General features: G+C 52.5%; 51 protein-coding genes, 1 other RNA gene, 3 pseudogenes and 1 other annotated feature (2 of these 56 cut by a window edge). Of the genes and pseudogenes, 32 read left to right on the top strand and 23 right to left on the bottom strand.

Features of this window, described 5'->3' with window-relative positions:
- Positions 1–484: the 3' portion of an ammonium transporter AmtB gene (gene amtB, locus FE839_RS00550; protein ID WP_171034786.1), read on the top strand. Its footprint begins 803 nt before the window's first position; 484 of the gene's 1287 nt are visible here — the last part of the coding sequence; its start codon lies beyond the left edge, outside the window; its stop codon occupies positions 482–484.
- 53 nt (positions 485–537) lie between these two features.
- On the opposite strand, the gene tesB is transcribed toward amtB, so the two are convergent.
- Positions 538–1401, bottom strand: coding sequence for an acyl-CoA thioesterase II (gene tesB, locus FE839_RS00545; protein ID WP_138358067.1), 864 nt, complete (start codon positions 1399–1401; stop codon positions 538–540).
- A gap of 220 nt (positions 1402–1621) precedes the next feature.
- Here tesB and FE839_RS00540 point away from each other — a divergent pair, with 220 nt between their 5' ends.
- Positions 1622–2134 carry a YbaY family lipoprotein gene (locus FE839_RS00540; protein WP_138358065.1) on the top strand — a complete coding sequence of 171 codons (513 nt, stop codon included), beginning with the start codon at positions 1622–1624 and terminating at the stop codon, positions 2132–2134.
- Between the two features lie 37 nt (positions 2135–2171).
- Here the strand turns inward: FE839_RS00540 and FE839_RS00535 are convergent, their stop codons facing one another.
- Positions 2172–2483, bottom strand: coding sequence for an MGMT family protein (locus tag FE839_RS00535; RefSeq protein WP_138358063.1), 312 nt, complete (start codon positions 2481–2483; stop codon positions 2172–2174).
- A gap of 266 nt (positions 2484–2749) precedes the next feature.
- On the opposite strand from FE839_RS00535, the gene ffs reads away from it, so the two are divergent.
- Positions 2750–2846, top strand: an RNA gene (ffs, locus tag FE839_RS00530) — signal recognition particle sRNA small type.
- A 194-nt stretch (positions 2847–3040) separates the two neighbouring features.
- Here ffs and FE839_RS00525 read toward each other — a convergent pair.
- On the bottom strand, positions 3041–3976 hold the full coding sequence (locus tag FE839_RS00525) for a LysR family transcriptional regulator (RefSeq protein WP_138358061.1): 936 nt from the start codon (positions 3974–3976) through the stop codon (positions 3041–3043).
- Between the two features lie 195 nt (positions 3977–4171).
- Positions 4172–4486: pseudogene (locus FE839_RS00520) on the bottom strand (PQQ-dependent sugar dehydrogenase); the annotation flags it as partial.
- A gap of 423 nt (positions 4487–4909) precedes the next feature.
- Here FE839_RS00520 and FE839_RS00515 point away from each other — a divergent pair.
- Positions 4910–5812, top strand: a complete 903-nt coding sequence (locus FE839_RS00515; RefSeq protein ID WP_138358059.1) for an NAD(P)-dependent oxidoreductase — start codon at positions 4910–4912, stop codon at positions 5810–5812.
- A 177-nt stretch (positions 5813–5989) separates the two neighbouring features.
- Here the strand turns inward: FE839_RS00515 and FE839_RS00510 are convergent, their stop codons facing one another.
- Entirely contained in the window at positions 5990–6535 is a 546-nt protein-coding gene (locus tag FE839_RS00510; RefSeq protein WP_138358057.1) for a flavin reductase family protein, read from the bottom strand.
- 182 nt (positions 6536–6717) lie between these two features.
- Here FE839_RS00510 and FE839_RS00505 point away from each other — a divergent pair, with 182 nt between their 5' ends.
- Positions 6718–7434 (top strand): GntR family transcriptional regulator, encoded by a 717-nt coding sequence (locus FE839_RS00505; RefSeq protein WP_138358055.1) that lies wholly within the window; start codon positions 6718–6720, stop codon positions 7432–7434.
- Here the strand turns inward: FE839_RS00505 and FE839_RS00500 are convergent, their stop codons facing one another.
- On the bottom strand, positions 7435–8634 hold the full coding sequence (locus tag FE839_RS00500; RefSeq protein ID WP_138358053.1) for an enolase C-terminal domain-like protein: 1200 nt from the start codon (positions 8632–8634) through the stop codon (positions 7435–7437).
- Positions 8635–8910: 276 nt separating this feature from the next.
- On the opposite strand from FE839_RS00500, the gene FE839_RS00495 reads away from it, so the two are divergent.
- The 3 genes from FE839_RS00495 (at position 8911) to FE839_RS00485 (ending at position 11164) form a co-directional block, all read left to right on the top strand.
- Positions 8911–10278, top strand: a complete 1368-nt coding sequence (locus FE839_RS00495) for a PTS transporter subunit EIIC (protein ID WP_138358051.1) — start codon at positions 8911–8913, stop codon at positions 10276–10278.
- A gap of 416 nt (positions 10279–10694) precedes the next feature.
- Entirely contained in the window at positions 10695–10952 is a 258-nt protein-coding gene (locus FE839_RS00490; RefSeq protein WP_138358049.1) for a hypothetical protein, read from the top strand.
- Positions 10949–11164 carry a hypothetical protein gene (locus tag FE839_RS00485; protein ID WP_138358047.1) on the top strand — a complete coding sequence of 72 codons (216 nt, stop codon included), beginning with the start codon at positions 10949–10951 and terminating at the stop codon, positions 11162–11164. The genes FE839_RS00490 and FE839_RS00485 overlap by 4 nt, the downstream gene beginning before the upstream one ends.
- 133 nt (positions 11165–11297) lie before the next feature.
- On the opposite strand, the gene yczR is transcribed toward FE839_RS00485, so the two are convergent.
- Complete coding sequence (gene yczR, locus FE839_RS00480) at positions 11298–12725, bottom strand: MocR-like transcription factor YczR (RefSeq protein ID WP_138358045.1); 1428 nt, start codon at positions 12723–12725, stop codon at positions 11298–11300.
- An 87-nt stretch (positions 12726–12812) separates the two neighbouring features.
- On the opposite strand from yczR, the gene yczE reads away from it, so the two are divergent.
- Positions 12813–13427: a membrane protein YczE gene (gene yczE / locus FE839_RS00475; protein ID WP_138358043.1), complete on the top strand. Its 615-nt coding sequence runs from the start codon at positions 12813–12815 to the stop codon at positions 13425–13427.
- A gap of 72 nt (positions 13428–13499) precedes the next feature.
- On the opposite strand, the gene FE839_RS00470 is transcribed toward yczE, so the two are convergent.
- Positions 13500–14369, bottom strand: a complete 870-nt coding sequence (locus tag FE839_RS00470; RefSeq protein ID WP_138358041.1) for a nickel/cobalt efflux protein RcnA — start codon at positions 14367–14369, stop codon at positions 13500–13502.
- Positions 14370–14533: 164 nt separating this feature from the next.
- Between FE839_RS00470 and FE839_RS00465 the strand changes: the two genes are divergently transcribed.
- On the top strand, positions 14534–14806 hold the full coding sequence (locus tag FE839_RS00465) for a metal-sensing transcriptional repressor (RefSeq protein WP_138358039.1): 273 nt from the start codon (positions 14534–14536) through the stop codon (positions 14804–14806).
- 245 nt (positions 14807–15051) lie between these two features.
- On the opposite strand, the gene FE839_RS00460 is transcribed toward FE839_RS00465, so the two are convergent.
- The gene (locus tag FE839_RS00460) at positions 15052–16161 is read right to left on the bottom strand and encodes an ABC transporter ATP-binding protein (RefSeq protein WP_138358037.1); all 1110 of its coding nucleotides are present in this window, start codon (positions 16159–16161) and stop codon (positions 15052–15054) included.
- 354 nt (positions 16162–16515) lie between these two features.
- On the opposite strand from FE839_RS00460, the gene FE839_RS00455 reads away from it, so the two are divergent.
- The 6 genes from FE839_RS00455 to FE839_RS00430 all read left to right on the top strand — a co-directional run bounded on the left by FE839_RS00455 (position 16516) and on the right by FE839_RS00430 (position 23649).
- Positions 16516–17748, top strand: coding sequence for a maltodextrin ABC transporter substrate-binding protein (locus tag FE839_RS00455; RefSeq protein ID WP_138358035.1), 1233 nt, complete (start codon positions 16516–16518; stop codon positions 17746–17748).
- A 55-nt stretch (positions 17749–17803) separates the two neighbouring features.
- Complete coding sequence (locus FE839_RS00450; protein ID WP_138358033.1) at positions 17804–19111, top strand: carbohydrate ABC transporter permease; 1308 nt, start codon at positions 17804–17806, stop codon at positions 19109–19111.
- Positions 19112–19121: 10 nt separating this feature from the next.
- Entirely contained in the window at positions 19122–19973 is an 852-nt protein-coding gene (locus FE839_RS00445) for a sugar ABC transporter permease (RefSeq protein ID WP_138358031.1), read from the top strand.
- A gap of 4 nt (positions 19974–19977) precedes the next feature.
- Positions 19978–21180: a glycoside hydrolase family 53 protein gene (locus FE839_RS00440; protein WP_138358029.1), complete on the top strand. Its 1203-nt coding sequence runs from the start codon at positions 19978–19980 to the stop codon at positions 21178–21180.
- Between the two features lie 31 nt (positions 21181–21211).
- Positions 21212–23269, top strand: a complete 2058-nt coding sequence (locus FE839_RS00435) for a beta-galactosidase (RefSeq protein WP_138358027.1) — start codon at positions 21212–21214, stop codon at positions 23267–23269.
- 65 nt (positions 23270–23334) lie between these two features.
- A complete protein-coding gene (locus FE839_RS00430; RefSeq protein ID WP_138358025.1) occupies positions 23335–23649 on the top strand; it encodes a PTS sugar transporter subunit IIB in 315 nt (104 codons plus the stop codon).
- 120 nt (positions 23650–23769) lie between these two features.
- Here FE839_RS00430 and FE839_RS00425 read toward each other — a convergent pair whose 3' ends face one another.
- On the bottom strand, positions 23770–25041 hold the full coding sequence (locus FE839_RS00425) for a maltoporin (RefSeq protein WP_138358023.1): 1272 nt from the start codon (positions 25039–25041) through the stop codon (positions 23770–23772).
- Between the two features lie 268 nt (positions 25042–25309).
- Between FE839_RS00425 and FE839_RS00420 the strand changes: the two genes are divergently transcribed.
- The 3 genes from FE839_RS00420 (at position 25310) to ykgO (ending at position 26905) form a co-directional block, all read left to right on the top strand.
- Entirely contained in the window at positions 25310–26383 is a 1074-nt protein-coding gene (locus FE839_RS00420) for a LacI family DNA-binding transcriptional regulator (protein WP_138358021.1), read from the top strand.
- A gap of 118 nt (positions 26384–26501) precedes the next feature.
- Positions 26502–26765 (top strand): type B 50S ribosomal protein L31, encoded by a 264-nt coding sequence (locus FE839_RS00415; RefSeq protein WP_138358321.1) that lies wholly within the window; start codon positions 26502–26504, stop codon positions 26763–26765.
- Complete coding sequence (gene ykgO / locus FE839_RS00410) at positions 26765–26905, top strand: type B 50S ribosomal protein L36 (RefSeq protein WP_003859006.1); 141 nt, start codon at positions 26765–26767, stop codon at positions 26903–26905. Before FE839_RS00415 ends, ykgO begins: the two co-directional genes overlap by 1 nt.
- On the opposite strand, the pseudogene FE839_RS00405 reads toward ykgO, so the two are convergent.
- Positions 26902–27228, bottom strand: a pseudogene (locus tag FE839_RS00405) (GNAT family N-acetyltransferase); the annotation flags it as partial. The gene ykgO and the pseudogene FE839_RS00405 sit on opposite strands and share 4 nt — an antisense overlap.
- On the opposite strand from FE839_RS00405, the pseudogene FE839_RS25055 reads away from it, so the two are divergent.
- Positions 27211–27591, top strand: a pseudogene (locus tag FE839_RS25055) (PLP-dependent aminotransferase family protein); the annotation flags it as partial. The pseudogenes FE839_RS00405 and FE839_RS25055 overlap by 18 nt on opposite strands.
- 100 nt (positions 27592–27691) lie before the next feature.
- On the opposite strand, the gene FE839_RS00400 reads toward FE839_RS25055, so the two are convergent.
- The 5 genes from FE839_RS00400 to acrA form a co-directional block, all read right to left on the bottom strand.
- The gene (locus tag FE839_RS00400; RefSeq protein ID WP_138358019.1) at positions 27692–28162 is read right to left on the bottom strand and encodes a YlaC family protein; all 471 of its coding nucleotides are present in this window, start codon (positions 28160–28162) and stop codon (positions 27692–27694) included.
- A 569-nt stretch (positions 28163–28731) separates the two neighbouring features.
- Positions 28732–28950, bottom strand: a complete 219-nt coding sequence (locus FE839_RS00395) for an HHA domain-containing protein (RefSeq protein WP_138358017.1) — start codon at positions 28948–28950, stop codon at positions 28732–28734.
- Positions 28951–28976: 26 nt separating this feature from the next.
- The gene (gene tomB, locus FE839_RS00390) at positions 28977–29351 is read right to left on the bottom strand and encodes an Hha toxicity modulator TomB (protein WP_138358015.1); all 375 of its coding nucleotides are present in this window, start codon (positions 29349–29351) and stop codon (positions 28977–28979) included.
- Between the two features lie 1038 nt (positions 29352–30389).
- On the bottom strand, positions 30390–33536 hold the full coding sequence (gene acrB / locus FE839_RS00385) for a multidrug efflux RND transporter permease subunit AcrB (protein ID WP_138358013.1): 3147 nt from the start codon (positions 33534–33536) through the stop codon (positions 30390–30392).
- 34 nt (positions 33537–33570) lie between these two features.
- On the bottom strand, positions 33571–34752 hold the full coding sequence (acrA, locus tag FE839_RS00380) for a multidrug efflux RND transporter periplasmic adaptor subunit AcrA (protein ID WP_138358011.1): 1182 nt from the start codon (positions 34750–34752) through the stop codon (positions 33571–33573).
- Between the two features lie 169 nt (positions 34753–34921).
- On the opposite strand from acrA, the gene acrR reads away from it, so the two are divergent.
- Together acrR and mscK are read left to right on the top strand one after the other, a co-directional pair.
- Positions 34922–35572, top strand: a complete 651-nt coding sequence (acrR, locus tag FE839_RS00375) for a multidrug efflux transporter transcriptional repressor AcrR (protein WP_138358009.1) — start codon at positions 34922–34924, stop codon at positions 35570–35572.
- Positions 35573–35704: 132 nt separating this feature from the next.
- Positions 35705–39049 (top strand): mechanosensitive channel MscK, encoded by a 3345-nt coding sequence (gene mscK / locus FE839_RS00370; protein ID WP_138358007.1) that lies wholly within the window; start codon positions 35705–35707, stop codon positions 39047–39049.
- A 166-nt stretch (positions 39050–39215) separates the two neighbouring features.
- Here the strand turns inward: mscK and rsmS are convergent, their stop codons facing one another.
- Complete coding sequence (rsmS, locus tag FE839_RS00365; protein WP_138358005.1) at positions 39216–39374, bottom strand: pleiotropic regulatory protein RsmS; 159 nt, start codon at positions 39372–39374, stop codon at positions 39216–39218.
- Positions 39375–39388: 14 nt separating this feature from the next.
- On the bottom strand, positions 39389–39916 hold the full coding sequence (priC, locus tag FE839_RS00360; RefSeq protein WP_138358003.1) for a primosomal replication protein N'': 528 nt from the start codon (positions 39914–39916) through the stop codon (positions 39389–39391).
- A 69-nt stretch (positions 39917–39985) separates the two neighbouring features.
- On the opposite strand from priC, the gene FE839_RS00355 reads away from it, so the two are divergent.
- The 9 genes from FE839_RS00355 to FE839_RS00310 all read left to right on the top strand — a co-directional run bounded on the left by FE839_RS00355 (position 39986) and on the right by FE839_RS00310 (position 49580).
- Positions 39986–40363 carry a DUF454 family protein gene (locus FE839_RS00355; RefSeq protein ID WP_138358001.1) on the top strand — a complete coding sequence of 126 codons (378 nt, stop codon included), beginning with the start codon at positions 39986–39988 and terminating at the stop codon, positions 40361–40363.
- 150 nt (positions 40364–40513) lie between these two features.
- A complete protein-coding gene (gene apt / locus FE839_RS00350; RefSeq protein ID WP_138357999.1) occupies positions 40514–41065 on the top strand; it encodes an adenine phosphoribosyltransferase in 552 nt (183 codons plus the stop codon).
- A 255-nt stretch (positions 41066–41320) separates the two neighbouring features.
- The gene (gene dnaX / locus FE839_RS00345) at positions 41321–43225 is read left to right on the top strand and encodes a DNA polymerase III subunit gamma/tau (protein WP_138357997.1); all 1905 of its coding nucleotides are present in this window, start codon (positions 41321–41323) and stop codon (positions 43223–43225) included.
- Positions 42558–42622 (top strand) — a sequence feature (DnaX frameshifting element). It overlaps the preceding gene by 65 nt.
- Before the next feature lie 45 nt (positions 43226–43270).
- Positions 43271–43600: a YbaB/EbfC family nucleoid-associated protein gene (locus FE839_RS00340; protein WP_042324433.1), complete on the top strand. Its 330-nt coding sequence runs from the start codon at positions 43271–43273 to the stop codon at positions 43598–43600.
- Positions 43600–44205 (top strand): recombination mediator RecR, encoded by a 606-nt coding sequence (recR, locus tag FE839_RS00335; protein WP_138357995.1) that lies wholly within the window; start codon positions 43600–43602, stop codon positions 44203–44205. The genes FE839_RS00340 and recR overlap by 1 nt, the downstream gene beginning before the upstream one ends.
- Positions 44206–44316: 111 nt before the next feature.
- The gene (gene htpG / locus FE839_RS00330) at positions 44317–46191 is read left to right on the top strand and encodes a molecular chaperone HtpG (protein ID WP_138357993.1); all 1875 of its coding nucleotides are present in this window, start codon (positions 44317–44319) and stop codon (positions 46189–46191) included.
- A gap of 226 nt (positions 46192–46417) precedes the next feature.
- The gene (gene adk / locus FE839_RS00325; RefSeq protein WP_138357991.1) at positions 46418–47062 is read left to right on the top strand and encodes an adenylate kinase; all 645 of its coding nucleotides are present in this window, start codon (positions 46418–46420) and stop codon (positions 47060–47062) included.
- Positions 47063–47249: 187 nt separating this feature from the next.
- A complete protein-coding gene (hemH, locus tag FE839_RS00315; RefSeq protein ID WP_138357989.1) occupies positions 47250–48212 on the top strand; it encodes a ferrochelatase in 963 nt (320 codons plus the stop codon).
- Positions 48213–48275: 63 nt separating this feature from the next.
- Entirely contained in the window at positions 48276–49580 is a 1305-nt protein-coding gene (locus FE839_RS00310) for an inosine/guanosine kinase (protein ID WP_138357987.1), read from the top strand.
- Positions 49581–49630: 50 nt separating this feature from the next.
- Here the strand turns inward: FE839_RS00310 and ybaL are convergent, their stop codons facing one another.
- Together ybaL and FE839_RS00300 are read right to left on the bottom strand one after the other, a co-directional pair.
- Entirely contained in the window at positions 49631–51307 is a 1677-nt protein-coding gene (gene ybaL / locus FE839_RS00305) for a YbaL family putative K(+) efflux transporter (protein WP_138357985.1), read from the bottom strand.
- A 439-nt stretch (positions 51308–51746) separates the two neighbouring features.
- A complete protein-coding gene (locus tag FE839_RS00300; protein ID WP_138357983.1) occupies positions 51747–52967 on the bottom strand; it encodes an MFS transporter in 1221 nt (406 codons plus the stop codon).
- A 163-nt stretch (positions 52968–53130) separates the two neighbouring features.
- Here FE839_RS00300 and ushA point away from each other — a divergent pair, with 163 nt between their 5' ends.
- Positions 53131–54783, top strand: coding sequence for a bifunctional UDP-sugar hydrolase/5'-nucleotidase UshA (gene ushA, locus FE839_RS00295; RefSeq protein ID WP_138357981.1), 1653 nt, complete (start codon positions 53131–53133; stop codon positions 54781–54783).
- Positions 54784–54950: 167 nt separating this feature from the next.
- On the opposite strand, the gene ybaK is transcribed toward ushA, so the two are convergent.
- From ybaK to copA, 3 genes are all read right to left on the bottom strand, one after another.
- A complete protein-coding gene (gene ybaK / locus FE839_RS00290; protein WP_138357979.1) occupies positions 54951–55430 on the bottom strand; it encodes a Cys-tRNA(Pro)/Cys-tRNA(Cys) deacylase YbaK in 480 nt (159 codons plus the stop codon).
- Positions 55431–55631: 201 nt separating this feature from the next.
- Positions 55632–56423: a TraB/GumN family protein gene (locus FE839_RS00285; protein ID WP_138357977.1), complete on the bottom strand. Its 792-nt coding sequence runs from the start codon at positions 56421–56423 to the stop codon at positions 55632–55634.
- Positions 56424–56566: 143 nt separating this feature from the next.
- Positions 56567–57671 carry the end of a copper-exporting P-type ATPase CopA gene (gene copA, locus FE839_RS00280; RefSeq protein ID WP_138357975.1) on the bottom strand. 1397 nt of this gene lie beyond the right edge of the window, so 1105 of the gene's 2502 nt are visible here — the last part of the coding sequence; its start codon lies off the right edge, out of view; its stop codon occupies positions 56567–56569.

Here is a 57671-nt window from a genome sequence, read left to right as displayed (position 1 = left end):
CTTCGGTGAGTGGGCGACTCGCGGTAAACCGTCTCTGCTGGGCGCATGCTCCGGGGCCATTGCGGGCCTGGTCGGTATCACTCCAGCGTGTGGCTACATCGGTGTTGGCGCCTCTCTGATTGTGGGTATCGCGGCGGGCCTGGCGGGTCTGTGGGGCGTAACCGTGCTGAAACGTTGGTTGCGTGTTGACGATCCGTGCGATGTGTTCGGCGTACACGGCGTTTGCGGTATTGTCGGTTGTATCCTGACCGGTATCTTTGCTGCGGCCTCTCTGGGCGGCGTGGGTTATGCGGAAGGTGTGACCATGGGCCATCAGGTGCTGGTACAGCTGGAAAGTATTGCGCTCACTATCGTCTGGTCCGGTGTTGTTGCCTTTATTGGTTACAAAGTTGCCGATATGACCGTAGGTTTGCGCGTACCGGAAGACCAGGAACGCGAAGGTCTGGATGTGAACAGCCATGGCGAAAACGCCTACAATGCCTGATCAATAACGTATTTCCATGCACAACAGAGCCTCCCCAGGGAGGCTCTGTTTTTTTATGCGTTACGGTTACGTATCACGCCTTCCTGCACTGCCGATGCGACCAGCGTGCCATCCTGAGCGTAGAACTCACCGCGGACAAAACCCCGCGCGCTAGAGGCGGAGGTGCTTTCAACGCTGTAAAGCAGCCATTCGTTGATGTCGAACGGGCGATGGAACCACATTGAGTGATCGATAGTGGCAACCTGCATTCCTGGCTCCAGAAAACCGACGCCATGCGGCTGCAGCGCCACAGGCAGGAAGTTAAAGTCAGAAGCGTAGCCCAGCAGATACTGGTGAATACGGCGATCTTCCGGCACCGCCCCGTTGGCGCGGAGCCATACCTGGCGAGCTGGCTCTGCAACGTGGCCTTTCAGCGGGTTATGAAATTCAACCGGACGAATTTCCAGTGGTTTATCGCAGAGAAATTTATCTTTAACCTGCGGTGGCAAGAGGTGGGCCAGCTTACGGGCGATATCCGTTTCAGAGGGTAAGGTGTCCGGGGCGGGCACCGTGGGCATCGTTTTTTGATGTTCGTAGCCAGGTTCCGGGGCCTGAAAAGACGCGGTCATATAGAAAATAGGCTTGCCGTTCTGAATGGCCGCAACCCGGCGGGCGCTAAAGCTATTACCGTCGCGCAGGACTTCAACGTCATAGACGATAGGTTTCTGACTGTCCCCGGGACGCAGAAAGTAGCTGTGGAACGAGTGAACCAGACGTTCCGCCGGGACGGTCTCTTTGGCTGCATAGAGTGCCTGACCTACCACCTGGCCGCCAAAGACCTGGCGCAATCCCAGATCCTCGCTCTGCCCGCGGAATAGCCCTTCTTCAATTTTTTCCAGATTTAATAATCCCAGCAGATTGGTTAGTGCCTGACTCATAGTGACCCTCAATCAATGGTGGCTGCCGTGCGCAGCGCGTTATTGAGGCAAAGTATAACCTGGAATCGTAAGTGGTCCGATGGGTGCAAGAATCTGAATATGGGCTCATTTCCAGGAAGAGAACTGAGATCTGTGCCACACTTATTCACGATGCTCATGTCCTGTTCCTGATCCTGGCAGGATGTGCTCCTGTTATATAAGGGATAAAAAGGAGAAAAGAATGAAAATTGCCTATATGCTAAGCGCGTTAGCCGTGGCGGCGACGTTATCTGCCTGTGCGAATAATCACGGCAGCAATACAGCGAACCAGACGGCGGCACCCGATCCTTATGGCATTGCCTCTCTAAGCTCCTCGCAGCAACAACCTAATGTCTCAGGGACCATCAACATTCGACATCGCGTGGCATTACCGCCGGATGCTGTATTGACCGTGACCTTATCGGATGCGTCCCTGACTGATGCGCCCGCGCGCGTCCTGTCGCAAAAAGCGGTCAGGACGGAAGGAAAGCAGGCGCCGTTTAACTTTGTATTGCCTTATAACCCGGCGGACATTAAGCCCAACGCACGCATTCTGTTAAGTGCCGCGATTACCGTTAATGGCCAGTTGATGTTTATCACTGATACGGTGCAGACAGTGATTAACCAGGGCGGTAATCGTGCCGATCTGCATTTGATACCGGTCCAGCAAACGGCGGTACCAATGGCTAATGACGCTGTGCCTGCCGCGCAATAATCACGACCATGCCCCTCTCCGGGGCATTTATTTACCTTTAATAAATCCAGCGATAGTGTTGCAGGTCGATATGGCCACTACCGGAAACCTGTACGCCCTCCGCCAACAGCGCCTGGCGTTGGCGCTGTAGATCGGGGCCGGTGAGGGAGATAACGCCATGACGGTTAACCACGCGATGCCAGGGAAGCGTGGACCCTTCCGGCAGCCGCTTTAACACACCTCCCACCTGGCGTGCCGCACGCGGCGAACCTGCCAGATGCGCAATATCGCCGTAGGTGGCAACGTAGCCTTCTGGAATCGAGGCCACTATCTGCCAGACCCGCTGGGGGAAAGTATCGTGAGAATTCATGCTACATCCTGTTGCCGGAAAGATTCAGAATAAGCGTTAGATGACCGCCTGTACAGATAGCGGATGAAGCCGCAGGCTTTTGGCCGCGCGATATCCTCAAGGCGTCTTTGCCTGTATCGGAGCGTACGGACAAAGGGTTTCTACAGTGTTCATTTCTCTCCTTTGTGCAATAAACCAGCAGCTAATCGGCGGTAGCTTGCAATTCACCGGGCCAGCAGGGATAATGCGCCAGCGCGTCAGGTCACTGGCGCTCTCAATGGGGGCCCTGTTGGTTCTCCCGCAACGCTACTCTGTTTACCAGGTCAGGTCCGGAAGGAAGCAGCCAGAGCAGACGACGTGTGTGCCGGGATGTAGCTGGCAGGGCCCCCACCCATTTGTGCTAACGACACCTCAATGGTTAAAACGCTTGTCTCTTTGCATTGATTGGCGAGTGATATGCCGTTTGCTGTCTCCCGCAAATCAGCGTGATATTCGGGGGTTTCCCTCCTTATGCAGGTTAACGAATGCCTTTGTCTGTTTTTGGGTTAACGTGGTTAACAGACTCATAAGTCATACCCTTACTTTCGCTCCCAGTAGGGCGGTATTCCCACCTTTTCGACCATAAAGTCGATAAAGGTTCGGACCTTACGTGGCAATATTCGCTTCTGCGGATAGAGTATCCAGATAGCGGTTTCAGCAGGGAACATACTGAATTCCCAGTCAGGAAAGACCCGTTGAATGTCGCCTTTTCTCTCTGCTTCATGGGACAACCAGTCCGGTAAAATGGCAATTCCCGCATGATTGCAGCAGGCATAAAGCATTGCGGCGCTGTCGCTGACGCTGAGACGATAATGTACAGGTATCCGTCGCCATGCGTCCGTTGAGCCGACTTTACGCGTAAACCACCCTGAACCATGCAGTCGCGAAAACATCACAGTAGCGATCTCTTCTTGCCTGTCGTTGTTGGTCCCGGGAGTTGCTGAAGGGGTGTTCTTTGCAATCCACTGTGGGCTGGCCCAGGCTGAACGCGTTTGTGAGGCCAGCCTTCGGGCATGAATGGATGAGTCAGGCAATACGCCAATACGGATGCTTAAGTCGATACGGGATTCAATCAGATCTTGTATTTCATCATTGAAGCTGATATCCAGCGTAACGTTAGGGTGTAAGCGAAGAAACTCATCAACAAATGGCATAACATGCAATCGGCCAAATGTGCTGGGAACGCTAATGCGTAGCAGGCCGGAAGGGTGTTTATCCAGCGCGGTCGTTAAATGACGCGCTTCTTCCCACTGTAGTAACAATTGTTGAGCATGTGAGTAGAAAAAATCCCCTGTTTCCGTCAACGTTAACCCACGAGTAGACCGGTTAAATAGCGTGACATGTAAGTACTCTTCTAAATCAGAAATATGGCGGGAAGCAGTTGATACTTCGATATTTAATGCTTTGGCCGCAGCACTAAAGCTTTTAAGGTCCGCGGCGCTGACAAAGGTTCTGATTGCAGCTAAATGGTTCATCGAATTTTACGTCTCTTTTATGATGAATGCCTGTTCAGTAACCCACTCATGGCGAAGGCGCTTAATAATAATCGACTTGACTTTATTGCTCATCATTTTTTTCGTCCGTGGCTGTCCTGATATTTATTGGCGTGACTGGCGATGTATAAAAAGGGCATTCCCTGAATGCGAGAAGCCGAATGATAAGAACGGATATTATTTTGCGGTTACCCGCCAGACAGTATTGCCAACATCATCGGCGATAATTAATGCGCCCTGATTGTCCTGTGCGAGCCCCACGGGTGCGCCAGACAGTTCTTTTTCATCTTCGGAGACAACGCCACTAATAATACTTTCAGGTTTACCAACGGGCTTGCCTTCTTTAAATGCGATGAAACTGACGTTATAACCGTTAAGCGGCGAACGGTCCCGGCTACCGTGCTTACTGATGAATACGCCACCCTGGTATTTTTGCGGCAACATCCCGCCAGTATAAAACAACATGCCTAATGGCGCGACGTGGGAACTAAGGCGCCTTGTCTTTGACACAGGCAATAAAAAAACCATAAGGTTCGGGTTGAGAAAATTATAAAAGATGGTCGCAAGGATATTGCACCGTTTGGGAGCGTTATCACTCATTATTCATTCCTCGTCAGGGAGAGTGGGTACGAAGTGTGTTGATACTGTTTTTAGCCACATACATACGGGTGCATTGCAGCAGGGTAAATAACCCGATATGTTATTGGTTATTCATATTAAAAACGCGAAGTGATTATACATTTTGTTAACAGGTTCGATATGTCAAAATATGGAAATCAGTTTTGCATAAATCGCCATACCTTATAATGTTACACTCCGTTATGGTGGTATTCACCTAATCCAGTTACATAGCGTTAATCAGGGTATAACCGGAAACACTACGGAATTACATTGATGTAAGCAGGAGAAAATGTCATGAACTTACCTGTTGTTGCCGTCCTTGGACTCGGTGCCATGGGGCATGCGTTTGCCAGTAATTTGCTAAAAAATGGGTTTACCGTCCACGGCTGGAACCGTTCGCCAGCGCGAGGTGAGGATTTGCTTGCCAGTGGGCTCATCCGTCATGCGACACCACAGCAGGCAGTCGAGTCTGCGGAAGTGATCCTTTCCGTCCTGACGAATGCAGAAGCGACGTTAAATGTGATCCAACAGATAGCACCCGCGTGTCAGGATGGGGCTATCTTTTGTCAAATGGGCACTATTGGCGTAGAGGAAACCAAAGAGGCGGCAAACCTGCTGGAATCACTACGTCCTTCCCTGACTTATCTCGACGCCCCCGTATCGGGTACTAAAAAACCGGCAGAAAATGCGCAAATTCTGGTGCTCGCCAGCGGCGCTCGTACGCGTTGTATGGCGGTTGAGTGCGTGTTTTCTGCGATTGCCCGGCGAACTCAATGGTTTGGAGGTGTAGGGAGTAGTCAAAAAATGAAGCTCGTCCTCAATACGTGGCTGATTATGATGATGCAGGGCGTTGCCGAGAGTACTTTACTGGCGGCAAAATTAGGTTTTACCCCTGCTGAGTTTTGGCAGGCGCTGGATGGTGGGCCACTGGCGGCACCGTATGTGAAAGCTAAACTGGAGATGATCGCGGAAAATCGTTTCCCACCGCAAATGCAGCTCAGTCATGCGCTGAAAGATGCGAATCTGGCACTTGATGCCGCAGGAGAAATCGAGCTCCCCATTCTGACAAAAATTGCCGATTGCTGGGACGATGCGGCAGATAATGGTTATTCAGACCTGGATCTGGCATCGATTTACCTCTGGCTTGCGAAACACTCTCACTTCGGCTCGCAAACTGCTTTATCAGAAGAGGTATGACGGGAACAGTTATGATAAGACCGTTCAGGGGCCCCACGCATTTATGGGCAATCGCGGGTAGCGAATGACCAAAATAGCGATCGTTTCCCGGACGCCTGCATAGTTCAAAAGCTGTCAGGTCCCTGAACTTAGTGATGCCGCTGTGGCCCAATATCCCCTTTGCCGGACGAATAACGCTCAGGATACTTTGGTAAATAATGCCTGGCGGTCGATAATGTCGCCATCCGTGCGAAACAGACCACCTCCGGTGTAGTGCAGGGTTTGCGGCCAAGTCGGCTGGGGGTTCACCCGCGCGGCGACCACTTCAAAAATAAAGAAATTGTAGCTATCGATCATCGCGTCATCGTACAAACGGCATTCGAAATTGCCGTGACATTCGGCAATGGACGGGGCGCTAACCCGCTCGCTTTTTTCCGCCGTCAGCCCAAATTCAGCGAACTTATCGATTCTGTCGCCGCTGCAGTTACCAATTCCCGCGACGATATCTGCCATCTGTGCGTCGGGTAAGTTGATCACGCACTCACCGCTCTGGCGGATCCGCTCATAGCTGAGGTTACCGGCTGAGATCATGCACCCTATCAATGACGGAGTGAACTCGAGAATAGTATGCCAGCCCAGCGTCATAATATTGTTTTTACCCTGCCAGTGGCTGCTGACGAGCACGACCGGGCCGGGTTCCAGCCAGTGACGCACATCATGCAGGGGCCAGGATTGCTTTTTCATCGCGCTATCTCCATGAGTAAGCCTGTTTAAAAGATAGCAAATCCAGAGGATTATCTGGTTACTTTCTGCGCGCTGCGCAACAGGGCGTTGACAGCGCTTTACGGCACGGCCTGCTCTGTTTGATACTGGGAAAACAAACCTTCAAATGCGATAACACGCATTTCGTTCAGGAATGAATAAGGATGAAGAAAAAAGAGTTTGTCACTCAGGATCTGTTAAGCAAAATTTATCAAAGCAGTGAATCCGGGCCGCGCAAACTCCCTCCCGAAAGACAGCTGGCGGAAGAGTATGGTGTCTCCCGTTTTACCATTCGTCAGGCGATTGAAAAGCTGGCCAGCATTGGCGTCGTGCGGGTTGTGCAAGGGTCTGGGATCTGGATTAACGAGCAGGCGCGCAACAATCCGCTGGTCTACAATTCTATCACTGAAAAACGCTTCGATCAGATCCGCTTTCGGCTGGTCAGTCTGCATAAAAAACGTCCCGATCGCGATGAACAACAGATCTTTGGACTGACGGATGACAGTTTTATCTGGCAATTCTGTCGGCTGCGCTTTGTGGATGAAGAGGCTGTGCAAATTGAAATATCGCGCATGCCTGCCGCGGATTTCGCCGATCTGAATCAGCAAATCATCGAGAGCTCATTGCAGCAGTATGTCCTGAGAAAGGGATATCAGATTTCGCACATGCTGACGACCTATCGTGCGGTTGCTGTCAGTCGTGAGCAGGCGGCGCTGCTGGGCTGCAAGAAAGGCAGCCCGGCTATGCACATCAGTAATCGCGGGATTCTGGAAGGGGGTAGAGTGTATGAAATCAGCGATATCATTGATATCCACTACACCTGTACCTATGTGATTCCGCATAACCGGGCAAACCTCGCCTTCCGCCGGGGCGAGGCCTGATTACGGTGTGTGGATTGCGCCATCCGGCAGACGGCTTTGCGTCCACTCGTGCGGGCGGTAAACGACCGGGTAGCGTGCGCCTTCCTCCGCATTGAACGTTACGCCGATGCCCGGCGTTTGCGGCGCATAGATAAAACCGTCTTTCGCCACCGGCGCGCCGGGAAAAACGTTGTTGGTTTCCACTGAACAGGGAATGTATTCCTGGATCGCCGCGTTATGCAGATGAATATTCAGATGCGTGTTAACCGCGACCCCAATGGGAGACATATCGCCAGGACCATGCCAGGCAAGGCGTACACCAAAGGCCTGGCACAGCACGGCCAGTTTTAGTGCCGGAGTGATGCCGCCGATTTGCGAAATATGGCAGCGAATAAAATCGATGCGCCTGTTTACCACCAGTTCATGCCATTCCGCCGGGTTATTAAAAAGCTCTCCCATCGCCAGCGGAACACAGCTTTGCTGACGCACTTGCTCAAGCCAGGCACTCTGCTGCGGCGGCAAAATATCTTCAATAAAATACGGCTGATAGGGCTCCAGCAGCTTCGCCAGTTGTATTGCCTGCTGCGGGAAGAGGCGTTCGTGTACATCATGCAAAATTTGCAGACCAGAACCATACTTTTCCCGTAGCGCCCTGAACATGGCGACGGTATTGTCCATATATTCTTGCTGATCGAACCAGGCGCCGGGCGTTGGGTTTTCCGGAGTATGCAGTTGCGTCGGTGTCCCGCCGTAAAAACCTAACTGACAGCGAACATGACGATAGCCTTGTTCGCGCAGGTGGTCTACGCGGGCAAAGAGCGCTTCCAGCGTTTCACCGCTGGCATGGCTGTAGGCGGCAATGGCATCCCGGGATTGCCCGCCAAGCAACTGATAAAGCGGCATGCCTGCCAGTTGGCCTTTAATATCCCACAGCGCCATATCCACGCCGGATATCGCATTATTTATCACCGGACCGTTTCGCCAGTAGGCGTTAACGTTCATCATCTGCCAGAGATCTTCGATATGATTCGCGTCGCGCCCGATCAACAGCGGTTTCAGATACTCATCAACCATGGTTTTGACCGCCAGCGGACGCTGCTGGAAGGTTGCGCAGCCGTGGCCAGTAAGACCTTTGTCGGTGCTAACCCGCACGGTAATCAGGTTATGTCTGTCCGGGCGAGTGATAAAGCATTCGATATTTTGAATGATGGTTGGCGTCACTGGGAGACTCCTTTACAGCGAAGTGATGTGCCGATAGGGGTATTATCATCTCCTTAATTTTGTACTGTGGTAAACCTTTTTTTAATAAAAATTTTGGTAAGTTATTTTTGTTTAATTTAATTAAAAACCATACCAATTTTATTTTTATCGGGCTTTTTATGGCTTATTGATGGTAATTTGTGATGGAGTTCATGTTTTATTGGTTTGTTTTGAATGTCGACTTTCTCTACCCTTTTGGGCAGATATTAAAACGACAATATTCCTGCAGGAGCATTTATGGGGACGCAAGAAGCCATTACTAATATTATTCGTCTGGTCGGCGGACAGGATAATATCAACAATGTCTGGCACTGTATGACGCGCTTACGCTTTGATCTGGTTGATGATAATAAAGTTGATCAACACGCGATTAAGGCACTACCGGGCGTGCTTGGCGCGCAACTGCAAAGCGATCAGTTTCAGATTGTTATCGGACCGAAGGTAAATAGCTGGTATGAGCAAATGCTGACGGTGCTGGGAAAAGCGCCGCAAAACGAGACGCCTATTCAACGGCGCAAAAGTCTGGTATCGCTGTTTATGGATACGGTTTCCGGGGTGTTTGGTCCCATCGTGCCAGCGATTGCCGGTGCCGGGATGATAAAGGGCCTGCTGGCCGGGTTGATTGCTCTGAATGTGGTCTCGGCGAAAAGCGATACCGTGGTGGTGATTGACCTGATAGCCAGTGGCGTTTTTTATTTTCTGCCATTTTTCCTCGCCGTATCGGCGGCGAAAATTTTCAAAACCAATGAATATCTGGCGGCGGCAGTGGCTGCCTGTTTGATGTATCCATCGCTGATCGATGCTGCAAAGGCGCTGGCGTCGCATCAGGAAGGGGCGGTGAGCGCCTTCTGGTTACTCAACGCGATACCGGTTTCGGTATTTAACTATGCCGCAAGCGTTATTCCGGTGATTTTCTCCATTCTGGCGTTGAGTTATATTCACCGCTGGGTGGACAGGATCATGCCGGACGTATTAAAGACGGTCTTCACGCCGACGCTGACGCTGTTTCTCGCGGCGCTGGCGGCACTGGTGGTTATCGGGCCGATTGGGATCTGGTTGGGTAAAGTGCTGGCCTTGTTTATTCAGGGGTTATTTGGTATTTCAGCCAGTTTTGCCGGGCTGGTTGTGGGGGCGATTCGGCCGATCGCTATTCTTACCGGTATGCATCACGCAATGACGCCCATTGCGTTGCAAAACTTTAGCGAGCAGGGCTATGACATGTTGATGCCGATGATGTTTATGGCGAATATGGCGATTGCCGGGTCGACGTTCGCTATCTGGCGGATAAGTAACAACCGTCAGGACAAAACGGTGACGCTATCGGCGGCAATCTCCGCACTGTTGGGCATTACGGAGCCTGCGTTGTTTGGCGTCCTGACGCGTTATAAAAAAGCGTTTATTGCCGCGACGGTAGCAAGCTCGCTGGCCTCTGCATTTATTGCTTTCTTCGGGGTCCGGCTGTATGGCTATATTTTGTCGAGTATCTTTAGCCTGCCAGCGTATATTGGCCCGTATTTTGTTTTTGCCCTCTCCGGCGTGGTGATCGCGCTGCTGCTTTCTTTCCTGTTAACCACTGTACTGGTAGGTAAAGACACTGTGGAGTAGCTTGACGCTGGTGCGCCTGTTGGCGCGCCAGACGAATGCTCGCTATCTCTTCACCTTCAGCCATCGTCAGTGAGTTATTACCCTTTGCTGCACGGGGCGGCCTGTGATTTTGTTGGCTATTCCGACGTGGCGCCTGTTTTAATATCGTTATGTATTTTTATGTAGGGAACAGCGTTGCGGTCATGCATGCTGTTTCTGTTCATGTGGACGTGTCTGGCGAAGAAAAGGCCACACGACGCCAGTGTCATAAATTTGAAATTTAAATGACATCTTATTGTCATCTTAATGTCATATATAACGTGCAGATTATTGATGGGAAAATGTTGTCGGGTATAAGCTAAAAATATATCTCTGGATTAGCATGTTAACTTCGTGTATTAATTCTATGATGATTTTATTTCACGGGAAGCGTGATTATGACCACAGTAGTTCTGAACGTAAAAATTGATAGCGAGTTAAAAGAAAAACTCCGTCAGTATGCGGAAGAAAATAACGAAAACTTAGGAACGGCCACGGAAAAACTGCTGCAGTTAGCCTTTCAGGTAGCAGAATCAGCAGATGAACCGGCGGTTTCAGAAGAAGATATCGATAACCAGCATGTCGAAGAGGAAACCTCTCCGTTAACCCCTAAAGAAATCAAGGCACTACGCAAAATCCTGAAGAAGAAAAAATGAAACAACAACTCTCTACAGCCAGTAATTATAGCGAAGCCTGTGACATGCTCCGTTCCGGGTACGTTAAACACGTGCGTTTGAACTGGAATATTGGTAGTGATGAGTTCTTTCGCCTTGCCTCCGACTGGTGTGATACAGGGGCTAAAATTAAAAAGGATGGAGACGGCTTTATTATTTCGCTAAAGGGATTTCCAATCCCACGCCAGCATTAATGGAATTATCTCGCTTTTGTCATCGCACTGACATTTTTCGATGACAAGGTTGAAATGCAATTTTATAAAAACATCTCGCAAGTATCATCGATGATGATTTTTGACGGGCTGGCACCAGCCCGTCGACATTTTATTAGATGATTTTCCTGATGCGGAAATGTGTTTTCTGTTCTGTGAGGCTATGCCATATCGGCTGCAAGGTATTAAAAGCCCTGCGCAGCTCTTCGTCCGACAGCGTAAAAGGTAAACGCAAATAACGGTCAAAGGCGCCAGCCAGACCAAATCGGGTTCCTGTCCCAATGTGAATGCCGTGACTTTCCGCGCGCGCGGAGAAGATCGTTGCCAGCATCTCCGGCAATTCAACCCAAAACGAGAGCCCGCCCTCCGGCGGCGTGAAGCGCCAGTGAGGAAAATACTCCGCCATTAGCGCACCGCACATATCCCGGCGGGCTGCCAGCATGTTTCGTCGCAATGGCAACAGGGAATGCTCGTTTTCCAGTAGCCAGCAGCAGGCTAGCTGTTCCAGCAATGGCGTGCCGAGATCGAGAGCGTCGCGCGCCTGAATTAATGAGGCAATTGTTCGCGAAGAGGCGCGGATCCAGCCGATGCGCAGGCCGCCCCAAAAACTTTTCCCCGCAGAGCCGATAGTGATTATCGGTGCGTCGACATTGAACGTTGCCAGCGGCGGCGGCGGTGGCGCGTCATACCATAAATCAATCATTGTTTCGTCCACCACCAGCGTGGTGTGGGTTTGTGCGGCGATATTGGCTACCCGCTGACGGGTGATGTTGTCCATACAGCGACCTGTGGGGTTATGGAAGTCCGGCATCAGCCAGGCCAGCCGTGGCGACGTTTGCGCAATCGTTGCCGCTAAACCGTCGCAGTCCCAGCCCTGCTGCGGTAACGCAACGCCAACCGGGCGGCAGTGCGCCCCCTGAATCGCGCTAATGGCCATGGGGTAAGTTGGCGCATCCACCACGACGCGATCCCCAGGCCCGGTTAATAAACGCAGCACCAGCGCGAATCCGCTGAGCGCTCCATTGACGATCATCACTTCATCGCTACGTGTCGGCAGGCCGTGTTGGTTATAGCGGCTGGCGATTGCGGCGCGCAGCTGCGGTAGCCCCTGTTGATCGTAACCGGTGTTCGCTAAATGCTGCGGCATGATTTTGAGGGCCTGGCGGTAGGCCTGATGAATCTCTGGCCCGGCGCTAAGCGCGGCGACGGCCAAATTGATGGATAACGGGGCCGGGTTTTCCGCTGCCGTCTCCATAGGTCGTTCCGGCAGGGCAATACGCGAACCGCTTCCCTGGCGGCTGTAAAGGTAGCCCTCTTCTCGTAGTTGTCCGAGCGCGCTGGCAACGGTGGTACGGCTGATATTCAGGGATGCCGCCAGTTCACGCTCGCCGGGCAGACGGGTTTCCAGCGGCAGACGGCCATCGAGGATCAGCAGGCGTAACGCTTCCGCCAGTTGACGCCAGAGCGGTGTACGAGAGTGAGATTCCTGCCAGTTGCCGAGCAGGCGTACCAGTGACTGAGAACCAAAGCGACGAGCAGACATAGCGATCCACTTTTTAAAAACTGGCCATTAATTATCAATCCATTTTTACTGATGATGTGGATGATCGCAATTGTCCTGAGGTGAAAAATGATCCGTCGTTTATTGCAGCTTTATATTGGTCTGGTTCTGTATGGCGTATCGACCGCGTTATTTGTGCATGCCAGCCTGGGGGCCGATCCGTGGGATGTGTTTCACCTTGGTATTGGCAAGCAGTTCCGTCTGGATTTCGGTACGGTCATGATTCTGACGGGGGCGGCAGTGCTGCTGCTGTGGATCCCGCTACGCCAAATGCCGGGGCTGGGAACGGTGAGCAATGTGATTGTGCTGGGGCTGGCGGCAAATGCCACTCTGGCGATGTTGCCGCCGCTGGAATCGCTGGTGGCACGCAGTCTGTTGCTGGTAGCGGCTATTGTGCTCAATGCGCTGGCGACGGGGATGTATATTGGCGCAGGTTTTGGCCCCGGGCCACGTGATGGCCTGATGACGGGCCTGCATGCGCGTACCGGCTGGTCGTTGCGCGGCATTCGTACGGTAATTGAAGTTTCCGTCCTGCTGATTGGCTGGCTGATGGGCGGTAATTTTGGCCCGGGAACCGTGCTTTATGCTTTAACGATTGGGCCGCTGATCCAACTGTGCCTGCCGTGGTTTCGCCAGCCCATAGCGGGTAAAGCGCTGGCAAAACCCGATGAGGCGGTTTCCTGATTTTACGCTGTCAGCGGGTACAGAAGCTGACCTGCCGAATCTCCGGAAAACCTGTTGATGCCGGGAAGGCAACTACAGGTTATTCCAGCCATAAAACAGCATATATAAGCCCAGCGCCATAATCAGCGTGCCGGAAATCCATGGCGCTTTGTGGGACAGGGCGTTCAGACCGGGCCAACGATTAGCGACATGCCTGAGACTCAGGGCGGCAATCGCTCCAGAGGCCACTAAGGTGAGCGCAAGCCCGACGCTAAAACTTAGCACCAGGGTGGCGCCCAGCGAGAATTTTTTCAGTTGCAGGCAGATAAGCAGGACGGTAATTGACGCCGGACAGGGGATGAGCCCGCCCGTTAGCCCGAACAGCATAATCTGCCCGGTGGTGGCTCGCTGACTGTTAAAACGACGATTAATTTCTTCAGCGTGCGCGCGCTGGTGAGCATCCTGCTGGCGATCGGCGGCGATCAGCGGATGTTGATGAGTATGGGGATTGTGTCCATGCGGATGATCGTGATGATGGTGCTCATGCTCATGCTCATGCTCATGCTCATGCTCATGCTCATGCTCATGCTCATGCTCATGCTCATGCTCATGCTCATGCGAGTGAGATACCAGCCAGGTACGCCACAGCATCCAGCAGGAAATTAACACGATGAGTATCCCGGAGATCAACTGAAACCAGGGTTCTGATGTTTGCGCATTCCAGCCGCGGCCAAACCACAGCCCCGCCATTGCCACCAGCCAGACCACCGCCGTATGCGACACTGTCGCCGCTAAGCCCAGAAGTACAGCCTGTTTCAGCGTGCCGTGCACTGCCACAATAAATGCCGCCATCATGGTTTTCGAGTGTCCGGGCTCAAGGCCATGCAGCGCACCTAATAGAATCGCTCCGGGGATAAACAGCCAGGCATTGCCCTGTTGCAGCAGTAACGTGAAATCGTTCATATGGCGTTCCTTGACAAACGTGACTGTATACTACTCCCCCCCAGTACGCTAATACTACCCCCCAGTAGAAAAATACTCCGGGGGAGTAGGGCGTGTTATGCTGTTCTCATTGGATACTGTGTTGTCAGTGAAAATGACCTATTAATCAAACCGTGGATCGCGTCATGTCACATACCGTTCGTCACAAGAAGATGTTATTGACCAGATTGAAGAAAATTCAGGGGCAAAGCACCGCTCTGGAAAAAATGCTCAATCGGGAGCATGAGTGTGCAGAGGTTTTGCAGCAGCTGGCGGCGATTCGCGGCGCGGTTAACGGTATGATGCTGCAGGTCATCCAGGGGCATTTAACAGACCATGTGGTTAAAGAGCCGGAAGAAGGCCAGCGTGAAGCTGACCTTGACGTGGTGATGCAGGTGATAAAATCCTATCTGAAATAGCATCAGGTCCGGAGTTGTTCAGGGGCGTCGGATCCGACAACCCACGGGACGCACGGCGTCTTTGATCGCAAAGCCGTCTTCGGGGACGGCGCGCCCGACCAACGCGGAGCCGCTTGCGCCGTTTTTGGCTTTTTCCCTTCGGCGATGGTCGCCAGATTAAGTGCTTCCTTACCGTCGCTATGTATTGTGAATACGTGGCGCATATTCCTGTGCTCAAGCGCAGTCACGATAATCAGACACTGCGTTTAATGGGCATCAGGTGCGGCGATATCGGCGCTAATCCGTTGATCATTTTCGTCGAACACCATGCAGTAGCGATCGTCAAACGCAACGCTGATTTTCTGCCAGGGCTGGAAATGAACGTCGCCGGGCAACAGAACTTTGACGTTATCGTGGCCATAGCACTGGCCGAACAGATAGGTATTGTTGCCCAGTCTCTCAACGACTTCACATTGAAACTCGACAACGGTACCAATATTTACATCCGTTGAAAGGTGTTCAGGACGAATACCAAGCGTAACGGAAGCACCCGGTTGTAACGGTGATGTGGTGATATGGAGCGTCAGATGGTGGTCTTGCGCCATCTTCACGCTAAGTTGATCGGGTTGCCAGGCGGTCACCGTTGCGGGCAGGAAGTTCATTTTGGGCGAACCGATAAATCCGGCGACGAACTTATTCACCGGGTTGTAATACAGCGACATCGGTGAACCCGTCTGCTCTACTTTCCCGTAGTTCATCACGACGATTTTATCGGCCAGGGTCATCGCTTCGACCTGATCGTGGGTCACATAAACCATCGTGGTCTTGAGTTCATGATGGAGTTTGGCGATATGCAGACGCATCTCAACACGCAGTTCAGCATCAAGGTTGGAGAGCGGTTCGTCAAACATAAACACCCGCGGATTGCGCACAATGGCGCGACCAATTGCCACGCGTTGACGCTGGCCACCAGAAAGTTGTTTCGGTTTACGATCTAATAAATGAGAGAGTTGCAGCGTTTTTGCGACCATTTCAACCTGACGGCGAATGTCATCTTTTGGCACTTTGTTGACCTTCAGACCATAACCCATATTTTCCGCCACCGTCATATGCGGATAGAGCGCATAGGACTGGAATACCATGGCGACGCCGCGATGTGCCGGAACGACGTCATTCATCACCTCATCGCCAATCAGCACCTCACCGTCGCTGACCTCTTCCAGCCCGGCGATCATCCGCAGGAGAGTGGATTTACCACAGCCGGATGGGCCCACGAATACCGCAAATTCGCCATCTTCAATATCAAGGTTTATCTGATGCAGCGTCACTGTACTGCCGAACCGTTTAGTGACATTCCTCAGTCGTATATTGGACATCAACATTCCCCAGGTTAGTAGCCGTTGTTTGCCGTTGGGATTTGGACTGTAAACTGTTTTTTGTATAACGTATAACAACTCAGCCTGACGATGCTCAACGACACTAAAATCATGCACTGACTATAACTTCCAGATTTTTCGCGCCCTATATTGAAGTTTCATTTCTGTAATCATGATCACACAACTGGCAGCTTTTAGTGGTTTTATTGGTATTCAAAGCGTAGCGTATAACAAATCAAAGATAACGAGATTGTTGTTCATGAATCGCTATTTCTCAATTGATTAAGCGATTAACCGAAGTCACACTTCACAATTAAAACCATTAAATTGTTATACCTTCACATGAGGTTGATAATGAAAAAGAACACTCTTGCTGCACTGATCCTTACTGCCCTGACTGCCGGGCAACTCGCGAGCGTGCAGGCGCACGCGGCCGGACAGCTAAACGTTTGGGAAGACATTAAAAAAGCCGATGGTATTAAAGCCGCGGTGAGCGATTTTGAAAAGCAGTTCAACGTCAAGGTTAACGTACAGGAGATGCCCTACGCCCAGCAGTTGGAAAAGCTGCGTCTTGATGGACCGGCAGGGATCGGGCCGGATGTGTTGGTGATCCCTAATGACCAGTTAGGTGGCGCGGTTGTCCAGGGGCTGCTGTCTCCTTTGACGATGGATAAAGCAAAGCAGGCGGCCTTTACGCCGGCATCAATCAACGCCTTCCGGATGGATAACGTGCTTTATGGCGTGCCGAAAGCGGTGGAAACCCTGGTACTGATTTATAACAAAGACCTGATCGACAAACCGCTGGATAGCCTGCAGGCGTGGTTCGACTATTCGAAAAAACAGCGTGATGCGGGCAAATACGGCCTGTTGGCGAAATTTGACCAGATCTACTACAGCTGGGGTGTTATCGCCCCAATGGGCGGTTATATCTTTGGCAAAAACGATAAGGGCGGTTTCAACCCGCAGGATATTGGCCTGAACAAGCCTGGCGCGGTGGAAGCGGTGACCTTCCTGAAAAAATTCTACACCGATAAGGTTTTCCCGGCAGGGATCCTCGGCGATAACGGGCTGAATGCCATCGACTCGCTGTTTACCGAGAAGAAAGCGGCGGCGGTCATCAATGGTCCGTGGGCTTTCCAGCCCTATGAAGCGGCAGGGATTAACTATGGCGTTGTTCCGCTGCCAATGCTGCCGGATGGCAAGCCAATGAGCTCCTTCCTCGGCGTGAAAGGCTATGTGGTGTCGACCTGGAGTAAAGATAAAGCGCTGGCGCAGAAGTTCATCGAATTTATCAACCAGCCGCAGTATGTGAAAGCGCGTTACATCGCCACGGGCGAAATCCCGCCGTTGAAATCGATGATCGACGATCCGGTGATTAAGAATGATGAAAAGGCCAGCGCGGTGGCGGTGCAGTCTGCGCGGGCAACGGCAATGCCGGGGATCCCGGAAATGGGTGAAGTCTGGGGGCCGGCCAATGCCGCGCTGGAGCTGAGCCTGACCGGTAAACAGGAGCCGAAGGCGGCGCTTGATAGCGCAGTGAAGCAGATCAAGATGCAAATCGAAGCGATGCAGGCCAGCAATCAGTAACCAGGTGATGTAACAGAACGGGAGGAGGGCCTCCCGTTTTTAGAAGGAGTGGTGTGTGATTATCAATCCCAGCGAAAATATTGCCGAGGCGCGTGGCGCGGGACGCCATGCGTGGTGCGGCCTGTTGCTGGCTATCGTGCCGGGCTTTGGACAGTTTTATCACCGCCAGTGGCTGAAGGGGATTGTCTTCCTGGCGCTGCTGAGCAGTTTTATGCGCATTTTTTATGATTTTCTCAGCGAAGGCCTGTGGGGGTTATACACCTTAGGTGAAGAGGTGCCGCGGGATAACTCTATTTTTCTGCTGGCGGAAGGGATCATCAGCGTACTGGTTATCGCCTTCGGTCTGCTTATCTATTTTCTCTCGCTGCGTGATGCGTGGGTAAATGGCAAAAAACGCGATGAAGGCCTGGCGCTGAATAGCGTACGTAAACAGTATCAAATGCTGCTTAGCGACGGTTTTCCTTATCTGATGATCACGCCTGGCTTTATTTTGCTGGTGTTTGTCGTCATTTTCCCGATTCTGTTCGGTTTCGCGATCGCGTTTACTAACTACAACCTTTATCACACGCCGCCAGCGAAGCTGGTGGACTGGGTGGGATTCAAAAATTTCATCAATATTTTTACCCTGTCCATCTGGCGCTCAACCTTCTTTGACGTGCTGCAATGGACGGTCGTATGGACGCTGCTGGCGACAACGTTGCAATGCACCGTCGGCGTGCTGCTGGCGATTCTGGTCAACCAGAAAGATCTGCGCTTTAAACCAATGATTCGCACGATTTTTATCCTGCCGTGGGCAGTGCCAGGGTTTGTCACGATTCTGGTTTTTGCCGGGATGTTCAACGATTCATTCGGGGTGATTAATAACGCGATATTGTCGTTCCTGGATATTAGTCCGAAGGCGTGGCTGACCGACCCGTTCTGGACCAGGACTGCGCTGATCATGATGCAGACCTGGCTTGGCTTCCCGTTTGTTTTCGCCATGACCACCGGCGTACTGCAGGCGATCCCGGACGATCTCTATGAAGCGGCCACCATGGATGGCGCCAGTGCATATACCCGCCTGCGGACCATTACGCTGCCGCTGGTGCTGTACTCCATTGCGCCGATCATCATCACGCAATACACCTTCAATTTTAACAACTTCAACATTATCTATCTGTTCAACAACGGCGGCCCGGCGGTGGCGGGGTCTAATGCCGGCGGCACGGATATTCTGGTGTCGTGGATCTACAAATTAACGATGTCGTCTTCGCAATACGCCATCGCGGCCACCATTACGATCCTGCTGTCGATTTTTGTCGTCGGTCTGGCGTTGTGGCAGTTCCGCGCCACTAAATCCTTTAAAAATGACGATATGGCGTAAGGGAAGCAACATGGCTAAAGCACCGAGTATTAAACGCGAAAAGTGGATTCGTCTGTCACTTACCTGGCTGGTGGTCATCCTGGTGTCGACGATCATTATTTATCCGCTGATCTGGACGGTAGGGGCGTCGCTGAACGCCGGGAATAGTTTGCTGAGCACATCAATAATCCCGGAAAACCTGTCGTTTCAGCATTATGAGGATTTGTTCAACGGTAATGTGAATTATCTGACCTGGTACTGGAATTCGATGAAGATCAGTTTCATGACCATGGTGCTGACGTTAATCAGCGTCAGTTTCACCGCCTATGCGTTCTCCCGCTTTCGTTTTAAAGGGCGACAGAATGGGCTGATGCTGTTTTTGCTATTGCAGATGATCCCGCAGTTCTCAGCGCTGATTGCGATCTTTGTTCTTTCGCAACTGCTGGGGCTGATCAACAGCCACCTGGCGCTGGTGCTGATCTACGTTGGCGGCATGATCCCGATGAATACCTGGCTAATGAAAGGTTATCTGGATGCGATCCCAAAAGATCTGGACGAGTCGGCGCGGATGGATGGCGCCAGCAGTTTTCGTATTTTTATCGAAATTATCATGCCGCTGTCGAAGCCGATTCTGGCGGTCGTTGCGCTGTTTTCGTTCACCGGCCCGCTGGGGGATTTCATTCTCTCCAGCACCATCCTGCGTACGCCGGATAAGTACACGCTGCCGATTGGCCTGTATAACCTGGTCGCGCAGAAGATGGGGGCCAGCTATACCACCTACGCGGCGGGAGCGGTGCTGATTGCTGTCCCGGTCGCGATTTTGTATCTGGCGCTCCAAAAATACTTTGTTTCCGGTCTGACCTCCGGTAGTACAAAAGGATAATCCCATGAAAAAATTCCCTCCCGTATGGTTTGCTGTTGCTCTGGCATGCTCATTTTCCGCCACTACGCTTGCGGAAGAGACGCTGCAAACCAGGCCGTTTAGCAACATGCCTGCCGATTTTATTAAAGGCGCGGATATCTCCACGCTGCTGGATGCTGAAAAATACGGCGCAAAGTTCTTTAACCACAATAATCAGCCTGAAGACCCGATCGCGATTCTGAAGGCTGATGGTGTGAATTATGTTCGCCTGCGGTTGTGGGTTGATCCTAAAGATGCTCAGGGCCAGCGTTATGGCGGCGGGGATAACGATCTGGCGACGACGCTGGCGCTGGCGAAGCGCGCAAAAGCCCAGGGGATGAAGTTGCTGCTCGATTTTCACTACAGTGATTTCTGGACCGATCCAGGCAAACAGTTCAAACCGAAAGCCTGGGAAAAAATGGATTATCCACAGCTGAAAACCGCGATCCACGACTATACCCGTGACACGATCGCGCGCTTTAAGCAGGAGGGCGTACTGCCGGATATGGTGCAGATCGGCAACGAAATCAATGGCGGCATACTGTGGCCGGAAGGAAAAAGCTGGGGGCAGGGCGGCGGTGAGTTCGATCGTCTGGCAGGGCTGCTTAATGCCGCTATCAGCGGCCTGAAGGAAAATCTTACTCACGGTGAGAAGGTAAAAATCATGCTCCATCTGGCTGAAGGGACCAAAAATGACACCTTCCGCTGGTGGTTTGATGAAATCAGCAAACGCAATGTGCCTTATGACATTATCGGCCTGTCGATGTACACCTACTGGAATGGTCCGATTAGCGCGCTGAAAGCCAATATGGATGATATCAGTCAGCGCTATCATAAAGACGTGATTGTTGTCGAAGCCGCGTATGCTTATACCCTGAAGAACTGCGATAACGCCGAAAACAGTTTTCAGGCAAAAGAGGAAAAGGCCGGGGGTTACCCTGCTACCGTCCAGGGGCAATACAATTATATTCATGACTTAATGCAGGCGGTAGCTGATGTTCCGGATCATCGGGGCAAAGGTATTTTTTATTGGGAGCCGACGTGGATTGCCGTACCGGGAAATACCTGGGCGACGCCTGCCGGTATGAAATATATCCACGATGAGTGGAAAGAGGGTAATGCGCGGGAAAATCAGGCGCTATTTGATTGCCAGGGAAAAGCATTGCCATCATTGAAAGTGTTTAATTAATTATTCAGCTTTATATTTCAGGATGTTTATTATGAAGAAATTTTCGCCTTTGAGCCCGAAGGTCAATGCGCTATTGCATGGCGCCGACTATAATCCGGAGCAGTGGGAGAACTACCCCGATATTATTGATAAAGATATTGCCATGATGCAGCAGGCAAAATGTAATGTCATGTCGGTGGGAATATTTAGCTGGGCGAAACTGGAACCTCAGGAAGGCGTATTTGAATTTGGCTGGCTGGATAATATTCTTGATAAATTGTATGCCGCTGGCATTCATGTGTTTCTCGCCACCCCAAGCGGTGCGCGCCCGGCGTGGATGTCGCAAAAGTACCCTCAGGTGCTGCGCGTAGGCCGCGATCGCGTACCCGCGCTGCACGGCGGACGTCATAATCACTGTATGTCATCGCCGGTTTATCGCGAGAAAACCTTGAAAATCAATACGCTGCTGGCAGAGCGTTATTCTCATCATCCGGCGGTACTGGGCTGGCATATTTCCAACGAATATGGCGGCGAGTGCCACTGTGATCTGTGCCAGCAGCGATTCCGCGACTGGCTGCAAGCGCGCTACAAAACGCTGGATAACCTCAATCATGCCTGGTGGAGCACTTTCTGGAGCCATACTTATAGCGACTGGTCGCAGATTGAATCTCCGGCTCCGCAGGGGGAGATCTCAATTCATGGCCTCAACCTTGACTGGCATCGTTTCAATACCGCGCAGGTGACTGACTTCTGTCGTCATGAAATCGCCCCGCTGAAAGCGGCGAATGCCGACCTGCCGGTCACAACCAACTTCATGGAGTATTTCTACGATTACGACTACTGGCAACTGGCGCAGACGCTGGACTTTATCTCATGGGACAGTTATCCCATGTGGCACCGTGATAAAGACGAAACCACGCTGGCCTGCTACACCGCCATGTATCACGACATGATGCGCAGCCTGAAAGGGGGGAAACCTTTTGTATTGATGGAATCCACGCCGAGCACGACCAACTGGCAGCCGACCAGTAAGCTGAAGAAGCCGGGAATGCATATTCTCTCTTCCCTGCAGGCGGTGGCGCACGGCGCTGATTCAGTGCAGTATTTTCAGTGGCGCAAGAGTCGCGGTTCGGTGGAGAAGTTTCATGGTGCGGTTATCGACCATGTCGGCCATCTGGACACGCGCGTGGGCCGTGAAGTCACTAAACTCGGTGATATGTTAAGCAAGCTCCAGGGCGTGGTGGGGTGCAGAACAGAGGCTAAAGTCGCGATTATTTTCGACCAGCAAAACCGCTGGGCGCTGGATGATGCGCAGGGGCCGCGTAATCTCGGCATGGAGTATGAAAATACCGTCAACGAGCACTACCGTCCGTTCTGGGAACAGGGTATCGCGGTTGATATTATTGATGCTGACGTTGATCTGAGCGCTTATCAACTGGTCATTGCGCCGATGTTATATATGGTTCGCGACGGCTTTGCCGAACGTGCCGAGGCGTTTGTGGCTAACGGCGGCCATTTAGTGACAACATACTGGACGGGGATTGTTAACGAATCGGACCTGTGCCATCTCGGTGGTTTCCCTGGCCCGCTACGTAAATTGCTGGGTATCTGGGCGGAGGAGATCGACTGTCTGAATGATGGTGAACGTAATCTTGTGCAGGGCCTGGCTGGCAATGAAGGCGGATTGCAGGGACCGTATCAGGTACGCCATCTGTGTGAACTGATTCATACCGAAACGGCGCAACCGCTGGCGACCTACCGCGATGATTTTTACGCAGGAAGACCGGCGGTCACCGTGAACCACTTCGGCAAGGGCAAGGCCTGGCATGTGGCTTCGCGCAACGATCTGGCCTTCCAGCGGGATCTCTTTGCCACTCTCAGCGAAGAACTGGCGCTGCCGCGTGCGGTTGAAGTCGAATTCCCGCCAGGCGTGGTGGCGACCGCGCGTACCGATGGTGAAACCACGTACGTATTCCTGCAAAACTTCAGCGCACAGCAGCATAGCGTAACCCTGCCGCAGGGCTATCAGGATAGTCTTACCGCGACGGCGCTGAATGGGCCGTTAACGTTAAATGCATGGGATTGTCGTGTCCTTAGCCGTAACGCGTAATTTTTCTTTACCCGCGCCTGCCCCTGAGAGCAGGCGTTTTTTTATCTGTCTGTCAGGAGTCTGTTATGGTGAGTTTGAAATCCTTTCTGAATTATTTTTCTCAACCCCGTAAGATGGAACCGTTGAGTCATGCGGAACAACAACAGATTGAAAATTTAATTCAGGCCTTTGGCGGTGAGAGCAACATTATTAATGTTGATGCCTGTATTACCCGTTTACGGGTTACGGTAAATAATCTGGCGGTTATTGATTCCCGGTCTTTGCAGCAGCAGGGGGCGCTTGGTGTAATTATTCTTGGGCAACAGGTACATGCTATATTCGGGAAGCAGTCTGATGCCTTGCGACAATTACTTGATGAACACTTTGCCAGCCGTAAATAAAAAATGGGATAACCCAATAATGGGTTATCCCGAAAATATAGCAAGCATTCAATGGCAATAATGATTACCGGAGGGTAATTAACGACCTTACAGTGGGAGATAAAACAGATTTAAATATCATTACCACCAGGCTTCTACCTGGACACCAAAGTTCCACGTATTGTTGGCTGTTTGATCTTCGAACGGCTTACCATTCTCAGAATCATTCAGCCAGGATGCGAAAATACGCAGTTCCGGGCGTGACATAAAGTCTGGACCATCCGCCAGACCCAGTGCAATGGTGTATTTTTCACCTGCCTGTTTGTAATCGGTATTGTTCTTGTAGCTATCTTTCTGGTAAAAACCGCCCACTTCGCCAATCAGACGCACGTAGTCGGTGAACTGATATTGCCCGCGAGCCACCAGCGAGATCATACGCGTTTTATCCGTGTACTCAGTAATGTTATCCGCCGATCCCCAGGTCAGTACATGGTTAACGGAGAATTTGTCGGTAATCGGGATTAAACCCGTATTGATCACGCGATAGCCGGTGGCGTCATTAACGTAGTGCCACATGTCATACCAGCCGCCGCCCTGGGAGACCATGTTTTGCGCCAGCCCTTTATTCGCATACTGCAACACCGTCTTGTTGTAGCCGCCCAGCATATCCTGACTGATTTCACCGGTCAGCATAACGCCATTTTCAGCATCATATAGCCCGCCGTAGGTGTCTTGCTTCTTGGTGGTGTTCGGCATCGCATAATCGATACCAAATTCTGTCCATGAACCGGACCAGGGCTTCCAGCCTGCGTAGCGTAGATCGAGGTAATTAATGTTGACGTTGCTGTCGCCATCGACGCGATAGTCAACGTCGTTGGCGTCTCCGCGGATCCAGGCAAATGAGACGGCGCCTGGGCCGAATGTGTAATTTTCAATCCCCGCGCCGGAACCGGAAATGTTCCAGTATTTGGTGTCGATGATGTGGAGATCGTGGCGCTGATAGTAGCGTTTACCGCCCCAAATGACGGCATTCGGATCGCCGGGAATCAGGCCTTTGATTTGCAGGTTCAACTGACGTAGGCCGAACTGCGCATCATCATCCAGCGTTGTTTCGTTATCGTTAGAGCCATCAGACACCATGCTGACCATGCTGTCGAGATAAAAACTGACGTCGTCTTTTTTGTAAACTTCTGAACCTAACTCCAGCTCGCCATAGGTATCGGATTCATTACCCAGACGTCCCAGTTTATTTTTTTGCCATTCGGCTTCACTTCCGTCACCGGAGACCCCAACTCCGGCGCGCAGATAACCATGAAAATCGATACCCGGGACTGTAGCGGAAGCGGCAAACACGGATGGTGAAATCAGCGCAGCGGCCAACGCAACGGAGAGTGTGCGTAGCGTAGTGTTCATGTCATTCCTCTTATTTTTTGTATTACGTTCACATAACAAGTGTCATAAAAGTCCTAAATCAGAGTCCAGGCAAATGGATGATCGCTATAGTGTGATTAACTGCAAATAAATAAGCGGGTTTTGTTACGGGTAGTGAGTCTATTCACATTTTGTTGTATTGTGAACGTCATACTTTTTGTGAGGATTGTTGTTCAGGAAGTGCTGCAATGGGCGTTTTTTAAAATTGCCCCTGTTACAATCCAGGGATAACAATATAAGGAACCGGACCATGAAGTCTAAAAGCGCGACCTTAGAAGATGTTGCCCGCCATGCGGGTGTCTCCTATCAGACCGTGTCCAGGGTACTCAATAAGTCTGCTAATGTATCCAAAGCCACGCGCAGTAAGGTAGAGAAATCCATTAAAGAATTGCGGTATGTCCCTAATCGTCTGGCACAACAACTGGTCGGTAAGCGGAGTCATACCGTGGGTCTGGTGACGACTTCCCTTGCATTGCATGCGCCGTCCCAGGTTGCTGCGGCGGTGAAACGCTATGCGAATATGGAAGGGTATCAGGTGCTTATTTCAATGATCGATGAGAGCGTCAACCAAAGTATTCAGGATTCGATCAATGAACTGAAGTCCCAGCGGGTAGATAAGGTTATCATCAATGTGCCGCTTGAGACTGAAAAAGCACAGAAAATTGCGGTTGATAACGATGATATCGTCTGTCTTTTTTTGGATGTTGATCCCTATAGTTCTGTGTTTAACGTTTCGTTTAATCCGGCTGATGGTACCCGGGCCAGCGTCAAATACCTGTATGAAATGGGTCATCGGGAGATCGCCGTACTGGCCGGGCCTGAAAGCTCGGTATCGGCAAGATTACGTTTGAAAAGCTGGATAGAGACGCTGGAAAGTTATGGGCTACAGCCAGTAACGGTGATTCGCGGTAACTGGGATGCGCAGAGTGGTTATGCGGGGGCGCTACAAATGCTGCGTGAAACGCCAAACTTTACTGCGGTTCTGGTGGGCAATGACCAGATGGCGCTTGGCGTGCTGAGCGCGTTTCATCAGCATCAGGTACCGATCCCGGGAGAAAAGTCAGTCATTGGTTACGATGATACTTATGAAAGCTCTTTCTTTTATCCGGCGCTAACAACCGTATCGTTGGATCTTGATCTGCAGGGAAAAGAAGCCGTGCGTCGCATCCTTGATAGCGGCGATAACGAGACATCCCATACATCTTCTATTCTCCCGGCTCGTCTGGTGGTACGCCACTCTAGCGGGCCTAAAACGGAATCTGGTAAAAACCTGCAATCTATTGCCGAGCAGCTACGGGTGCTGGCGCATCAGTTAAATCCTTAATCCGGAGAAGGGCGGCCAGTGCCGCCGACTCTCTATTACCCACGGAGTTGTCATGGTTGATCTTTGTATCGGTCTGGCGTATTTTATTGTTATGTTATAACATATTATTGAGGCCATGATGAAACCCAATATTCATCCGCACTACCGCACGGTGGTCTTTCATGACACCAGCGCCAACGAGTATTTTAAAGTCGGTTCAACGATTAAAACTGAACGTGAGATTGAACTGGAAGGCGTCACGTATCCCTATGTAACAATTGATGTGTCGTCCAAATCGCATCCTTATTACACTGGCAAACAGAAAACGTTCAACAATGAAGGCAGTACCGCGCGCTTCCGCCAGCGTTTCGGTGGCTTTCTTGATGCGAAAAGGAGCAAATAATGCAGGTACTTAATTCCTTACGCAGCGCCAAACAGCGCCACCCGGATTGCCAGATCGTTAAGCGCAAAGGGCGGCTGTACGTGATTTGCAAAAGTAATCCCCGCTTTAAGGCCGTGCAGGGACGTAAAAAAAGACGTTAACGGAAACTTTCCAGTCTGCGTAACTGTTGGCCGTCGGCGCTGAAATTGTCGGCGGCCAGCCATTGCCGTATCGCTTTATCAATTCGCGGCCACTCGCTATCGATAATGGAAAACCAGTCGGTATCGCGATTGTGGCCTTTTACCACCAGCGCCTGCCGAAAGCGCCCCTCGTACTGAAATCCCAGCCGCAGCGCCGTCCGACGAGAAGGCTCGTTCAGGCTATTACATTTCCACTCGTAGCGGCGATAGCCGAGAGTTTCAAACACGTAACGCATCAGCAGCCACTGGGCTTCGGTTGCCATTGCCGTGCTATGGCGAAGCGGCTGAGGTCGTCGCGCAATACTCTCGACAGCGCCCTGGAGCAACCGAAGGATATCTGCGGCATAGCCATCAGGAAACGTATGTTGCAGCGCTGAAATCACTGGGAAAGGATAACGAGGAAGAGCTGATTGTCGTGCTCTCTGAGCGTTTGCAGACATGATAGACAGGCACGCATCATGACTCGCCAACGTTACACTTTACGCCGGGTGTCCCTGCAGTGAATTATTTCCCGCTTTTTATCTGGCGTCGGCTCCTTGACAAGTTATTGCGTGAAGAGGGGGGCGTATTGTTGGGCTCTGGCGACACGCAAGGAGAACCGGAGGCTATGGCAGGCGATTGCCCGTCATCTGGCAGCGTTAAGCCGTTTTTATCTTGACGCGAAAAACGCCAGAAGCGGCTTGGTTTTGGGCTACGGTAATACGTCCGCCGCGCATTTTATTCCGGCGTTGCGGACGCTGAATCGTCTTATTGGGCCGTTCCGTCGCGGGTAAGAGAAAATACATCGTAGAATGAAAGCTCACCTTTGGTATCAATCATTTTCCGCAACTGCGTTTTTTGTTTATCGGCGACGCGGGGGGATTGCAGGATACGCTCGATCAGCTGGTTGGGAACAAATCGGGTGTTGTACCATTCGCCGTTGTAGCAAACGCGAAAGTCCAGTACATCAATATCCTCGTAGCGATAGCGGGGATAGACATCAAAGAAGAAAAAACCGTTTAGCAGAACGAACAGGACGATAAGCAGCCACACGGAGTCTACCAGCGTTTCTGAACGCATCATCACAACGAGTGTGGCCAGGAAAGCCGCGTACATGGCAACAAACAGCCACGGGTGATGACGAATAAAGCTAATACTAAAACGCGGACGGTTGTCGCGTTTCTCCTTTATATTAAGCTCATCAATGGTGTTCTTCAGCAGTTGCTGTATTTCTGTCATCTTATTCCTCAAATTCTGCTATACCCAGTCACACTGCAAGTTGCATATGCGTTGGCCGCGGATGGCGCAGCCCATCCATGTACCCTGGTCTGGCCCAGCCTGAGGTTATTTTATGTTGCGCAAAACACAGGGGAAAGTAACAGATTGGTTGTAGAAAAGCATAACAGTTACCGTCGACTGCGGCGGGGAGCGTCATTTTTCTGAGGAACTCGCGTCGTTATCATCGTTGCGGACTATCAATAAATGCGCTCCGCATCGTCTCGCCGGGCCTGTTTCCCTTAACATTTCTTCTTCGGGGGCTGAATCACTGTAATGTACCACAAGACACCTGGCAGGCAGGCGAAAGGCTCGCAGCAAAACACCCCAGCGAGATGGCTCTCACCGACGATCATCTGATGTTCATTTCACGGCGGCTGCTTTATTTATGGATTGCGTATGCCGCCACAGCACATAATGAAACCGGTTTCATTACCGGAGTTGGCTAACATATATGAATGACTCCACATTTATTATCTGTATCAGGGGATGATGTTTACGGTAAAGGTCATTCAACTTTCATTCGAAATGCACTAGCGGATAAATTTCCAGACTGAAGGAGGAATTTTGTCGTACAGCTTATTCATCGTCAACTCAGCAAGGCGATGGTCGGCCGCTGAGTAAAATACCGCCAGTTCATTATCGGAAAGTTCATATTTATTTTTTTCAATTACACGCTCCAGCGTATCAATTGTCTGACAGCGTCGTAAACGCATCAAATAGTCTATTTTGGTTAATGTTTTAGTGGACATAAATTCACCCTTTAATTGTAATAATGCTAACAAGAAAGACTGACCGGGTTTTCCCGGCAGGCGTTCACAAAGCTACGGAATAACCGGTTTCCCGATTTACGCCATTTCTGTAGATCGGCCGTGTTAATGCCGTAGTTGCTGAACAGGACGAAAGTATCATCCAGGTATTCGTCAAGCTGGGTTACCAGTTTATTCTCTTCAGCGTACTTAATTTTATAATTAAGTGCGAACGCGGCAATGTGCTCGATCAAGTCATTTAGTTGAAGATTGATAGCCGAAGTCGGATCATTAACCCAACCGTGGTTACTTTCTTCCAGGTTTGCAAGACAATCATGATACAGGGTTTCACAGAGAAATCTAAGTTGTGCAATATCATGCCTTTTTGGCGAGTATTCGTCCATAACGCATCCCCTTTTAAGTGGTTTAAACGACGACTATCAACACCGTTGTGGGATGAACACGACTAACAGACCTGACACATACATTGTAATCTTACTTTTTAATTATAATCCACTCCTAAAAACATTTCATCGTGCTATTACGAAAAATTACAATTATCATTTATCACGGCACCCGGATTTTTATTATATCGTGACATTAACCTGGGCGGAAAGGGAAGAGTGAGCTTATATTTCATCAGGTTAGCCGGCAGTTTTCAATGTTATTGAGGGATGCCCGCGTTGTAGTTTATCTATTTTTTAAGAAAAGTACCGATGAATTTTCATCAAACTCAACTGTTCGTATGAAGCGGATGGTTTTGCATGGCAGAGACGCGATTCAGGTTCTCTGTATCAGGCCGCAGGGTTCTGCGTACGGCATAAATGCCTTTCTGGTCATAGGATTATCTTTTGGATGTGCTCTCTGGCACCAGCGTCTGGCATTACGATCCCTGAAGGCATAAACAGCGACCGTCATTGGGGAACCGTGTAACGATTATAGCCTTGCTATGCAGATCAAAACGCCGCGTTTTTTATGTTTAAGCTCTGGCCGTCTCTTCACCCGATATTCTCAGTATCAATGAATGAGAATATTCCTGGTGAGTATAGAGAGAGCGATATTGGAGAAAAATGACATATATGTCCGTTTAATGCCGGTGGCTTAAGTGTTGTCTGGGCGTTATGTGGCTTATCCCGGGGACTCACCTTACAGGGCCGTTGCAGACAGTGTTGAAATCTGTTACTGAGCGGTTTGTCATTTGAATCACTGGAAACTCAATAAGGCTATCTTACTTGCTGCATGATCCGGTCTTCAGGGCTACTACGTAAGCGCTGTTTAAAACGGTTAGCCGTTTTGTCCAGAAACTTGAATTATTTAAGGTGTAAATCATATAACATATAATTAAATATTATATATTGTTTTTTTTTAAATAAATAGTGGCAATGTGTGCGCTTTAAAAGGGCAGCAAAAAAAGGGCTGCGGATGCAGCCCTTAGCGTAAGATTAATGATGTTCAATCGTATGATTGTGCTCAATATCTTCACTTTTTTTGCTAAAGCGGCGACGAACCACCACGAAGAATACCGGCACGAAGAAAATGGCCAGAACCGTCGCGGTCACCATCCCACCCATGACGCCAGTACCAACGGCATTCTGCGCACCGGAGCCTGCACCGGAACTGATAACCAGCGGCATGACCCCCAGGATAAACGCCAGAGAGGTCATCAGGATTGGTCGCAGACGCATACGCACCGCTTCCAGCGTCGCTTCAATCAGGCCTTTGCCCTCTTTATCCATCAGGTCTTTGGCGAATTCAACAATCAGGATCGCATTCTTCGCCGACAGCCCAATGGTAGTGAGCAGACCTACCTGGAAGTAAACGTCGTTAGTCAATCCGCGCGAGCTTGCGGCCAGCAGCGCACCGACAACCCCTAACGGCACAACCAGCATAACCGAGAATGGAATAGACCAGCTTTCGTACAGCGCCGCCAGACACAAGAAGACGACAATCAGTGAGATCGCGTACAGTGCAGGCGCCTGGTTACCTGACAAACGTTCCTGATAGGACATACCGGTCCAGTCATAGCCGATACCAGCAGGCAGTTTACTTGCCAGTTCTTCCATCATATTCATCGCTTCACCGGTACTCTTACCGGGCGCCGCCTGGCCGAGGATTTCCATTGAAGGAAGACCGTTATAGCGTTCCAGACGCGGTGAGCCGTACTCCCAGTGAGAGGTTGAGAAGGCGGAGAAGGGGACCATTTGCCCGTCGCTGCCGCGTACGTACCAGTCACCGAGATCCTCCGGCAGCATGCGATATTTGGCTTCCGACATGACGTAAACTTTTTTCACACGACCGCGGTCGATGAAATCGTTGACGTAGCTACCGCCCCATGCAGCGCCCAGCGTTGTGTTAATATCGCTGATAGAAACACCCAGCGCCTGCGCTTTTTCCTGGTCGATATCGATCTTGAATTGCGGGGTATCTTCCATACCGTTCGGACGCACCCCGGTCAATACATCAGGATGCTGAGCGACCATACCAAACAGCTGATTACGCGCCTGGGTCAGTTTTTCATGTCCCAGACCGGCCTGGTCAATTAACTCGAAGTCAAAACCTGTTGCGGTACCCAGTTCGACGATTGCAGGCAGGTTAAAGGCGAACACCATCGCGTCTTTAATCTGCGAGAAGTAGCCCATGGCGCGGGCGGTAATCGCATCAACCTTGTTCTCTTTACCTGGTCGCTGGCTCCAGTCCTTCAACGAGACGAAGACAATACCGGTGTTTTGCCCACGGCCTGCGAAACCAAAGCCGTTAACGGCGAATACAGATTTAACGTTGTTTTTCTCTTTGGTGAGATAGTAGTTGGTCATCTCATCGAGAACTTTCTGCGTCCGCTCCTGGGTCGCACCGGCGGGTAACTGCGCCATGCTCAGAAAGACCCCCTGATCTTCATCTGGCAGGAACGAGCTGGGCAGACGAACAAACAGCCAGGCCATCCCGACAACGATGATCAGATACAGCACCAGATAACGACCGGTACTACGCAGGATATTGCCTACGCTATCGGTGTAATGGTGTGTACTCTTCTCGAACATGTTGTTGAACCAGCCAAAGAAACCTTTGGTTGCGCCGTGGCTGCCTTTCGCGACCGGCTTAAGCATGGTCGCGCACAGGGCCGGGGTCAGGATCAAAGCGACCAGCACTGACAGCGCCATTGCGGAAACAATGGTGATGGAGAACTGACGATAGATAGCGCCGGTAGAACCGCCGAAGAAGGCCATCGGGATAAATACCGCGGACAACACCATCGCAATACCCACCAGCGCGCCCTGAATCTGTCCCATCGATCTTCGCGTGGCTTCTTTTGGCGGCAATCCCTCTTCGGACATGACACGCTCGACGTTCTCTACTACCACGATGGCGTCATCCACCAACAGGCCGATGGCGAGCACCATCGCGAACATCGTTAACGTGTTTATCGAGTAGCCGAATACCGAAAGCACGGCAAATGTCCCTAACAGCACCACCGGCACGGCGATGGTCGGAATTAACGTCGCGCGGAAGTTTTGCAGGAACAAGTACATGACCAGGAACACGAGAATGATGGCTTCTGCCAGTGTTTTCACCACTTCGTTAATTGAGATTTTCACGAATGGCGTGGTGTCATACGGGTAGACGATCTTCAGCCCTGAGGGGAAGAACGGTTCCATCTTTTTCAACTGTGCCCGAATAGCGCTGGCGGTATCCAGCGCGTTCGCGCCGGTCGCCAGTTTGATCCCCAGACCTGACGCTGGCTGGCCGTTGAATTTCGCAATGACGTCATAGCTTTCACCGCCCAGTTCAATTTTGGCGACATCACGCAGGCGAACCTGAGAACCATCCTGGTTGACTTTGAGCAGAATTTTACCGAACTCTTCCGTTGAGGTCAGACGCGTTTGCGCGATGATGGAGGCGTTCAATTGCTGGCCTTTCACTGGCGGCGTACCGCCAAGTTGGCCGGCGGCGACCTGAGCGTTTTGCGCGGTGATCGCGCTAATGACATCCACCGGGGTAAGCTGGAAGTTGTTCAGCTTGATGGGGTCCATCCAGATACGCATCGCGTACTGTGAACCAAACAGTTGCACGTCACCCACCCCTGGCGTACGGCTGATCGCGTCTTTCATGTTCGCCGCAACATAGTCAGAGATATCTTCCTGGGTCATGGTGCCGTTGGTGTTAATGACGCCCACGACCATCAGGAAGGAACTGGATGACTTCTCAACGCTAACCCCCTGCTGTTGAACTTCCTGAGGCAGCAGCGGCATAGCCAGTTGCAGTTTGTTCTGCACCTGCACCTGGGCGATATCGGCATTCGTCCCGGACTCGAATGTCAGAGTGATTTGCACGGTACCTGTGGAGTCACTGTTTGAGGACATGTACATCAGGTTATCGATACCGTTCATGTTCTGCTCGATAACCTGCGTTACCGTATCCTGTACGGTTTTCGCATCTGCGCCAGGGTAGGTCGCGGAGATCGTCACCGCCGGCGGCGCAATCGTTGGATATTGCGCAACCGGCAGTTTGAGGATCGCAAGCCCCCCTGCCAACATGATAATGATGGCGAGCACCCACGCAAAGATAGGGCGATCGATAAAGAAATTAGACATGTCTTAACGGCTCCTGTTTAAGTTAAGACCTGGTTTATTCTGACTGAGCGTTGCCTGCGGCTTGCTGTTTATCGTCAGAAACGACTTCCTGCGCTTTCACCTGTACGCCTGGTTTGACTTTTTGCAGGCCGGTGACAATTAAGCGATCGCCCGTTTTTAATCCTTTGGTGACCAGCCATTTATCGCCAATTGCCTGAGTGGTTGTAATCTGGCGGACCTCGACTTTATCGCCTTCACCAACAACCATCGCGCTCGCATCGCCACGAGGGGTTCGGGTTACGCCCTGTTGAGGAACCAGCAATGCATCAGGATTAACGCCTTCTTCCAGGCGTGCGCGGACGAACATACCTGGCAACAGGGTGTGATCAGGATTCGGGAAGATCGCGCGTAGTGTAATAGAGCCGGTCGTCTGGTCGACGGTGACGTCGGAGAACTCCAGCGTCCCGACCTGCGGATATTTCACACCGTCGCTCGTGACCAGCTCAACTTTCGCTTTGCCGTTTTCCTGCTGCAACTGGCCGCTGGCCAGTTCCTGTTTCAGGCGCAGAAAATCATTGCTCGATTGGGTCACGTCGACATAGATAGGATCTAACTGCTGTACAGTCGCCAGCGCGGTAGTTTGGCCGTTTTGTACCAGAGCGCCTTCCGTCACCGTCGATTTGCCAATACGGCCGCTAATCGGAGAGGTGACTTTGGTGTACGCCAGATTGATGCGCGCGGTTTCTACTGCGGCCTTGGCGGCGACGACGGCGGCATCGCTCTGCTGAGCGGTTGCCACGGCGGTATCGTAATCCTGCTGGCTAATGTATTTAGTCCCTAACAGTTTTTGATAACGTTTAACCGTCAATCGGTCTATATTCGCCGCTGCCTGCGCTTTTGCTAAATCGCCTTTCGCGCTTTCGTAGGTGGCCTGATAGGTCGCTGGATCAATTTGATAAAGAGACTCGCCTGCCTTGATATCACTGCCTTCAATGAAGTTACGCTTGAGAATAATACCGCTCACCTGGGGACGAACTTCCGCAACGCGGTAGGCGCTGGTACGGCCTGGCAGTTCTGTAGTGATTTGTAGAGGAGCAGATTTGAGAGTCACAACACCGACTTCCGGCATTTGCTGGGCTCCTTGCTGCGCCGGTTTATCATCACATCCTGTTAGCGCTAAGCTGCCTGAGAGCATCAGAACGACCGCCAGAGGCCTAAACCCTCTGTTTTTGTTCATATGTAAACCTCGAGTGTCCAATTTCAAATTGTTCAGTGGCTCAACTGACCACAAACCCACTACTGTGTTTCTATTATGGTCATGCTATGGTACATGCTTTCTATGGTCACGTTATGGTACATACATTCACAAATGCATGTAAACGTAACCTCTGTAAACTCACCGACCTATGGCACGAAAAACCAAACAACAGGCGCTTGAGACCCGGCAACAAATTCTTGATGCCGCCCTGCATCTCTTTTCGCAGCAAGGGGTATCTTCTACCTCGCTGGCGGCAATTGCAAAAGCCGCCGGGGTGACGAGGGGTGCTATCTACTGGCATTTCAAAAATAAATCAGATTTATTTAATGAAATATGGTTACTTTCAGAAGCAAATATTAATGATCTCGAAGTTGAGTATCGGGCAAAATTTCCCAACGATCCACTGTCAGTTGTCCGCGAGATCTTAGTGTATATCCTTGAAGCAACGGTGACAGAGAAACGTCGGCGGTTGATGATGGAAATTCTCTTCCATAAATGTGAATTCGTGGGTGAAATGGTCACGCTTCAACAAGCACAGCGTAGTCTATGTCTTGAGAATTACGAGCGTATCGAACAAACGCTGAAGGAATGCATTGCGGCGAAACTGTTGCCGGACAATTTGCGCACCCGCCGGGCGGCGATTTTAATGCGTAGCTACCTTTCCGGTCTGATGGAAAACTGGCTGCTGGCGCCGAATGCATTCGATCTGCAAAAAGAAGCGCGGGAATATGTCGTCACGCTGCTTGAAATGTATCAATTTTGCCCTTCATTACGGTGTCCTGAAGGTTCAGGCGATTAAGCCGGCTGGCGAGACAGGGGGGGGAATTTTTCCTGCTGTCTGCCGCTATTCGCGCGGTGTCAGAAGTGCTATTCTGCGCGCTGCGACGATCCCCGGTATTCTCCGGCTTTTGCAACCACTCATGTTAACACTATGCTGCACACTATCCGTTGGCGAAACGCCCTGTCTGCGTTCATTATTACCCTGATTTTTTTTGTCAGCCTGAGTCGCATTAATCAAGCGATTGCGGCTGATTTACCTGAGCGATCTGAAGTCCAGAGCCAGCTCAATACGTTGAACAAGCAAAAAGAGCTGACCGCGCAGGACAAGCTGGTTCAGCAAGATCTGACCCAGACCCTGGAAATCCTCGATAAAATTGAACACGTAAAGTCGGAAACGGCACAATTGCGTCAGAAGGTCGCGCAGGCGCCGGCAAAAATGAATCAGGCTATCAATAGCCTGAATGCATTGAGTGATGTGCCTGATGATGAAACCACGCGTAAAACGTTGAGCACCTTGTCGCTGCGCCAGCTGGAGTCGCGCGTCTCTGAGATGCTGGATGATTTGCAAAACGCGCAGAACGATTTGGCGGCTTATAACAGCCAGTTAGTCTCCCTGCAGACGCAGCCGGAGCGTGTGCAAAATGCGATGTATTCAGCGTCGCAGCAGTTGCAACAGATCCGTAACCGCCTGAATGGTACCTCTGCAGGGGAGGAGGCGTTACGCCCCAGTCAGCAAAATTTGCTGCTGGCGCAGCAGGCGTTACTGAATGCGCAGATAGACCAACAGCGCAAAAGCCTGGAGGGCAACACTGTGTTGCAGGATACCCTGCAAAAACAGCGTGATTATGTCACCGCTAACAGCAACCGTCTGGAGCACCAGCTTCAGCTATTGCAGGAAGCGGTTAACAGTAAGCGCTTGACGCTCACTGAAAAGACCGCTCAGGAAGCGGCGTCGCCGGATGAAACCGCGCGTATTCAGGCTAACCCGCTGGTGAAACAAGAACTGGATATAAACCATCAACTTAGCGAAAGGCTTATTTCGGCGACGGAAGACGGTAATCAGCTGGTCCAGCGTAATATCAAAGTGAAAACCTGGCTCGATCGGGCGCTGCAATCGGAGCGCGATATTAAAGAGCAGATCTCCGTGCTGAAAGGCAGCCTGTTGCTGTCGCGTATTCTTTATCAACAGCAGCAAACCCTGCCTTCCGCAGAGGAACTGGGCGATATGACCAATCGTATCGCCGACCTGCGTCTGGAACAGTTTGAGATTAATCAGCAGCGTGATGCGTTATTCCAGAGCGATGCGTTTGTCGCGAAGATGGAAGACGGTCATAGTAGCGATGTGAATCCCGAGGTGCACGATGCGCTTCTGGAAATTGTTGATATGCGCCGGGAACTGCTCGATCAGTTGAACAAACAGCTGGGTAACCAACTGATGATGGCGATTAACCTGCAGGTGAATCAGCAGCAGTTAATCAGCGTTTCGACGAACCTGAAAGCTATCCTGACTCAGCAGATTTTTTGGGTAAACAGCAATCGACCGATGGACTGGGAATGGATTAAAGCGTTCCCTGAAGCGCTGAAGGACCAGTTTAACTCAATGAAAATTAAAGTGAACTGGGAAAAAGCCTGGCCTTCCGTCTTTATCGCGTTTCTTGCCGGTTTGCCGCTGCTGCTGATTGCCGGGCTTATTCGCTGGCGTCTGCAGTGGCTAAAAGCGTATCAGGCGAAACTGGCATCGCAGGTCGGGCAACTGCGCAATGATACCCAGCTCCATACGCCGAAAGCGATTCTGATTGATCTGATCAGAGCATTACCTGTGGTGCTGCTGATTCTGGCTATTGGCCTGATTTTGCTGACAATGCAACTAAATATCAGCGATTTGCTTTGGGCTTATAGTAAAAAGCTGGCATTTTTCTGGCTGGTATTTGGCCTGTGCTGGAAGGTGCTGGAAAAAGACGGCGTGGCGGTAAACCATTTTACGATGCCGTCACGATTAACCAGCCACTGGCGGCGACAGATTGTCCGCGTCAGCCTTGCTCTGCTGCCGTTAAACTTCTGGTCAGTCATGTCGGAACTGTCGCCGCTGCATCTAATGGATGATGTCATCGGGCAGTGCGTTATTTTCCTCAATCTGCTGCTGATTGCGGTGCTTGTTTTACCGATATGTCGGGAAAGCTGGCGCGATAAAGCGTCCCACAACCTTCGCCTTATCATCGTTACTGTACTGTCGATCGTACCTATCGCGCTTATGGTGCTGACGGCGACAGGCTATTTCTACACCACCCTGCGCCTCGCGGGCCGCTGGATTGACACCGTTTATCTGGTCATGCTGTGGAATCTGCTTTACCAGACTGTACTGCGCGGTTTGAGCGTCGCCGCCCGGCGTATTGCCTGGCGACGCGCGCTGGCGCGCCGTCAGCACCTGGTCAAAGAAGGGGCCGAGGGCGCTGAGCCGCAGGAAGAACCCACCATTGCTCTGGAGCAGGTCAACCAGCAGACGCTGCGTATTACGATGCTGGTGATGATCGCGCTGTTTGCGGTGCTGTTCTGGGCAATCTGGTCCGATCTCATCACCGTTTTCGCCTATCTCGACAGCATTACGCTGTGGCACTACAACGCGACCGAGGCCGGGCGTAATGTCGTGAAAAGCGTCACGATGGGCAGTTTGTTGTTTGCCATTGTCGCCTTGATGGTGGCCTGGGCGCTGATTCGCAACTTACCTGGCTTGCTCGAAGTGCTGGTGCTCTCGCGGCTGAATATGCGCCAGGGGGCGTCATACGCAATTACCACTATCCTGAACTACGCCATTATTGTGATTGGCGCGATGACGGTATTTGGTTCACTCGGCGTCTCATGGGATAAATTGCAATGGCTGGCGGCGGCACTGTCGGTTGGCCTTGGCTTCGGCTTACAGGAAATTTTCGGTAACTTTGTCTCTGGTTTGATTATTTTGTTTGAACGCCCGGTGCGTATTGGCGATACGGTGACCATTGGCACGTTTTCCGGTACCGTCAGTAAGATTCGTATCCGTGCCACCACCATCACCGATTTTGACCGTAAAGAGGTCATTATTCCCAATAAGGCTTTCGTTACGGAGCGTTTGATCAACTGGTCGCTTTCCGACACCGTAACCCGCGTGGTGATCCGTCTTGGCGTGGCCTATGGTTCGGACCTCGATAAGGTGAAAGCGGTGCTACTGAAGGCGGCTCAGGAGCATCCGAAAGTGATGCAGGAGCCCGCGCCATCGGTCTTCTTTACTACCTTCGGCGCCAGCACGCTCGATCATGAACTACGCCTGTACGTGCGTGAACTGCGCGACCGTAGCTACGCGGTGGATGAGCTTAACCGCGCTATCGACCGTTTGTGTCGCGAGAATAATATCGATATCGCCTTCAACCAACTGGAGGTTCATCTGCGTAATGCAAAAGGCGATGAAGTGACAGAAGTGAAGCGTGACGGCCAGGATGGCGATGCCTCTCCGGTGATTGGCTAATGATGTCGTGAGGGGCGGCCGACGCGCCGCCTTCTCTATACTCAGCCATACTTCGGGTTGGCGTGCGTGGCTGCGCGTTTTCAGGTTTACACCGGCAAAAACACTCATCACCTGACAACGACATTGACACCCTTAATGCGCTGACCACTGACGGCTTCTGTGTTTATTACGAGGAGGATTCCGCGCTTTTTATTTTGTTTTCATAGTCCTGACGAACAATCTCCAGCGCGGCGAGTACGGTTTGCGCCGGGATCTTATTCTCTTCAAGCAGCATAATTAAATCGACCGCCAGTTTGACTTCCTCAGGCGCATTTTCCAGCGACATATCACCTCCTGCGGTTAGCGTGTTAAGCGGGCCAGCCTGGCTTCAATTTTTTCCAGCGCATCGCGACAGCGGGCTAAACGTCCGGCGTAGATCTCCACCTCTTTTGCCAGCCGATGCTGCTCTTCCGGACTCGTCGCTTGCGTCAGCTGGCGCTGACGATCGTTTCTCATGGCCAGCAATCGTCGTTCGTATTCCTGATGCTGTATACGTCTGCGCTGCCAACGATTAAGCATCGGTGAAGCGCTGTCCCAGGCGCGTAATGACCAGGTGGCTGTCTCCCGGCCGATCGCTGATATTTGGGCGACGAGACGTTCCGACAGCCAGGCGACTTGCGGTAGCTGCTGACGCTCGACCGCCTGTTGTAGCGCATTAAAGTGCGCTTTAGCCTCATCAAGATAAGCCTGCATTTGTGTGCTACGGGCACGGAACAACTGGCGATCAAACCGTGGACTGAGCGTCGTGTGATTGGCCAGCGGCGCAACCTGTGTTGCCAGATCCGCCAGTTGATGTTCCAGCGAATGTAAAAGCCGGGTCGTTTTCAAATAACGTCTCCCTCCTCTGATAAACAACTGTGCTACATTAGCCTCATCATCTTGATAACGATTCGCATTATGCCTCGAATTATTTTAATCATCATTGGCTGGCTGGCGGTAGTGCTGGGGACGCTGGGCCTGTTTTTACCTTTACTGCCAACGACGCCGTTTATTCTGCTCGCTGCGTGGTGTTTTGCCCGCTCGTCGCCGCGCTTTCACCATTGGCTTTTGTATCGCTCATGGTTTGGCGGCTACCTGCGTCACTGGCAAAAATACCGCGCGATGCCGCCAGGCGCTAAGCCGCGGGCGGTGGCGATGATTCTGCTGACCTTTGCCATTTCCCTGTGGCTGGTTCATCTTACATGGGTGCGCATTTTACTGCTGCTTATTCTGGCCTGTTTGCTGATATTTATGTGGCGTATTCCGGTGGTTGATGCAAAACAACAAAAGCGCTGATGCGCAATAATGATGGTTGCAATTGACGCAGACAGACAGTAAATTCTGGCGTTTTCGAGTACGGGTAAACCCGGTCAAAGGTTAAACAAATGTTTCTTTGGCCAGGCTGATATGCCCGTGAGTAATACCGTTTTAATCAGGCATAAACTTATGACCGCGACTGCACAGCAGCTTGAATATCTGAAGAACAGCATCAAAAGCATCCAGGATTACCCGAAGCCGGGCATCCTTTTCCGGGATGTCACCAGCTTGCTGGAAGACCCGAACGCTTACGCGCTCAGCATTAATCTGCTGTCCGAGCGTTATAAAGACGCGGGTATTACTAAAGTGGTGGGCACCGAGGCGCGTGGTTTCCTGTTTGGCGCACCGGTTGCGCTGGCGCTGGGCGTCGGTTTTGTTCCGGTACGCAAGCCGGGTAAGTTGCCGCGTGAAACTATCGCTGAAAGCTATGAGCTGGAGTACGGCACCGACCAGCTGGAAATCCACGTCGATGCCATCAAACCGGGCGATAAGGTGTTGGTGGTTGACGATCTGCTGGCGACCGGCGGCACGATTGAAGCGACCGTGAAGCTGATCCGCCGTCTGGGCGGTGAAGTGCATGACGCGGCCTTTATTATCAATCTGTTCGATCTGGGCGGCGAGCAGCGTCTGGAGAAACAGGAGATTAATAGCTATAGTCTGGTTCCTTTCCCGGGACACTGATTCAGGCTACCTTATTTGCCATTTTGGCCCTGGTCAGGCCTGACAAAACGTATTTGCGTTTTGAATACCCAAAAGGGTGAGCGTAGCGAATAAATCCTCACGTATGACCTGTACGCTCAGGCTTTTGCGTGCTGTCCGTCACCTGACTGGCTGCCACGATAAGGCCTGAATCTAACCTGGCAACCTCGCTGTATTTGCGAGGTTGTGTTAGCATTCCCCCTATGTATCCACCTTCCAGCGTTTCAGAGTTAGCCCATGAGTTATCAGGTCCTGGCCCGTAAATGGCGCCCACAAACCTTTGCTGACGTTGTCGGCCAGGAACATGTGTTGACCGCACTGGCGAACGGCTTGTCGTTAGGGCGTATTCATCACGCGTATCTTTTTTCCGGTACCCGCGGCGTCGGTAAAACCTCTATCGCCCGTCTGCTGGCGAAAGGGCTAAACTGCGAAACCGGTATTACCGCCACGCCGTGCGGCGTCTGTGATAACTGCCGTGAAATCGAGCAGGGGCGCTTTGTCGATCTGATTGAGATCGACGCCGCCTCGCGCACCAAAGTCGAAGATACCCGCGACCTGCTGGATAACGTTCAGTACGCGCCAGCCCGCGGTCGCTTCAAAGTTTATCTGATCGATGAAGTCCACATGCTGTCGCGCCACAGCTTCAACGCGTTGTTAAAAACGCTGGAGGAGCCGCCCGCGCACGTTAAATTCCTGCTGGCGACCACTGATCCGCAAAAGCTGCCGGTGACCATTCTTTCCCGGTGTTTGCAGTTCCATCTGAAGGCGCTGGACGTTGAGCAAATTCGCCATCAGCTGGAGCATATTCTCGGCGCGGAGCAGATTGCTTTTGAACCGCGGGCGCTGCAATTACTGTCACGTGCGGCGGACGGCAGCCTGCGCGATGCGTTAAGTCTGACCGACCAGGCAATCGCCAGCGGCGACGGCCGTCTGACGACCGAGTCCGTTAGCGCCATGCTTGGCACTCTTGACGACGATCAGGCGCTTTCGCTGATTGAGGCGCTGGTTGCCGCCGACGGCGAGCGCGTGATGGCCGGCGTCAATGAGGCGGCCGCGCGTGGCGTGGAGTGGGAAGCCTTACTGGTTGAGATGCTTAGCCTGTTGCACCGTATTGCCATGGTTCAGCTCTCGCCCTCGGCGCTGGGCACCGATATGGCTGTCGTGGAACTGCGGATGCGCGAGCTGGCGCGCACGGTGCCGCCAGGCGATGTCCAGCTGTACTATCAAACGTTGTTGATTGGCCGTAAAGAGTTGCCCTATGCGCCGGACAGGAGAATGGGGGTCGAAATGACGCTGCTACGCGCGCTGGCCTTTCATCCGCGCCTGCCGCTACCGGAGCCGGAAACGCCACCGGCGCGGGTTACTCCGGCCGCCCCTGTCGCGCAGGTTGCCCCGGCACCCGTTGGACAGCCGCCGCAGAATCTGCCGCAGACCACCAGCCAGGTGCTGGCGGCCCGCAGCCAGCTACAGCGCAGCCAGGGAGCGCCCCGCTCAAAAAAGAGTGAACCGGCAGCCGCTTCCCGCGCGCGGCCGGTGAATAACGCCGCGCTTGAACGACTGAGTTCGATTACCGAGCGCGTGCAGGCGCGCCCGGCGGCAGCGGCTCTGGAAACTGCGCCGGCGAAGAAAGAAGCCTATCGCTGGAAAGCGACGACGGTTGTCGAAGCAGTAAAAGAAGAGGCGGCAACGCCAAAAGCGCTGAAAAAGGCGCTGGAGCATGAGAAAACGCCGGAACTGGCGGCGAAACTGGCCGCGGAAGCGATTGAACGCGATCCGTGGGCGGCGCAAATTAGCCAGCTCTCCCTGCCGAAGCTGGTGGAACAGGTGGCGTTAAACGCCTGGAAAGAGGAGAACGGCAATACGATTTGTCTGCATCTGCGGACTGCGCAGCGACACCTCAACTCTGCTGGCGCGCAGCAAAAGCTGGCGGAAGCATTGAGTGCTCTAACGGGCTCGACGGTTGAACTGACCATCGTTGAAGATGATAATCCCGCGGTGCGCACGCCGCTGGAGTGGCGTCAGGCGATTTATGAAGAGAAACTCGCGCAGGCGCGTGAGTCGATTGTTGCGGATAACAACATTCAGACGCTACGTCGATTCTTTGACGCGGAACTGGATGAAGAGAGTATTCGCCCCATTTGATCGTAAGCGTGGCTTGCGATTGTAAACCATCAAGAGAGAGAGCTTATGTTTGGAAAAGGCGGCCTGGGTAACCTGATGAAGCAAGCCCAGCAGATGCAAGAAAAGATGCAGCAGATGCAGGAAGAAATCGCCAGACTGGAAGTCACCGGCGAGTCTGGCGCGGGGCTGGTGAAAGTGACCATTAATGGCGCCCACAACTGCCGTCGCGTGGAAATCGACCCAAGCCTGCTGGAAGATGACAAAGAGATGCTGGAAGATCTGGTCGCTGCGGCGTTCAACGATGCGGCGCGTCGTATTGAAGAGACCCAGAAAGAGAAGATGGCGTCTGTTTCTTCCGGTATGCAACTGCCGCCTGGCTTTAAGATGCCGTTCTGATGCAGACCAGTCCGCTGCTAACTCAGCTTATGGAAGCGCTGCGTTGCCTGCCGGGCGTTGGCCCGAAGTCAGCGCAGCGCATGGCGTTTACCCTGCTGCAGCGTGACCGCAGCGGCGGGATGCGCCTGGCGCAGGCGCTCACCCGGGCGATGTCGGAAATTGGTCACTGCGCCGATTGCCGCACCTTTACTGAACAAGAGGTGTGCAATATTTGCAGTAATCCTCGACGTAAAGAAAATGGCCAGATCTGTGTGGTAGAAAGTCCGGCGGACATCTACGCCATTGAGCAGACCGGCCAGTATTCCGGGCGCTACTTCGTGCTGATGGGGCATCTGTCGCCGCTTGACGGCATCGGGCCGGATGATATCGGTCTCGATCGTCTGGAGCAGCGTCTGGCGTCAGAATCGCTCAGCGAAGTGATCCTCGCCACCAACCCGACGGTGGAGGGAGAAGCGACCGCCAACTTTATTGCCGAGCTTTGCGCGCAATATGGCGTGGAGGCCAGCCGTATTGCTCACGGTGTGCCGGTGGGCGGTGAGCTGGAAATGGTCGACGGCACCACGTTGTCCCACTCCCTTGCCGGGCGTCACAAGATTCGTTTTTAACCAAACGGAGGTGCTTTTTGGGGCCTCCGCTTGAAAATTTCCCTTTTTGTCCCCATCTCACCCTCAACGGTTTTTTTACCATTAACAATGGCATTGTTGAGGTTGATTTAGATGAAAGGACAAGAAACTCGTGGTTTTCAGTCAGAGGTAAAACAGCTTCTGCACCTGATGATCCATTCTCTTTATTCCAATAAAGAAATTTTCCTGCGTGAGCTGATTTCCAACGCCTCTGATGCGGCCGATAAGCTGCGTTTCCGCGCGCTGTCCCAGCCGGATCTGTACGAGGGGGATGGTGAGCTGCGCGTGCGTGTTTCATTTGATAAAGACAACCGCACGCTGACCATCGCCGATAACGGTATCGGCATGAACCGTGATGAGGTCATTGATCATCTCGGTACTATCGCCAAGTCCGGCACCAAAGCATTCCTTGAGTCCATGGGGTCTGACCAGGCGAAAGACAGCCAGTTGATCGGCCAGTTTGGCGTCGGCTTCTATTCGGCGTTTATTGTCGCTGATAAAGTGACCGTACGCACCCGTGCGGCGGGTGATAGCGCGGAAAACGGCGTATTCTGGGAATCCGCAGGGGAAGGAGAATACACCGTTGCCGATATCAGCAAAGCCGATCGCGGTACCGAGATTACGCTGCACCTGCGTGAAGGCGAAGATGATTTCCTCAACGACTGGCGCGTGCGTTCGATCATCAGCAAATACTCTGACCATATCGCGCTGCCGGTTGAAATTGAAAAGCGCGAAGAGGTTGACGGTGAAACCGTCATTTCCTGGGAGAAAATCAACAAAGCCCAGGCGCTGTGGACCCGCAATAAGTCGGAAATTAAAGACGACGAGTATAACGAGTTTTACAAACACATTGCTCACGACTATACCGACCCGCTGACCTGGAGCCACAACCGCGTGGAAGGTAAGCAGGAGTACACCAGCCTGCTGTACATCCCGTCTCAGGCGCCGTGGGATATGTGGAACCGCGATCACAAACATGGGCTGAAACTGTACGTACAGCGCGTCTTTATCATGGACGACGCCGAGCAGTTCATGCCGAACTACCTGCGCTTCGTGCGTGGTCTGATTGATTCCAACGATCTGCCGCTGAACGTTTCCCGCGAAATCCTCCAGGACAGCACCGTTACCCGCAACCTGCGCACCGCACTGACCAAACGCGCGCTGCAGATGCTGGAAAAACTGGCGAAAGACGATGCGGAAAAATACCAGACTTTCTGGCAGCAGTTTGGTCTGGTGCTGAAAGAAGGCCCGGCGGAAGATCATGCTAACCGGGAAACTATCGCTAAGCTGATGCGTTTTGCTTCCACGCATACGGATTCTTCTGCGCAAACCGTCTCTCTGGAAGAGTATATCTCCCGCATGAAAGAAGGGCAGGAGAAGATCTATTACATCACTGCCGACAGCTATGCCGCCGCGAAGAGCAGCCCGCATCTGGAACTGCTGCGTAAGAAAGGCATTGAGGTTCTGCTGCTTTCCGATCGCATCGACGAGTGGATGATGAGCTATCTGACCGAGTTCGACGGTAAGCCGTTCCAGTCAGTGGCGAAAGCCGATGAGTCGCTGGATAAACTGACAGATGAAGTTGATGAAAGCGCCAAAGAAGCGGAAAAAGCGCTTGAGCCGTTCGTTGAGCGGGTGAAAAAACTGCTGGGCGAGCGGGTGAAAGAGGTTCGTCTGACCCATCGCCTGACTGATACGCCGGCTATTGTCACCACCGATGCGGATGAGATGGGCACGCAGATGGCGAAACTGTTTGCCGCTGCGGGCCAGACCGTGCCGGAAGTGAAATATATTTTCGAACTCAACCCGGATCACGTTCTGGTGAAACGCGCGGCGGATACCCAGGATGAAACGCAGTTCAAAGAGTGGGTAGAACTGCTGTTAGATCAGGCGCTGTTCGCTGAACGCGGCACGCTGGAAGATCCGAACCAGTTTATTCGCCGTATGAACCAGTTGCTGGTATCCTGATAGCGGCGTCGTGATGCCGGATGCGACGCGTGAGCGTCCCGTCCGGCTTTACAGTTTGTTCAGGCCCGCCATTCGGTATTTTATTCCTCTCAAACCTGCTCTTTTCTTATTCTTATCCCGTTAACCGTTTCAGCGTCGGGCGCCTTCCTTGAGCGAGTTGCGTGATGGTGGTATCGTTTAGCGCTTTTTTTAAAAAATATCGACAACCTTTAAGGGGATTTTCGTAATGCGTATCATTCTGCTTGGCGCTCCGGGCGCGGGTAAAGGAACTCAGGCTCAGTTCATCATGGAGAAATACGGTATTCCGCAAATCTCCACAGGCGACATGTTGCGTGCCGCGGTGAAATCAGGCTCCGAGCTGGGCAAACAAGCAAAGGACATCATGGACGCCGGTAAGCTGGTAACCGATGAACTGGTTATTGCCCTGGTGAAAGAGCGTATTACTCAGCAAGATTGCCGTAACGGCTTCCTGCTGGATGGCTTCCCGCGTACGATTCCGCAGGCTGACGCCATGAAAGAAGCGGGCATTGCGGTTGATTATGTTCTCGAATTCGATGTGCCGGACGAGTTGATCGTTGATCGTATCGTTGGCCGTCGCGTGCACGCGGCGTCAGGTCGTGTTTACCATATCAAATTCAATCCGCCGAAAGTGGAAGGAAAAGACGATGTGACCGGCGAAGCGCTGACCACCCGTAAAGACGATCAGGAAGAGACCGTGCGTAAGCGTCTGGTTGAGTATCATCAGATGACGGCGCCGCTGATTGGTTACTACCAGAAAGAAGCCGAAGCGGGCAACACGCAGTATGCGAAAGTCGATGGCACCAAAGCAGTAGCCGAAGTGCGTGCCGAACTGGAAAAAATCCTCGGTTAAGTTTTAGCGCGGTTAATGTTAATGCCGGATGGCGGTGTAATCACCCTATCCGGCCTACGATTTTCTTGTCGGCCTGATAAGCGCAGCGCCATCAGGCAAATTCTCATCTTACCTCTCGCAGCAATTAGTTTTTCTTCCTCGCTTTTCCGCTACAATTATCAACAATTTGAATCAATAAGAGGCGGTAATGCATCAGACGAAAACCGGTATCCTGCTGGCTAACCTTGGCACTCCCGATGCCCCAACTCCTGAAGCGGTTAAACGCTATCTGAAGCAATTTTTAAGCGATCAACGCGTGGTGGATACTTCTCGTCTGCTGTGGTGGCCGCTGCTGCGGGGCGTGATATTGCCGCTGCGCGCGCCACGGGTGGCTAAGCTGTACCAGTCTATCTGGATGGCGGAGGGCTCTCCGCTGATGGTCTACAGTCGTCAGCAACAGCAGGCGCTGGCGGCATGTCTGCCGGATACGCCGGTTGCGCTGGGGATGAGCTACGGTTCGCCGTCGCTGGAAAGCGCAGTGGATGAACTGCTGGAGCAGGGGGTTGACCATATTGTGGTGCTGCCGCTCTATCCGCAGTACTCCTGTTCTACCGTGGCGGCGGTTTGGGACGAACTGGGACGTATTTTCGCCAAAAAACGGTCAATCCCCGGAATCTCTTTTATTCGCGATTACGCTGATGATATGGATTATATTCACGCGCTTGCCGCCAGCGTTCGCGCTTCGTTTGTGACGCATGGTGAGCCGGATATACTCCTGCTCTCCTATCATGGGATCCCGCAGCGTTATGCCCGGCAAGGGGATAGCTATCCTCAGCGTTGTCGTGATACCACCCGAGAACTGGTTTCAGCCCTCGGACTGCCGCATGAACAGGTCATGATGACCTTCCAGTCGCGTTTTGGTCGGGAGCCCTGGTTAACGCCTTACACCGACCAGACGCTGAAAATGCTCGGTGAGAAGGGGGTCCGGCATATTCAGGTTATTTGTCCTGGATTTGCCGCTGATTGTCTGGAAACGCTGGAGGAGGTCGCCGTGCAGAACCGGGAAATTTTTCTTACCGCCGGTGGGCAGAAATATGAATATATTCCGGCACTTAATGCGGATTCCGCACATATTGAAATGATGGTCAACCTGACGGCGAAATATCGCTGATCGCGCGTGGTGAGGGGAGTATGCTACTATTCCCCGCTTGTTCACTGCCAATAAATCACCACTATGAAATTTCCCGGTAAACGTAAATCCAAACACTACTTTCCCGTCAACGCTCGCGATCCGCTGCTAAAACAAATTCAGCCGGACAATGAATCCAGCGTCGCCTGGGTCGTCGGCATCGATCAAACGTTGGTGGATATAGAAGCGAAAGTGGATGAAGCGTTTATCGTACGCTACGGCCTGAGCGCCGGACACTCCCTGGTGATTGAAGATGATGTTGCCGAGGCGCTGTATCAGGAGCTGGTACGCGATGATCTGATTACCCACCAGTTTGCCGGTGGCACGATTGGCAACACGTTGCACAACTACTCGGTGCTGGCGGATGACCGCTCGGTTCTGCTTGGCGTGATGTGTCGCAATATTGAAATTGGCGGTTATGCTTACCGTTATCTGTGTAATACCTCCAGCCGTACCGATCTGAACTACCTGCAAGGCGTGGATGGGGCGATTGGCCGTTGTTTTACGCTGATTAGCGATTCCGGCGAGCGTACTTTTGCCATCAGTCCTGGCCATATGAATAAACTGCACCCGGACAGCATCCCGGAAAGCGTTATCGCCGGCGCTTCCGCGCTGGTGCTGACGTCTTATCTTGTGCGCTGCAAACCGGGCGAGCCGATGGCGGACGCGACGATGAAAGCCATTGAGTATGCGAAAAAGCACGATGTGCCGGTGGTTCTGACGCTGGGCACCAAATACGTTATCGCCGATAACCCGGACTGGTGGCAGCAGTTCCTCAAGGAGCATGTGTCGATTCTGGCGATGAATGAAGAGGAAGCGGAAGCGCTGACCGGCTTGTCCGATCCACTGCTGGCTGCCGATAAGGCGCTGGAGTGGGTGGATCTGGTACTGTGTACCGCCGGGCCTGCCGGGCTTTATATGGCGAGTTTTACCGAGGATGAGGCGAAGCGAAAAACGCAGCATCCGCTGCTGCCCGGGGCTATCGCCGAGTTTAACCAGTATGAATTCAGCCGCGCGATGCGTTATCAGGATTGCGTTAATCCACTGCGCATTTATTCGCATATTGCCCCGTATATGGGCGGGCCGGAGAAGATCATGAATACCAACGGCGCGGGCGACGGCGCGCTGGCGGCGCTGCTGCATGATGTCACCGCCAACAACTATCACCGTAATAACGTGCCAAACTCCAGCAAGCACAAATGCAAATGGCTGACCTATTCATCCCTGGCGCAGGTGTGTAAATATGCTAACCGTGTAAGCTATCAGGTACTGAATCAGCATTCGCCGCGCCTGACTCGCGGCCTGCCGGAACGGGAAGACAGCCTGGAAGAGGCTTACTGGGATCGTTAAGTTGTATTGCCCGGCGGTGTTACGCTTACCGGGCCAGGGAGGGGGGACGTTTACCCCGTCACCACCTCTCCTGCTGGCGGCGTTTCAAGCAGTTGCAGCATTGCGCGGGCAATTTCCCGCTCGCCCATCACCACCTGGTTGGCCCCACGTTCAACAATGTACTCCACTTCATCGTCATAATGGGCGCGGGCGATGATCTCGATATGCGGGCACTTATCACGCGCAGAAGCAACGATTTCCCCGGCTTCGTAGCCATTAGGGATGGTTAGCAGCAGCCAGCGGGCGCAGTCCAGATGCGCCAGATTCATAATCTCTTCGTTGGCGGCATTACCCAATACCGCGCGAATTCCCCTGGCGCGAAGCTCATCTACGCGCGTACGCGATGTTTCGATAACCACCAGTGGTATTCCCTGGGACATCAGTTTTTCACCGAGCAGGCTGCCAACGCGACCAAAACCCACCAGCAGCGCGTGATTACAAATATCAACCGGGATCTGCTTCTCTTCTTCCAGCACCTCTTCCAGCGTCTGGTCGTCCAGCGTTTCGGTTTTATCGAGGTATTTTTCCAGCAGAGTGAATAACACCGGGTTGAGCATGATTGAGATAATCGCGCCGGCAAGGACCAGATTCTGCCCGGCCTGCGGCAGCAGATTCAGCATCATCCCCAGCCCTGCGAGGATAAAAGCGAATTCACCGATTTGCGCCAGGCTGGCGGCGATCGTCAGCGCAGTACGCGGTGAGTGGCCAAACATTCGCACCAGAAAGAAAGCGGCGGCTGATTTACCAAAGATAATGATTGCCAGCGTTCCCAGTACCGCCAGCGGTTGTTCCACCAGAATCATCGGGTCAAACAACATGCCCACAGAAACAAAGAACAGCACAGCGAACGCATCGCGCAGAGGCAGAGTATCGTGGGCCGCGCGATGGCTGAGTTCGGATTCATTGAGCACCATGCCGGCGAAGAAGGCGCCCAGGGCGAAGGAGACATCAAACAGCTCAACCGCGCCGAAGGCAATGCCAAGCGCCAGCGCCAGCACCGACAGCGTAAACAGCTCGCGAGAGCCGGTTGCGGCGCTACGTGACATAATCCACGGTACCAGGCGGCGGCCCACCAGCATCATTATCGCGATAAAAGCGACGACTTTACCGATGGTGATACCCATGTCGACGGCCAGCGAAGCCAGACCGACATCGCCTTTCTCCGCCATGCCAGCGACGGCGGGGAGCAGAACCAGCGTCAGCACCATCACCAGATCTTCAACGATCAGCCAGCCGATAGCGATTTGCCCGCGCTGGCTATCAATAAGCTGACGTTCTTCCAGCGCGCGCAGCAGCACCACGGTACTGGCGGTGGAAAGACAGAGGCCAAAAACGATACCGATCATCAACGACCAGCCCAGTATTGTAGAGAGCGCCATGCCTAATAGTGTCGCCACGGCTATCTGGGCGATTGCGCCAGGAATGGCGATGGCTTTTACCGCCATCAAATCTTTTAAGGAGAAATGCAGGCCGACGCCAAACATCAGCAGGATCACGCCAAGCTCGGCCAGTTCCGGCGCAAGTTTGGTATCCGCGACAAAACCGGGGGTGAATGGCCCTGCAAGAACGCCCGCTAACAGATATCCCACCAGAGGAGAAATGCGTAGTTTATTGGCAATCATGCCGAGTATAAAAGCGAGCACAAGGCCGCCAACAATGGTGGTAATAAGCGGGGTGGCGTGATGCATTCCGTCTCCTTGCAGTGGTGAGTTGATCCATTTTCGGTATAGATACCCGTCATACTTCAATTGGCATGGATGTCGGCAATTACTCGCCCGATTCCTGGGGCTCCCCAATGCGATCTGGCCATATCCAGCAAGCTCCTGAGGACCTTTGCGCCACGGTGAGGTGCCAGCCATTCTGAGGTGGCGTTTGCCCGCTTCAAACACGGTTATCCGCGTTAGTTGCCCTGCGACTCGAATGATTCAGGGTATAAAACCAAAAAGCCCGAGTAATAGTTTATGACAATTCCGATTGTTTTGTTTATGAATAATTATTGAATTTTATAGAAAAATGGGATTGACATGAAAAAAAGCACAGAACGTAAAATGGCAGCAGGTTATGCAGGATGACGCCGGTAGAGTAAGAGATTGTGGCAGCCAAAGTTTCACTTTGGCTGCCGGATAATCATGACTTTTGATGGTTATTAGGGAGAAATATCGTCAGGATGCCGAGAAGTGGCAGGAAAGCGCAGATTTTATAGACCAGTTCGATACCCGTATGGTCAGCTAAAAGCCCCAGTACGGCGGCGCCAAGGCCGCCCATGCCAAAAGCGAAACCGAAAAACAGACCAGAAACCATGCCAATCCGGCCCGGCAGCAGCTCCTGAGCATAGACCAGAATAGCGGAAAAGGCCGACGCGAGGATAAAACCAATAATCACCGTTAAAATACCGGTCCATTCCAGACTGGCGTAGGGTAAAACAAGGGTAAATGGCGCTACGCCGAGAATAGAGCCCCAAATAACATATTTACGGCCAATCTTGTCGCCAACAGGCCCGCCAATCACCGTTCCTGCGGCCACCGCAAACAGGAAGGCAAACAGATGAATCTGGGCATTTTGTACGGATAATCCAAATTTTTGCATCAGATAAAAGGTGTAATAGCTGCTGATGCTCGCCAGATAGAAATATTTCGAGAAAATAAGTATTAGCAGGACGCAAACGGCGAGAATTACTTTGTTTCTAGGCAGCGGATTGACAATCACCGCCTTTGGTTTGCCTTTATTCATACGATGCTGCGCGGCATACCAGCGACTGATTTGCGCCAGCACCACGATGGCCAGCAGCGCCGCGAGAACGAACCAGCCAACGTTAGCTTTGCCATATGGCGCGATAATAATCGCGGCGAGCAGCGGGCCTAAAGAACTGCCAAAATTTCCGCCAACCTGGAATATCGACTGCGCGAGGCCATGGCGTCCGCCTGAAGCCATGCGCGCCACGCGCGAGGATTCAGGATGGAAGACCGACGAGCCGGTACCGACCAGTGCAGCGGCCAGCAGAACCATTCCGAAGCTCCCGGACATCGCCAGCAGCACCAGACCGCTCAGCGTAAAACACATCCCTACCGGTAGCGACCACGGCATCGGATGTTTGTCGGTCAGGTAGCCGACGACGGGTTGCAGGAGCGACGAGGCCAACTGAAAGGTGAGTGTGATCATCCCGATCTGCACGAAGGTTAAGGAAAACTCTGCCTGCAGCAGCGGGTAGATCGCCAAAATTAACGACTGGATCATATCGTTTAGCAAATGAGAGAGGCTGATTGCGCTGAGAATGCCAAACGAAGTACGTGCTTTTTGCGGCGCAGTGGCAGGGCCGGGTAAGGGTTGTGCGGTCTGATTCATGGCCATAGGTTCACTTAACGGTTTTTTATAGAGGATGCAGGTGGAATTATTATCTGCCTAACATACCTGCCTCTGAGGTTTGAAGGAAGTCGCAATTCTGAAAACATATTTGTCTAATCGGCTAACTCGCTATACTTTCGGCATTTGTTACTAAGTCAGGGAGAGAAATATGCACTTTATGAAGCAGGGCGTCGCGCTGGCGCTAGTTACTGCATTATCGCTGGGGAGCCTGTCAGCGCAGGCCTATGAGCAGGATAAAACCTACAAAATTACCATCCTGCATACTAACGATCATCATGGCCACTTCTGGCGCAGCGATTACGGCGAATATGGCCTGTCGGCGCAAAAAACGCTGGTGGACAGTATCCGTAAAGAGGTCGCCGCAGAGGGCGGCAGCGTGCTGCTGTTATCCGGCGGCGATATTAATACCGGGGTGCCGGAGTCCGATTTACAGGATGCTGAGCCTGATTTTCGCGGGATGAACCTGATTGGCTACGATGCGATGGCGGTAGGCAATCACGAGTTTGACAATCCGCTTAGCGTACTGCGTCAGCAGGAGAAATGGGCGAAGTTTCCGTTTATCTCCGCCAATATTTACCAGAAAAGCACCGGCGAACGCTTGTTTAAGCCGTGGGTGCTGTTTAAACGCGGCGGGCTGAATATTGCGGTCATCGGCCTGACCACTGACGATACGGCTAAAATTGGTAATCCTGAGTATTTTACGGATATCGAATTTCGTAAACCAGCGGAAGAAGCCAGATTAGTCATTCAGGAGCTGCAGCAGAACGAAAAACCGGATGTCATTCTGGCGGCGACGCATATGGGCCATTATGACAACGGCGAGCACGGTTCAAATGCGCCCGGTGACGTTGAGATGGCGCGTAGTCTGCCGACAGGTTCGCTGGCGATGATTGTTGGCGGTCATTCTCAGGATCCGGTATGTATGGCGTCTGAGAATAAGAAGCAGGTGGACTATGTGCCGGGTAGCCCGTGCGCGCCAGACAAGCAAAATGGTATCTGGATCGTGCAGGCCCATGAGTGGGGGAAATATGTTGGCCGCGCTGATTTTGAATTCCGCAATGGCGAAATGAAGCTGGTGCACTATCAACTGATCCCGGTCAACCTGAAGAAAAAGATCACCTACGACAACGGCGAGAGCGAGCGCGTCCTCTATACTCCGCAAATCGCTGAAAACCCACAGATGCTTTCCCTGCTGACGCCCTTCCAGAACAAAGGCAAAGCGCAGCTACAGGTGAAAATCGGTAGTGTGAACGGGCATCTGGAAGGCGATCGGAGTAAAGTGCGCTTTGTGCAAACCAATATGGGGCGCCTGCTGCTGGCGGCGCAAATGGCGCGTAGTAACGCCGATTTCGCGGTCATGAGCGGCGGCGGGGTGCGGGATTCGATTGACGCGGGTGATATTACCTATAAAGACGTGCTGAAGGTGCAACCTTTCGGTAACGTGCTGGTGTATGTCGATATGAGCGGCAAGGAAGTGACGGAGTATCTGACCGCAGTGGCGCAGATGAAGCCGGATTCCGGCGCCTATCCGCAGTTTTCCAACGTTAGTTTTGTTGCCAAAAACGGCAAACTTAACGATCTGAAAATTAAAGGTGAACCGGTGGATCCGGAAAAAACTTATCGTATGGCGACGCTGAGTTTTAACGCCACTGGCGGCGATGGTTATCCGCATATCGATAGCAAACCCGGCTATGTGAATACCGGCTTCATTGATGCTGAGGTGTTAAAAGAGTATATCCAGAAAAACTCGCCGCTGGATGCGGCGGCCTATGAGCCGAAAGGCGAGGTTAGCTGGCAGTAATGTTTGCGGAATTCCCCGGCGGCGCAGCGCTGACCGGGGAAACTGGATGTCCGGGAACGATATCCGGGAACGATGTCTCACCCCAGCCCCCTTCCAGAAAGGGGGAACAGGGGCCCATACTCTATTTCCGGGGATTTTCTGCCGATAGTGAGCCGGATAAACAGTGACTAATCGCGCCGTGCGATATCGGCGAATTTTGCCTCAAGGATCTTCGCCAGATCGCTGGCTGCCAGTTCAATATCCAGCCCGCGTTTGCCGCCGGAAATATAAATGGTGGCAAACTCCTGAGCAGGCGCGTCAATGACCGTCGGCAGGCGCTTTTTCTGCCCGAGGGGGCTGATACCGCCCACCAGATAGCCGGTGACGCGCTGCGCCACCATCGGGTCTGCCATATCCACTTTCTTGGCGCCCAGGGCTTTTGCCACCTTTTTCAAATCTAACTGGCCAGCCACCGGGGTGACCGCGACGGCCAGATGTTTCATATCCCCGTTGACGGCTACCAGCAAGGTCTTATAGACCTGATCGGCGTTCAGTCCCAGCTTACGTACCACCTCATCGCCAAAATTGGTTTCGTTTGGATCGTGATCGTAACTGTGGATGTTAAAAGCGATTTTGTTTTTTTCGAGTAATTTTACGGCGGGAGTCATCGTTATCCTTCTTACCAACCGATTTAACGTGGCATAAGCATACGCCCGACGGCGGTCGAAAAAATAGTATCATCTTGCGCAATAGTGTTGGCAGTGATGGTCACTTTGAGCGACAATCGGACGATCCGGGGTGAGAACCCCGGGATAATAATAATGATGAAATTCCTCTTTGACGGGCCAATAGAAATATTGGCCATTTTTTTACGTCAACATATCCGGCAGATTCCCTTCACCGTACAAATGCAGCGCGCCGACGGCAACCACGTAGCGTCCCGGCGGCAGCGCCAGCAACGTTTCTCGCCAGGCCAGATTACGCTGGTGCATCAGGACGTCATACAGCGATTGGCTAAACGTTGTTGGTAGCGCGGTTGCATTGTTTGACGGCGGTTGTTCCAGCCACCAGCCGATCATCACCTGCAGCAGCCGGGCATTGGTACGCCAGTGGGTCAGGGTATCCTCCAGCAGCGCCAGCCCGCCATCGGGCAGATCCCGCAGCAGGGCAATCTGGTTATCGGCACCTTCCAGCTCCATCACTCTGATATTGTTTTCACGCGCCGCCATCAGCAGCTGATAATCAATACCGTAATGCGCTCTCAGCCCCAGTTTTTGCGCCTGAGTGGCCTGTAATACCATCGCCACCTGCCACAACGGTTGGCTGTCGAGCAGTGTAATGGCCAGGCCCATTTCCTCAGCGCGTGTTTTCAGTTCGGCAAACTGAGCCTCGCTCAGGCGTTCGGCGAGCGGTGGATAAGCGGGAAGGTTGCTGAACGGCGTCTCATTGCCGGTAATATCGGCCTCGACAATCAGCGCATCGGCCTGGCGGATCTTTTTCAACAGCCGGACGGGGGGCGACATATCGCGGGTGCCCATATGAATGCTGCCGACCAGGTGCAGATAGCGCTTGCCGGGAAGGGTGATATCCAGCGCGGGCCAGGAATAAGACGAACCGGCGACGGCTCGCCACAGCATTTTTATTCGATTTAACAGGCCCATACGTGCTCCGTAATGTAAGGGAACCATGCTAGCGCGCAGGGAACGGAGGCGCAAGAGAACTTATTGACCGCGGCTGAAGAACGGGATGCCCCGGCAGCGCAGTCGCTGACCGGGGAAGCTGGGTTATCGCTGTCTGCTGAGCGCTATGATTTTGGCTTAAAGCGCAGCAGTCGGTTGGCGTTGCTTACCACGGTAATTGAGGAGAGCGCCATGGCCGCGCCAGCCACCACCGGATTAAGTAGCGTTCCGGTCAGCGGCCAGAGGATCCCGGCGGCAATCGGAATACCCAAAGAGTTGTAAACAAACGCCCCCATCAGATTCTGCTTCATGTTACGCAGCGTCGCTTTTGATATTTCCAGCGCATCGGCGACCCCGTTCAGACTGTGGCGCATCAGCGTGATAGCCGCGGTTTCAATGGCGACATCGCTCCCGCCGCCCATGGCGATACCCACATCGGCCTGAGCCAGCGCGGGTGCATCGTTGATACCGTCGCCGACCATCGCTACCTGATGCCCCTGGCTTTGCAGGCGCTTAATGGCATCGGCTTTACCGTCGGGCAGAACCCCGGCAATCACTTCATCGATGCCTGCTTCTTTGGCGATGGCGTTGGCGGTGGTTGGGTTATCCCCGGTCAACATAACCAGGCGGTAGCCCTGACGATGCAGTCTGGCTAACGCCGCCACGCTATCTTCCCGTAGCGGATCGCGAATGGCGAACAGCGCCGCCGCCTGACCATCTATCGCCAGCAGTACCGGCGTCGCGCCCTGTGAAGCCTGGGCGGTCATTTCGCTTTCTAGTTCCGCGCTCGCCACGTTGTACTCATTAAGCAGTGCCTGGTTGCCGAGCAGCAGGTTGTGACCTTCGGTTTCGCCGCTGACGCCCAGCCCGCGCAGCGTGCGGAAGTTATTCACCGTCGGCAGTCGATCGTCCGCGGCTTTATCGAGGATTGCCCGCGCCAGCGGGTGGCTGGAGCCTTGTTCCAGAGACGCGGCCAGACGCAGCGCGGTGGTTTCATCGATAGCGGTGAACGTTTTTATCGCCACCACCTGGGGTTTACCTTCGGTCAGCGTACCGGTTTTATCAAAAACTAACGTATCCAGGGTACTGGCACGTTGCAGCGCATCGGCATCGCGAACCAGTACGCCATATTCCGCCGCGCGACCGACGCCGGAGATAATTGACATTGGCGTCGCCAGCCCCAGCGCACAAGGGCAGGCGATAATCAGTACCGTGGTGGCGATTACCAGG

The organism is Klebsiella indica, assembly GCF_005860775.1.
Lineage (GTDB): Bacteria > Pseudomonadota > Gammaproteobacteria > Enterobacterales > Enterobacteriaceae > Klebsiella > Klebsiella indica.
The sequence above is the reverse complement of the archived record's forward strand: the minus strand, read 5'-3'. Positions and strand labels throughout refer to the sequence as shown.

What these genes read in the sequence shown, in the direction of transcription:
- tesB (WP_138358067.1), bottom strand. Translation starts at nt 1,401, where the DNA reads ATGAGTCAGGCACTAACCAATCTGCTGGGATTATTAAATCTGGAAAAA.
- FE839_RS00540 (WP_138358065.1), top strand. Translation starts at nt 1,622, where the DNA reads ATGAAAATTGCCTATATGCTAAGCGCGTTAGCCGTGGCGGCGACGTTA.
- FE839_RS00535 (WP_138358063.1), bottom strand. Translation starts at nt 2,483, where the DNA reads ATGAATTCTCACGATACTTTCCCCCAGCGGGTCTGGCAGATAGTGGCC.
- FE839_RS00525 (WP_138358061.1), bottom strand. Translation starts at nt 3,976, where the DNA reads ATGAACCATTTAGCTGCAATCAGAACCTTTGTCAGCGCCGCGGACCTT.
- FE839_RS00515 (WP_138358059.1), top strand. Translation starts at nt 4,910, where the DNA reads ATGAACTTACCTGTTGTTGCCGTCCTTGGACTCGGTGCCATGGGGCAT.
- FE839_RS00510 (WP_138358057.1), bottom strand. Translation starts at nt 6,535, where the DNA reads ATGAAAAAGCAATCCTGGCCCCTGCATGATGTGCGTCACTGGCTGGAA.
- FE839_RS00505 (WP_138358055.1), top strand. Translation starts at nt 6,718, where the DNA reads ATGAAGAAAAAAGAGTTTGTCACTCAGGATCTGTTAAGCAAAATTTAT.
- FE839_RS00495 (WP_138358051.1), top strand. Translation starts at nt 8,911, where the DNA reads ATGGGGACGCAAGAAGCCATTACTAATATTATTCGTCTGGTCGGCGGA.
- FE839_RS00490 (WP_138358049.1), top strand. Translation starts at nt 10,695, where the DNA reads ATGACCACAGTAGTTCTGAACGTAAAAATTGATAGCGAGTTAAAAGAA.
- FE839_RS00485 (WP_138358047.1), top strand. Translation starts at nt 10,949, where the DNA reads ATGAAACAACAACTCTCTACAGCCAGTAATTATAGCGAAGCCTGTGAC.
- yczR (WP_138358045.1), bottom strand. Translation starts at nt 12,725, where the DNA reads ATGTCTGCTCGTCGCTTTGGTTCTCAGTCACTGGTACGCCTGCTCGGC.
- yczE (WP_138358043.1), top strand. Translation starts at nt 12,813, where the DNA reads ATGATCCGTCGTTTATTGCAGCTTTATATTGGTCTGGTTCTGTATGGC.
- FE839_RS00470 (WP_138358041.1), bottom strand. Translation starts at nt 14,369, where the DNA reads ATGAACGATTTCACGTTACTGCTGCAACAGGGCAATGCCTGGCTGTTT.
- FE839_RS00465 (WP_138358039.1), top strand. Translation starts at nt 14,534, where the DNA reads ATGTCACATACCGTTCGTCACAAGAAGATGTTATTGACCAGATTGAAG.
- FE839_RS00460 (WP_138358037.1), bottom strand. Translation starts at nt 16,161, where the DNA reads ATGTCCAATATACGACTGAGGAATGTCACTAAACGGTTCGGCAGTACA.
- FE839_RS00455 (WP_138358035.1), top strand. Translation starts at nt 16,516, where the DNA reads ATGAAAAAGAACACTCTTGCTGCACTGATCCTTACTGCCCTGACTGCC.
- FE839_RS00445 (WP_138358031.1), top strand. Translation starts at nt 19,122, where the DNA reads ATGGCTAAAGCACCGAGTATTAAACGCGAAAAGTGGATTCGTCTGTCA.
- FE839_RS00440 (WP_138358029.1), top strand. Translation starts at nt 19,978, where the DNA reads ATGAAAAAATTCCCTCCCGTATGGTTTGCTGTTGCTCTGGCATGCTCA.
- FE839_RS00435 (WP_138358027.1), top strand. Translation starts at nt 21,212, where the DNA reads ATGAAGAAATTTTCGCCTTTGAGCCCGAAGGTCAATGCGCTATTGCAT.
- FE839_RS00430 (WP_138358025.1), top strand. Translation starts at nt 23,335, where the DNA reads ATGGTGAGTTTGAAATCCTTTCTGAATTATTTTTCTCAACCCCGTAAG.
- FE839_RS00425 (WP_138358023.1), bottom strand. Translation starts at nt 25,041, where the DNA reads ATGAACACTACGCTACGCACACTCTCCGTTGCGTTGGCCGCTGCGCTG.
- FE839_RS00420 (WP_138358021.1), top strand. Translation starts at nt 25,310, where the DNA reads ATGAAGTCTAAAAGCGCGACCTTAGAAGATGTTGCCCGCCATGCGGGT.
- FE839_RS00415 (WP_138358321.1), top strand. Translation starts at nt 26,502, where the DNA reads ATGAAACCCAATATTCATCCGCACTACCGCACGGTGGTCTTTCATGAC.
- ykgO (WP_003859006.1), top strand. Translation starts at nt 26,765, where the DNA reads ATGCAGGTACTTAATTCCTTACGCAGCGCCAAACAGCGCCACCCGGAT.
- FE839_RS00400 (WP_138358019.1), bottom strand. Translation starts at nt 28,162, where the DNA reads ATGACAGAAATACAGCAACTGCTGAAGAACACCATTGATGAGCTTAAT.
- FE839_RS00395 (WP_138358017.1), bottom strand. Translation starts at nt 28,950, where the DNA reads ATGTCCACTAAAACATTAACCAAAATAGACTATTTGATGCGTTTACGA.
- tomB (WP_138358015.1), bottom strand. Translation starts at nt 29,351, where the DNA reads ATGGACGAATACTCGCCAAAAAGGCATGATATTGCACAACTTAGATTT.
- acrB (WP_138358013.1), bottom strand. Translation starts at nt 33,536, where the DNA reads ATGTCTAATTTCTTTATCGATCGCCCTATCTTTGCGTGGGTGCTCGCC.
- acrA (WP_138358011.1), bottom strand. Translation starts at nt 34,752, where the DNA reads ATGAACAAAAACAGAGGGTTTAGGCCTCTGGCGGTCGTTCTGATGCTC.
- acrR (WP_138358009.1), top strand. Translation starts at nt 34,922, where the DNA reads ATGGCACGAAAAACCAAACAACAGGCGCTTGAGACCCGGCAACAAATT.
- mscK (WP_138358007.1), top strand. Translation starts at nt 35,705, where the DNA reads ATGCTGCACACTATCCGTTGGCGAAACGCCCTGTCTGCGTTCATTATT.
- rsmS (WP_138358005.1), bottom strand. Translation starts at nt 39,374, where the DNA reads ATGTCGCTGGAAAATGCGCCTGAGGAAGTCAAACTGGCGGTCGATTTA.
- FE839_RS00355 (WP_138358001.1), top strand. Translation starts at nt 39,986, where the DNA reads ATGCCTCGAATTATTTTAATCATCATTGGCTGGCTGGCGGTAGTGCTG.
- apt (WP_138357999.1), top strand. Translation starts at nt 40,514, where the DNA reads ATGACCGCGACTGCACAGCAGCTTGAATATCTGAAGAACAGCATCAAA.
- dnaX (WP_138357997.1), top strand. Translation starts at nt 41,321, where the DNA reads ATGAGTTATCAGGTCCTGGCCCGTAAATGGCGCCCACAAACCTTTGCT.
- FE839_RS00340 (WP_042324433.1), top strand. Translation starts at nt 43,271, where the DNA reads ATGTTTGGAAAAGGCGGCCTGGGTAACCTGATGAAGCAAGCCCAGCAG.
- recR (WP_138357995.1), top strand. Translation starts at nt 43,600, where the DNA reads ATGCAGACCAGTCCGCTGCTAACTCAGCTTATGGAAGCGCTGCGTTGC.
- htpG (WP_138357993.1), top strand. Translation starts at nt 44,317, where the DNA reads ATGAAAGGACAAGAAACTCGTGGTTTTCAGTCAGAGGTAAAACAGCTT.
- adk (WP_138357991.1), top strand. Translation starts at nt 46,418, where the DNA reads ATGCGTATCATTCTGCTTGGCGCTCCGGGCGCGGGTAAAGGAACTCAG.
- hemH (WP_138357989.1), top strand. Translation starts at nt 47,250, where the DNA reads ATGCATCAGACGAAAACCGGTATCCTGCTGGCTAACCTTGGCACTCCC.
- FE839_RS00310 (WP_138357987.1), top strand. Translation starts at nt 48,276, where the DNA reads ATGAAATTTCCCGGTAAACGTAAATCCAAACACTACTTTCCCGTCAAC.
- ybaL (WP_138357985.1), bottom strand. Translation starts at nt 51,307, where the DNA reads ATGCATCACGCCACCCCGCTTATTACCACCATTGTTGGCGGCCTTGTG.
- FE839_RS00300 (WP_138357983.1), bottom strand. Translation starts at nt 52,967, where the DNA reads ATGGCCATGAATCAGACCGCACAACCCTTACCCGGCCCTGCCACTGCG.
- ushA (WP_138357981.1), top strand. Translation starts at nt 53,131, where the DNA reads ATGCACTTTATGAAGCAGGGCGTCGCGCTGGCGCTAGTTACTGCATTA.
- ybaK (WP_138357979.1), bottom strand. Translation starts at nt 55,430, where the DNA reads ATGACTCCCGCCGTAAAATTACTCGAAAAAAACAAAATCGCTTTTAAC.
- FE839_RS00285 (WP_138357977.1), bottom strand. Translation starts at nt 56,423, where the DNA reads ATGGGCCTGTTAAATCGAATAAAAATGCTGTGGCGAGCCGTCGCCGGT.